Annotated in this window: 30 protein-coding genes and 11 pseudogenes (1 of these 41 cut by a window edge); 17 read left to right on the top strand and 24 right to left on the bottom strand. The window is 68.0% G+C overall.

Features of this window, described 5'->3' with window-relative positions:
* Positions 1 to 217 precede the first annotated feature (217 nt).
* Positions 218 to 475: pseudogene (locus AC068Z_RS08950) on the bottom strand (NF041680 family putative transposase); the annotation flags it as partial.
* Positions 476 to 1666: 1191 nt separating this feature from the next.
* Between AC068Z_RS08950 and AC068Z_RS08945 the strand changes: the two are divergent.
* Positions 1667 to 2641, top strand: coding sequence for an L-threonylcarbamoyladenylate synthase (locus AC068Z_RS08945; RefSeq protein ID WP_478553711.1), 975 nt, complete (start codon positions 1667 to 1669; stop codon positions 2639 to 2641).
* A 221-nt stretch (positions 2642 to 2862) separates the two neighbouring features.
* Here AC068Z_RS08945 and AC068Z_RS08940 read toward each other — a convergent pair.
* Positions 2863 to 3220, bottom strand: a pseudogene (locus tag AC068Z_RS08940) (carbonic anhydrase); the annotation flags it as partial.
* 7 nt (positions 3221 to 3227) lie between these two features.
* On the opposite strand from AC068Z_RS08940, the pseudogene AC068Z_RS08935 reads away from it, so the two are divergent.
* Positions 3228 to 3425 (top strand): annotated as a pseudogene (locus AC068Z_RS08935) (UTRA domain-containing protein); the annotation flags it as partial.
* 436 nt (positions 3426 to 3861) lie between these two features.
* On the opposite strand, the gene AC068Z_RS08930 reads toward AC068Z_RS08935, so the two are convergent.
* Positions 3862 to 4623, bottom strand: coding sequence for a hypothetical protein (locus tag AC068Z_RS08930; RefSeq protein WP_478553709.1), 762 nt, complete (start codon positions 4621 to 4623; stop codon positions 3862 to 3864).
* 208 nt (positions 4624 to 4831) lie between these two features.
* Between AC068Z_RS08930 and AC068Z_RS08925 the strand changes: the two are divergent.
* A pseudogene (locus AC068Z_RS08925) lies at positions 4832 to 4985 on the top strand (IS5/IS1182 family transposase); the annotation flags it as partial.
* Positions 4986 to 5069: 84 nt separating this feature from the next.
* Here the strand turns inward: AC068Z_RS08925 and AC068Z_RS08920 are convergent.
* From AC068Z_RS08920 to AC068Z_RS08910, 3 genes and pseudogenes are all read right to left on the bottom strand, one after another.
* Positions 5070 to 5657, bottom strand: coding sequence for a transposase (locus tag AC068Z_RS08920; RefSeq protein ID WP_478553785.1), 588 nt, complete (start codon positions 5655 to 5657; stop codon positions 5070 to 5072).
* Positions 5658 to 5685: 28 nt separating this feature from the next.
* Positions 5686 to 5751 (bottom strand): annotated as a pseudogene (locus AC068Z_RS08915) (hypothetical protein); the annotation flags it as partial.
* A gap of 209 nt (positions 5752 to 5960) precedes the next feature.
* Positions 5961 to 6026: pseudogene (locus AC068Z_RS08910) on the bottom strand (hypothetical protein); the annotation flags it as partial.
* A 197-nt stretch (positions 6027 to 6223) separates the two neighbouring features.
* Between AC068Z_RS08910 and AC068Z_RS08905 the strand changes: the two are divergent.
* A complete protein-coding gene (locus tag AC068Z_RS08905) occupies positions 6224 to 7705 on the top strand; it encodes an FAD-dependent monooxygenase (protein WP_478553707.1) in 1482 nt (493 codons plus the stop codon).
* 1024 nt (positions 7706 to 8729) lie between these two features.
* On the opposite strand, the gene AC068Z_RS08900 is transcribed toward AC068Z_RS08905, so the two are convergent.
* Together AC068Z_RS08900 and AC068Z_RS08895 are read right to left on the bottom strand one after the other, a co-directional pair.
* Positions 8730 to 9530, bottom strand: coding sequence for a hypothetical protein (locus AC068Z_RS08900; RefSeq protein ID WP_478553705.1), 801 nt, complete (start codon positions 9528 to 9530; stop codon positions 8730 to 8732).
* A gap of 196 nt (positions 9531 to 9726) precedes the next feature.
* Positions 9727 to 10035: pseudogene (locus tag AC068Z_RS08895) on the bottom strand (helix-turn-helix domain-containing protein); the annotation flags it as partial.
* Positions 10036 to 10064: 29 nt separating this feature from the next.
* Here AC068Z_RS08895 and tnpA point away from each other — a divergent pair.
* Positions 10065 to 10471, top strand: a pseudogene (tnpA, locus tag AC068Z_RS08890) (IS200/IS605 family transposase); the annotation flags it as partial.
* Between the two features lie 528 nt (positions 10472 to 10999).
* Positions 11000 to 11404: a type II toxin-antitoxin system PemK/MazF family toxin gene (locus AC068Z_RS08885; protein WP_478553703.1), complete on the top strand. Its 405-nt coding sequence runs from the start codon at positions 11000 to 11002 to the stop codon at positions 11402 to 11404.
* A gap of 253 nt (positions 11405 to 11657) precedes the next feature.
* On the opposite strand, the gene AC068Z_RS08880 is transcribed toward AC068Z_RS08885, so the two are convergent.
* From AC068Z_RS08880 to AC068Z_RS08870, 3 genes are all read right to left on the bottom strand, one after another.
* Complete coding sequence (locus AC068Z_RS08880; protein ID WP_478553702.1) at positions 11658 to 12176, bottom strand: DUF1203 domain-containing protein; 519 nt, start codon at positions 12174 to 12176, stop codon at positions 11658 to 11660.
* Between the two features lie 138 nt (positions 12177 to 12314).
* Positions 12315 to 12731, bottom strand: a complete 417-nt coding sequence (locus AC068Z_RS08875; RefSeq protein ID WP_478553700.1) for a MerR family transcriptional regulator — start codon at positions 12729 to 12731, stop codon at positions 12315 to 12317.
* A gap of 1268 nt (positions 12732 to 13999) precedes the next feature.
* Positions 14000 to 14611 carry a restriction endonuclease gene (locus tag AC068Z_RS08870; protein ID WP_478553698.1) on the bottom strand — a complete coding sequence of 204 codons (612 nt, stop codon included), beginning with the start codon at positions 14609 to 14611 and terminating at the stop codon, positions 14000 to 14002.
* 1214 nt (positions 14612 to 15825) lie between these two features.
* Between AC068Z_RS08870 and AC068Z_RS08865 the strand changes: the two genes are divergently transcribed.
* From AC068Z_RS08865 to AC068Z_RS08850, 4 genes are all read left to right on the top strand, one after another.
* Positions 15826 to 15981: a DUF6131 family protein gene (locus tag AC068Z_RS08865; protein WP_478553696.1), complete on the top strand. Its 156-nt coding sequence runs from the start codon at positions 15826 to 15828 to the stop codon at positions 15979 to 15981.
* A 1141-nt stretch (positions 15982 to 17122) separates the two neighbouring features.
* Positions 17123 to 18235, top strand: a complete 1113-nt coding sequence (locus tag AC068Z_RS08860) for an amidinotransferase (RefSeq protein WP_478553784.1) — start codon at positions 17123 to 17125, stop codon at positions 18233 to 18235.
* 132 nt (positions 18236 to 18367) lie between these two features.
* A complete protein-coding gene (locus tag AC068Z_RS08855) occupies positions 18368 to 18928 on the top strand; it encodes a hypothetical protein (protein ID WP_478553694.1) in 561 nt (186 codons plus the stop codon).
* A 64-nt stretch (positions 18929 to 18992) separates the two neighbouring features.
* A complete protein-coding gene (locus AC068Z_RS08850; protein ID WP_478553692.1) occupies positions 18993 to 19526 on the top strand; it encodes a hypothetical protein in 534 nt (177 codons plus the stop codon).
* Here AC068Z_RS08850 and AC068Z_RS08845 read toward each other — a convergent pair.
* The 3 genes and pseudogenes from AC068Z_RS08845 to AC068Z_RS08835 all read right to left on the bottom strand — a co-directional run.
* Positions 19519 to 19755, bottom strand: a pseudogene (locus tag AC068Z_RS08845) (transposase); the annotation flags it as partial. The gene AC068Z_RS08850 and the pseudogene AC068Z_RS08845 sit on opposite strands and share 8 nt — an antisense overlap.
* Before the next feature lie 154 nt (positions 19756 to 19909).
* Positions 19910 to 20854 (bottom strand): hypothetical protein, encoded by a 945-nt coding sequence (locus tag AC068Z_RS08840; protein ID WP_478553690.1) that lies wholly within the window; start codon positions 20852 to 20854, stop codon positions 19910 to 19912.
* Complete coding sequence (locus AC068Z_RS08835) at positions 20851 to 21207, bottom strand: PadR family transcriptional regulator (RefSeq protein WP_478553688.1); 357 nt, start codon at positions 21205 to 21207, stop codon at positions 20851 to 20853. The genes AC068Z_RS08840 and AC068Z_RS08835 overlap by 4 nt, the downstream gene beginning before the upstream one ends.
* A gap of 640 nt (positions 21208 to 21847) precedes the next feature.
* On the opposite strand from AC068Z_RS08835, the gene AC068Z_RS08830 reads away from it, so the two are divergent.
* Positions 21848 to 22471, top strand: coding sequence for a dihydrofolate reductase family protein (locus AC068Z_RS08830; RefSeq protein ID WP_478553687.1), 624 nt, complete (start codon positions 21848 to 21850; stop codon positions 22469 to 22471).
* Between the two features lie 333 nt (positions 22472 to 22804).
* Here AC068Z_RS08830 and AC068Z_RS08825 read toward each other — a convergent pair.
* Positions 22805 to 23224: pseudogene (locus tag AC068Z_RS08825) on the bottom strand (AraC family transcriptional regulator ligand-binding domain-containing protein); the annotation flags it as partial.
* A gap of 123 nt (positions 23225 to 23347) precedes the next feature.
* Between AC068Z_RS08825 and AC068Z_RS08820 the strand changes: the two are divergent.
* Both AC068Z_RS08820 and AC068Z_RS08815 read left to right on the top strand, forming a co-directional pair.
* Positions 23348 to 24535 (top strand): IS4 family transposase, encoded by a 1188-nt coding sequence (locus tag AC068Z_RS08820; protein ID WP_478553685.1) that lies wholly within the window; start codon positions 23348 to 23350, stop codon positions 24533 to 24535.
* Positions 24536 to 25121: 586 nt separating this feature from the next.
* Positions 25122 to 25679, top strand: coding sequence for a hypothetical protein (locus AC068Z_RS08815; protein WP_478553683.1), 558 nt, complete (start codon positions 25122 to 25124; stop codon positions 25677 to 25679).
* 717 nt (positions 25680 to 26396) lie between these two features.
* On the opposite strand, the gene AC068Z_RS08810 is transcribed toward AC068Z_RS08815, so the two are convergent.
* On the bottom strand, positions 26397 to 27005 hold the full coding sequence (locus AC068Z_RS08810) for a dihydrofolate reductase family protein (protein WP_478553681.1): 609 nt from the start codon (positions 27003 to 27005) through the stop codon (positions 26397 to 26399).
* 317 nt (positions 27006 to 27322) lie between these two features.
* Complete coding sequence (locus tag AC068Z_RS08805) at positions 27323 to 27922, bottom strand: TetR/AcrR family transcriptional regulator (RefSeq protein WP_478553679.1); 600 nt, start codon at positions 27920 to 27922, stop codon at positions 27323 to 27325.
* A gap of 116 nt (positions 27923 to 28038) precedes the next feature.
* On the opposite strand from AC068Z_RS08805, the gene AC068Z_RS08800 reads away from it, so the two are divergent.
* A complete protein-coding gene (locus AC068Z_RS08800; RefSeq protein WP_478553677.1) occupies positions 28039 to 28860 on the top strand; it encodes an SDR family NAD(P)-dependent oxidoreductase in 822 nt (273 codons plus the stop codon).
* A 129-nt stretch (positions 28861 to 28989) separates the two neighbouring features.
* On the opposite strand, the gene AC068Z_RS08795 is transcribed toward AC068Z_RS08800, so the two are convergent.
* Positions 28990 to 30198, bottom strand: coding sequence for an alpha/beta hydrolase family protein (locus tag AC068Z_RS08795; RefSeq protein ID WP_478553675.1), 1209 nt, complete (start codon positions 30196 to 30198; stop codon positions 28990 to 28992).
* A gap of 451 nt (positions 30199 to 30649) precedes the next feature.
* Here AC068Z_RS08795 and AC068Z_RS08790 point away from each other — a divergent pair.
* Positions 30650 to 31028 (top strand): annotated as a pseudogene (locus tag AC068Z_RS08790) (MmyB family transcriptional regulator); the annotation flags it as partial.
* On the top strand, positions 31025 to 31396 hold the full coding sequence (locus AC068Z_RS08785; RefSeq protein ID WP_478553672.1) for a DUF2255 family protein: 372 nt from the start codon (positions 31025 to 31027) through the stop codon (positions 31394 to 31396). The pseudogene AC068Z_RS08790 and the gene AC068Z_RS08785, both read left to right, overlap by 4 nt.
* 358 nt (positions 31397 to 31754) lie before the next feature.
* Here AC068Z_RS08785 and AC068Z_RS08780 read toward each other — a convergent pair whose 3' ends face one another.
* From AC068Z_RS08780 to AC068Z_RS08755, 6 genes are all read right to left on the bottom strand, one after another.
* Positions 31755 to 33368 carry a glycoside hydrolase family 13 protein gene (locus AC068Z_RS08780; RefSeq protein WP_478553670.1) on the bottom strand — a complete coding sequence of 538 codons (1614 nt, stop codon included), beginning with the start codon at positions 33366 to 33368 and terminating at the stop codon, positions 31755 to 31757.
* Between the two features lie 142 nt (positions 33369 to 33510).
* A complete protein-coding gene (locus tag AC068Z_RS08775) occupies positions 33511 to 36054 on the bottom strand; it encodes a carbohydrate-binding protein (protein WP_478553668.1) in 2544 nt (847 codons plus the stop codon).
* A 261-nt stretch (positions 36055 to 36315) separates the two neighbouring features.
* On the bottom strand, positions 36316 to 37200 hold the full coding sequence (locus AC068Z_RS08770) for a carbohydrate ABC transporter permease (RefSeq protein WP_478553666.1): 885 nt from the start codon (positions 37198 to 37200) through the stop codon (positions 36316 to 36318).
* Positions 37201 to 37211: 11 nt separating this feature from the next.
* Complete coding sequence (locus tag AC068Z_RS08765) at positions 37212 to 38159, bottom strand: carbohydrate ABC transporter permease (RefSeq protein ID WP_478553664.1); 948 nt, start codon at positions 38157 to 38159, stop codon at positions 37212 to 37214.
* Position 38160: 1 nt separating this feature from the next.
* Positions 38161 to 39513 carry an extracellular solute-binding protein gene (locus AC068Z_RS08760; RefSeq protein ID WP_478553662.1) on the bottom strand — a complete coding sequence of 451 codons (1353 nt, stop codon included), beginning with the start codon at positions 39511 to 39513 and terminating at the stop codon, positions 38161 to 38163.
* A 120-nt stretch (positions 39514 to 39633) separates the two neighbouring features.
* Positions 39634 to 40653 carry a LacI family DNA-binding transcriptional regulator gene (locus AC068Z_RS08755; protein WP_478553661.1) on the bottom strand — a complete coding sequence of 340 codons (1020 nt, stop codon included), beginning with the start codon at positions 40651 to 40653 and terminating at the stop codon, positions 39634 to 39636.
* A gap of 593 nt (positions 40654 to 41246) precedes the next feature.
* Between AC068Z_RS08755 and AC068Z_RS08750 the strand changes: the two genes are divergently transcribed.
* Positions 41247 to 41715: the start of a sensor histidine kinase gene (locus tag AC068Z_RS08750; RefSeq protein WP_478553659.1), read on the top strand. Its footprint extends 1292 nt past the window's final position; the window shows 469 of its 1761 coding nt (coding positions 1–469); it begins with the start codon at positions 41247 to 41249; the stop codon falls past the right edge of the window.

Genomic DNA, 41715 nt, shown 5'->3' with positions numbered 1-41715 from the left:
TTGCTTCAACTCCATCGGCCCGACGTAGTGACTCAAGCAGCCGCATCAGCTCAGACTGGGACAAGGCCATCGCGTGCTCCTCCGGTTGAACTGGCGGTTCACCATGGAGACTTGCGCGATGGCCTGCCCTTGTTCAGGGAGCATGCACCGCCAGCGGATGCACGCCCCGGGCAGACGCCCGCGCGTTCCGGAACGCTGCCCGGCTACACCACTTCATGGGACGCGATCTCGGTTTCGGCGCGCCGGCCGGGGAGCCGGTCTTCGCGCAGAGGTTCCTGAACCCTCTGCGAACGCGGGCGGGTGTGAGTCTGTTCGGCGGGGCCGGCTTATCCCAGGGGCGCCGGAGATCAGCGGCGAGCGGGCGGGCGAGCCGGAGCTGGGCGTAGGCAGCAATCACCAGCCACGTCCACCGGTCGGCCGCCTCAGGGTTTCGTAGCCGTGACCTGGTCCAGCCGAGCGTCTGCTTGAACAGGCGAACCACTCCCCCACCCCCACTTCCCGGCCCCCAGACCCCGTATCCGGCATTCCCTCCCCACCGCACACCATCACCCGCCGGGGCGGTGCAGGCCCGACCGCCGACGCCCTTCCAGTGCCGCCGGCACGCCGCCGCTGCAGCTGGCACCCGGCCTCCCGGCCATACGGACGGCGCCTACCCGCTTGTGCAGGACCGGCAGGTTTGGGTTTCCGACGGCGCGGATCTTGGGTGTGCTCCGCGATACTTCGCAACGGCATTGCGATTCAGGCCCATTGCCTCAGCGAGGACATGGTCGCCCAGTGGTTGCGGAGGCATTCGCCAGATCAGTTGCCCGAACAAGGCCCGAAACAGCCAACCGGTCGCGTAGGACAACTGCGCATAGGCGGGGTATCCCGCCTCCGAGACGTCATGAAGTTTGGCATGCTGCATCTGTTTCGCGCGTGGCCGGAGCCTTGCGGGAAACAGCCAACTCGCCGTAATCGTCAGCCGCACCGCTGCCCGCGACGGCTCGCGGGCGGCTGTGTGCGTCCCGTCGCCCGATGTGCCGGGAACCTGGCCAAACAGCTGGTCGAGTGCTCTTCGCAGCTGCTTCGCCTGGTACCGGAAGTACATATTGTCGCCAGGGTTGTCCGGTCCGGTCGGTTGGGACAGAGCGCGGAAGAAGCCCCCGTGGGACGTTCGGGAAAGCACTCGCGGTGGAGGCGCAGATCATGCTCGAGCCGGTCGAGAAGCCTGCGGACATACTGAAGCGACCGCAGGTCGGCGAAGGTATCGCCGTGGTCCAGGGCGCGGCGCAGCGCCTGGGTTCGGCGGATGGCGGGGGTGATCTGGTCGTAGTAAAGATGGATGATGCCGAAGTCCGCCAGCGCCAACCCGAAGCAGTCGGGTGGGCGCTGAACCGGGCTGTGCGCCGTATGCGGGACCGCTGTCCGCACCCTCACTGTGGGCCGCTCACGTGCACGTAGGGCCCTGACATGCGTAAAGCCTTTGTCTCTGCGGACGCCGGCCCTCACCCGCGCCGGCCTCATCAGGTTGGGCATCGCTCGCCGGGGCCGTGTCACCTTCGGCGGACGTCACTTCGCTGCGCTGCCGGGGGGCCGCACGGGCAGGCTGACACGCGGCGAATCGGACCGGTCGGCGATAGGTGAAGCAGCACGACGTCGTCGGCGTAGTGGGAGGATTGCGCGGGTGATGGCAAGAACCAGTGACATCGAGAAGGCGGCCGACGTGCTGCGCACCGGCGGCCTGGTGGCCCTCCCGACCGAGACCGTCTACGGACTCGGCGCCAACGCGGAGGACCCCGCCGCCGTCGCGCGTATCTTCCAGGTCAAAGAACGTCCACCCTCCCACCCGCTGATCGTCCATATCGGCAGCGCGGAGCAGCTGGTCGACTGGGTCCAGGACGTGCCGGCGACAGCGCGCCTGCTGGCGGAACACTTCTGGCCAGGGCCGCTCACACTGGTCCTGCGGCGCGGTTCCCGCGTACCCCTCGAAGCGACAGGTGGCTTGGAGACGGTGGCCGTCCGCGTGCCCGATCATCCCGTCGCCCTCGCGCTGCTGTCGGTCTTCGCCGGCGGTGTCACGGCCCCGTCCGCCAACCGCTTCGGCTCGGTCAGTCCCACCACGGCCGACCACGTCCGTGCGGAGCTCGGCGAGGCCGTCGACTTCGTCCTGGACGGCGGCCCTTGCGAGGTCGGCGTCGAGTCGACCATCGTCGACGTCACGGGGGAGGTCCCGAGCATCCTCAGGCCCGGCGGGGTGACCCGCGAGGACCTCGAAGCGGTGCTGGGGTGCCCGCTCGTGGTACCTGCGACGAGCCGTGTGCGGGTACCGGGCCAGCATCCGTCGCACTACGCACCCCGGGCACGGGTCATCCTCGTCGAACCGGAGAAGGTCATCGCCGAAGCAGAGCTTGCGCAGGAGTTGGGGCACCAGGTCGGCGTCCTTCTTCCTCCTTCCTTGGCCGGCGGCCCAGTGAAGGCGCACGTCGTGGTGGCGGTCCCCGCTTCGACGGCTGCCTACGCACGCGGGCTGTACGGGTTCCTGCGCGATCTCGACCGGCAGGGGTGCGACCTGATTGTCGCGTCCTTGCCGGTGGAGGAAGGGCTGGGACTAGCGATCGCCAACCGGCTACGCCGCGCCGCAGGGCCCCGGCCCACGCAGTGACCAGCACCCATGCCGTTCAGTGTGCCTGGCGAAGGGTCCAGCAGATTCGCGACCAACCGTGATGCGCCAGGCTGTGGGGCCGAAGGCCGTCCTTCCAAGACCGCCTTGGGGACGGTGGAGCGCCCTCACTGCTCCCGGACGCGGGTGCCGGGCGCAGTCGTGGCGGATTCGGCTGGGCGCTCTCCGGTCTGGCGGTGCACGATGGGTTGCCTGCCGGGCGGTCAGGACGCGGTGGGGACCGCCGCATCGAGGCCACGGGCCGCGACGGCTGTGCGCTGCCGTCCGCCAGGCGGTAGCACAGGCCCACGACGGCGGCCTCGCCAGCGGCGACCCTCTCGGCGAGTACCCGGGAACGGTCCACCAGCAGGTCGACGGTGTACCTAATGTGCTCGGTGGATCTCCTGCGCTCAACCAGCCCCGCGGCCCGCGTCGCCAGCACGCTGGGGGGTCACCCGCTCGACAACGTCGCGGACGTACCCGGTCGGCGTTGTTGTCCCCCAGCGCGGCGCACGCCGCGCCGACCGCACCGCACGAGTCGTGACGGAGCACCACGACCAGCGGGCAGCCCAGCGTCGAAAGCTGGCGGGAGCTCCCGCGTCCTGCACGCGCCTCTGAGGAACAGGCATCCCTGCTCGGTCTCAGTACCGGCGATCTGGTTCTGGCCATCGAGCGGACGTACTACGCGAGCGACGGCCGCGCTGTGGAGACCGCCGACATCGTCGTCGCGGACCGCAGTTGGGAAGTGGCCTATGAATACGCCGTCGACCCGCCCGAGCCCGCCTGACGATCCTCTTCGTGCGACGGCTGCGGGCCGAGCAGGGGTGTGAGCGCCATCCGCCGTTTGCCGCGCCGGCGGTAGTGGAGGGCGGCCAATCCGCCTGTCGGGCGGCTCTGCGGGGCTCGCTTCAACACCGGACGCAGGGCTGAGTCCTCGTGCGCGTCCGAGCCGTCGAACTCTGGGTGCCGACGGGCCTGCCCTGCATCCGGTGCCGTCGCGGTCCTCGTCGGCGCAGGCGCTGCACGCTCCACGCCGACAAGGGCTACCCCACTGCGGCAATGGCTGTCACCGCGAGGCATTCAGCACCGTGTTGCCCGCAAGGGCGTCGCACTTCCTCGGCTTCACCAGGTGCATCTCCACCCTCATCTGCTATCGCAGACTTACGAAACGACCTGGTAGTACGCCAACCCGGCAGTCACCGTCACGTAGGTGGACGCGGACATCAGTTCACAACGACATTGTCCCCGGACGACGCCGACGGTCCGGTGGTGGTGTTGCCGTAGTACACCCAGCGCCACGTACCCGTCTTCGAGGCCTTTACGGTTGTCCTGAGGTCGCCCGAGCTGTTCGCGTACACGTTCTTCACCGTCGTGTAGGAGGTGGCGCCGGAGGGCTTGAACTGCAGGCTGACCAGGCGGCCTCCGTAGGAGGCGTACTTCCTTGTCTCCCAGTTGGCCCGTGTGACCTTTCCGGTCACGGTGATGGACTTGTCCTTCGCCACCGGTTCGGGCGAGGCGTTGACGGTCAGGCGGGAGTTGCGCTTGACGTGAACCGTCAGACCCTCGTCGTCCGTGTCACCGCCGTCGCCCTTGAAGTACACCCGGGCCGCGACCTTCCAGGCCCCGGCCTCACTATTGCGCATGTCCCACACACTCGGGTCGAAATACATCGTCTCTTCGAAGTCGCAGACGCCCGAGCTCACCTTGATGCAGTCGCTCGTCTCGATGGCGTGCCACAGCTCGTCCCCACCGGTGCGGTACAGGTACACCGCTGGGTACTCCCAGGCCTGAGTGGTCGCCATCCGGAACGAGGCGGGCACCGCAACCTCGTTCGCCACACCGATCACGATCGGCTTGCCGTCGTTCACCTGGACACGCGTGAACGAGACACCGCCCTCGGCCGCCCCGGCCGGCGCCGCGGCCACGGCCGTGAACACCGCCGCCGCGCCACCGGCCACGACGACTCTCCAGAACTGCTTCCCCACCTGATCCCCAATCTCCGTACGCAATACAGCCGGAGGTATATACCTCCAGCGCCCTACAGACAGCCGGCATTCGCACGGGGTTGTGCACCCGCGCATCACAATGCGGTCTCGGACAATCCCCGCCCGAGTTCGGCGTGTCCGGGCACTCGGCACACGGTGGGGGTGGCGGAGACGTGCGAGCCGTGCTGTTCCATCCGCTGGACCCGCCGCCATACCTCCGATCCGGTGCCCGTCGCGGTCCTCGTCGGGGTAGGCCCGGAAAGCTCCACGCCGACACGGCTTACGACCACCGCCACCTGCGGCAATGGCTGTCACAGCGGGGCATCCAGCACCGTGTTGCCCGCAAGGGCGTCGATAGCTCGTAGAGGTCCTACTGAGCTTTCCGGAGGGTTGTCGTCGGTGTCAGTTGCCTGGCGGTGACAGGCCGGTGCCGGTCAGGCAAGCGTCTACGAGGTGAGGTGTGCGTTGGATGCGGCGCATGCCGGTGCGGACAGCCGCGACCAGGTGATCGCGGCCGGTAAGGACGACATTGGCGGTGGTGGAGCGTCGCGTGGCCAGATGCCTTCGACCGGGTTGAGGTCGGGAGCGTAGGTGGGCAGCTGGATGATGGTGAGCCAGTCCTGTCCGGCCGCCCGTTGGCGTAACGCCGCGCTTCGGTGGACGTTGAGGTTGTCCCAGATCACTACCACGGCGCCGCCGAACTGGAGGTGAGCCCCCACGATCAGGTTTCGGTAGTCCTGCCAGGTGAAGCCACGGTGATCACCTCGCAGGTGTCCTTGGACGCGCGGCCGGTAGATCAGCCGACTGCCTGCGCCGGGCTCGTAGCAGCCCAGGGCAGCCAGCGTGATGCGTCCCCGTGAGCCCCCGTTGAAGCGGACGGTGGGAGTGCGCCCGCGAGGTGCCCAGGTGTGGCTGCGGTGCGACGTCATCGAGACGGCGGCCTCGTCCTCGGAGACGAGCCAGGCCCCGAGCGCCGCGGCAGTGGCTTGCCGACGGCCATGCCTCCTTGATCCATCCCGCGACGGCAGCGTCATTGCGCTCGATTGCCCTCCGTGTCGACTGCTGGCATGACCAGCCGTCACAGCGCAGCAGTTCCCACATCCCCCGGACCGACAAGTCGATTCCCACCAGGTCAGCGAGGAGCACCTGAATGCGTGACAGGGTCCACCGCTCGTCCGGCCATCCGTGGAAGAACGACCCTTTGAGCAGCTCCGCCTCGAGCGTGGCGAAGTCCTCCTCGCCGACCTTTCGGGCCTTGGGCGCGGCCCGGAACAGTGCAGGCCGTCTCTGCCGCCACTGCGCCAGGACCGCCCCCAGCGTTCCACCGACTGAAGGCTTACGCGCAGGTCCGCGGCGATGACGGAGTTCGTCTCACCGCGCTCGAACGCATCGGCAGCCAACATGCGGATCCGCTCCAGTGCCGCCTGTTCATGAGGCCGGAGCCCGCCCCCTTGCGCAGACCGCATACCGTCGGCCTACCGCCAAACTGACCCGACGTCACCCCCGACAACCCTCCGAAAGGTCAGTAGGACGTAATCGACGGCTCATCCTGACGAGCCGAAGTCAGTAGCATTTGGCGGACCGAATCGGGGAGGGTGACATGCCGCACGTTGTTGACGCCGAGGTAGTGGTGGTGGGCGGCGGCCCCGTCGGAATGCTCGTCGCCGCCGAACTCGGGCTGCTGGGCACCAATGTGATCGTCCTGGAGACGCGAGCGGCGGTCTCGGACCGCCCGAAGGCCAACACTCTGCACGCCCGCGCCGTGCAGAGTCTGGCCAGGCGCGGCTATCTGGACGCGATGGCGGGCCTGCCGGACGCGGCGGAAGCGGCTCCGCAGCCGTTCCACTTCGCCGGGATACAGGGCCTGCAGATATCCGCCCCCGAGGACGAGCCGTCCCCCATCCTCAAACTCGCGCAGGCGGAACTGGAACGCGCATTGGAACAGCGCGCGTTGGCGCACGGAGTCACGGTGCTGCGCTCCCACGAGGTCACGCAGGTCTCACACAGCCCAGACGGTGTCCAGCTTGTGGCCAACACACCGCACGGCACCAAGTCCTTCTCGGCGCTCTACCTGGTGGGAGCCGACGGCAGTGCCAGCCAGGTGCGCGAGCAGGCGGGCTTCGCTACAGACACGCGCCCGGCCACCGTCTCCGCACTGATGGGGCAGGTTCGGTTCGCGGCCCCGGACACCGCGCCGCGTGGCTGGCAACGCACCCGCCGCGGCTGGGTGGCGTGCCGGACCGAGTCCGACGGAACCGGGGTGATCCGCACACTGAACTTCGATGAGCCCGCCGACTGGCGCGCCCGGCCGACACTCGACGAGCTGCGAACCGAGGTCTGCCGCATCCTCGGACGCGATGTTCCAATGACCGAGGCCCTGTTCCTGAGCAGATTCAGCGATTACACCCGGGTCGCGCGCGACTTCCGCCTCGGTCGCGTCTTCCTCGCCGGAGACGCCGCGCACATCCATTTTCCCATCGGGGGCCAGGGCCTGAGCACGGGAATCGACGACGGTTTCAACCTCGCGTGGAAGCTCGCGCATGCGGTGCGCACGGGCTCGGGTGACCGGCTGCTCGACACCTACGACCTTGAGCGCCGCCCCGTCATCGAACAGGTCGTGCGCAACACCCGTGCACAGCTGGCCCTGATGCGCCCCGCCCCCGAACTCGACCCGTTGCGCGAGCTGTTCGCGCGCATCCTGCCCCTCGGGGAGGTCAGCGCGCTCATCGGTGGTGACGTGAGCGCGCAGGAGACGGTTTACTCCGCCGGCCTGGACAGCGCCTGCGCGTGGACCGGCCGGTTCCTGCCCAACCAGCTCTTCAAGACGGACCGCGGCGTCGAGGACGTCACGGAGCTGCTGCGTGCGGGGCGCCCGCTGATGCTGTACCACGCCGAGTCGGGGCAGCGCCATGCGTCGGTGGCGCAGGGCTGGGCCCACCTGCTCCGGACGGTCCCGGTGCACGGGCGGCGTCCCCTGTCGCGGGAAGCCCTGCTCGTCCGCCCCGACGGCTACATCGCCTGGACGTCCGAGAGCGAGGATCTCGCGGTCCTCCTGCGCACTTGGTTCGGTCAGCCTTGCTGATCAGGCTGGAGAAGTTTTCTCCCGGGGGCAGGGGGCTGATGTGAGGCCGGGTCCTGCGGCGGCTGCTGTCTCTGGACGCCAGGAACTGCCCGCGCGCGGCTGGTGACGGATCGCATCGAGTGGTGTTCAGGACGGTGCATACGGGTGAAGCGGGAGACGGGGAGCAGGTCGGTCTCGATGCTGCCGGCGCCGAGCGACTACGAACGGACCCACCTGGCCACCCTCGCCGAGGGTCTGGCCGCATAGATCGTCTCCACGCTGCGAGGGGATCGACCCACTCAAGAGCCACCGTCAGCGTGAGCCGCACGGGAGACTCCTCACGGCGTTCAGTCATGGTCCTTGCATACGGACAAGCCAGGCCACACTCCCGCCCCAGGGCGACCTGAAGGCGTGCCAATGCCCCCCTCGCCGGGCAGCACCATCCCGCGGAGCAGCCAGCTGATGGCCTCGTGGGAGACCCCACGCACGGTCTCCCAGTGCGCGCAAGCCGATCCCCCAACGGCGGCTCCGCGGCGGCGGGTATTCCCCAGACTCTCGCCCCGCCCTCGCCTTGCCTGGTGGAGCAGCTGTCCCGCGGCAGCACCGGCTGAACCCACGAGCTGAACCGGGATCTGCTCCGGAATCCGATGCCTTGGAGCGGTCACTGGTTCACCTGCGTCCCGCGCGAGGTCACTGTGCCTGTACCCCCGCTGACCGGCCTGCCTGCAGCGCTGGTCCCCAGCAGCGTCCGTCTCCGCGGTCACCCGCCTTCCGCCAGAACAGGCCAGCCCGGGCAACTCCCCGAACTCACCACGCATCACTGGTCAGTTGATTCCTGCACCACGTCAGAGACATGACCTCCGGCGAGGACGCCTCGCGCATACGCACCGGCACCGCACCCGTGGGTGGTCGAACGCGCCTTCACCGGGCTGCACCACCCAAACAGCTTCGCACCCGCTACAGGCGACACGCTGATCTCCACCAGGGCCTGCTCGAACCGGCCTGCAGCCTCCTATGCCTGCGCACGTCGTCCTGAAACGACCAGTTAGCCGCGTTGGAAGCCGTCGACGGCCATGTAGATGTTGAAGGCGAAGAGCGAAATGGCCACGAGGAGGCACGCCAGACAGAACAGAGTGCGGAACACCTTGCGAATCCACGAGTACGCGGCGAACGCTTCGCCGCCGGCCCTGTCCGGGTGGTAGGCGATCCGTCTGGTCGGGGCGTTGCCCGCGACGGCGGCTGTGCGGGTCGTGCCATGCAGGTCGGTGTAGGCATAGTTACGGGGGCCGCGGTACACCGCCTCGACGGTGATGCCGTACCTGGGCAGGTACCACTCGTAGAACGGCATCCTCATCCCGTAGAGACCAAGCACGAGGATTGCCAGTGTCAAGGGGTTGACGAACAGGAAGAGGAGCGCGAGGAAGCCCGAGCCCACCATCGTCATGGCAACGGCCACCCCGACGGTCACGAGGCCTATGACCCACGCACCAACCTTGAGCGTGCGCCAGTAAGCCGCGTCCTCGGACTGCGTCGGCGTGCCCTCGGTGACGATGGCCGCGCCGTCGGCCTCCCGGTCTTCGGGCAAGCGTTCGGTGACCGCGTCGGCGAACACCGTGGCCGCCACCGCGCTCACGTCTCGTACCCAGAACACGGTGGGAGTTGTACCCGCCAGGGCGGTGAGCTCCACGGCGAGGGCACGGCCTTCCGCACGGACCTGGCGGACGGCCCGGAGCGGAATCCGCTTCTCCTTGCGCCCCCGGCGCAGGACAAGTGTTGTCTCCTCGGCCTGGAGGGTGGTTCCGCCGGAGCCGTCGAGAACGGGTATGGGTGAGGTGGTGGAGGACATGAGCGTTGATCTTGACGTGCTCCTGGCCTAAAGTCCAGGGATTTCGGCCTGGGTCGTCTGACCCTTCCGGGGGCTTCCTGCTTCACCGCGCTGTGCGGGCACGGGTGCCCGTCTTACCGGCGCTCCACAGGCGTTTAGCGTCTCCGCCCGTCCGGCGGCGACGATTCGGCGTCCTTCGAAGAGAACGTTGCGGGCTGCGTTGTGGTCGCGGTCGTGCACGGCTGTCGAAGAAGTTTTTGTAGGCGGTGTCCAGGTCCCGCAGGGACTGTTGCAGGACGACCCCCGAGACGTCGGCGAGCCAGGCGCGCTCGGCGGTGCGCTTGGCCTGGGTGATGCGAAGCCGGGACAGGTCCGCCGATTTCACATACGGCAGCCCTGCCGCGTGCGCTTCCTTCCGGTCGCGCAGGCAGTCGTTCCACACCACGCGAGCGCACCCGAACGCCCGCGCCAGCGCACGTTGCTGGGAGGTGTCCGGGTAGGCCCGGTAGTTGTAGCGGAGCTGCACGACCCGAGATCCTAGTAACGATGTGCCTCATGGATGCGCAAAGCGTTTCCCGGCTTGGCAGACATATTGTTTCGGCGATGCATGTCCACTTGGTGTCCGTGAGGAAGTACCGGCGCGGGGTGTTCAACGACGACATGCTGACGCGCTGCGAAGAGATCATGCGCAAGGTGTGCGAGGACTTCGAAGCGGAACGGAACTGAGGGAGTTCAACGGCGAACGCGATCACGTCCACCTCCTGGTGCACTACCCGCCCAAGGTCGCCGTCCCGAAGCTGGTCCACAGCCTCAAGGGCGTCTCCGCCCGCCGGATACTGCAGGAGTTCATCGGCGACACCAACCGCGCCATCCTGCACGGGAACCTGTGGTCACCCTCGTACTTCTCCGCGTCGTGCGGCGGAGCACCGTTGGCGATCGTCCGCCAGTACATCGAGCAGCAAAACGTCCGCTTTAAGCGCACGTCAGAGCAGTCTTGCGATGCATTCATCCCCGGCGTGAACGCCAGGGCTTTCTGCAAGAGTCCCGGTAAAGGGCGAAGGTCCAGGGGCCAGGGTACCTTGCGGGCCTGCGAAGTCCCACGGCATGAGGACTCCATTCAGGAACAGCTCGATCGCGTCGCCGCCTCATTCTGAAACGATCAGCTACTGCTCTTTTCGTACGTTGACGGCGCAGCCTGGGAGCTTCTGCGGCCGCTCGCCTTCCTCGCCCCCCGACCATGCGCCCCTGGCCCTCCTCACCGCCGCCCGTCCGGTCCCCCACTGTCCGCGAAGCGTTCGGGGACCGACTGGGTCTACGCTGTGGCCAGCGAGCACCTGATGAACTTCGGTCTTCACACACCGATGATCAGCGGTGGCCGTACCCGCCTTGACCACCCGTCGGTCACGACATGCGACGACGGGACCCTATCCCCTGCGTGTCCCGCTCGGGACACCCAGCGTTCGCCCGCCGTGTCGGGCCAGGAGGACCACATGGAACGCGGCGAAGTCTGGTGGGTCGACTTCGATGAGCGACGCCCGGTCGTGCTGCTGTCGGATGACGAGTCATCCGGTTTCGCAGCGATACAGGTCGTTGCTCCAGCGGGCGTCGACATGAGCGGTCTGGGTGTCGAAGTGGCGATTGGCCCCCTGGAAGGACTGCCCTACGAAGGTGTGCTGCGGTTCGCGTTCCGGCGTCCAGGCATTACCCCTTGCACCTGGCTGACCACCGTGGCTCGCGACGACCTGATCGAGCGGGCGGGCGTGTTGTCCTCCGCGAAGCTCAGCGAGGTTGAAGAAGCCCTTCGTGCCGCCGGCCAGAAGAGGGAGTGGACCGCGACGACGGCTGCCAGGCTCCACGCGATCAAAAATGCCCACCGTCTCGGAGGACTCGAGTAGGCGACGCCTCTGCTGACCAGCTCGACCTCACCGACGACCGGCGGCGGCCCCCTCTCCAGTCAGTTAGCGGAGCGATCCCGACAGCCCGGCGCCAGGGAGTCAGATGTGGTGATGCCTTCGGCAGGTCGTCGGCCTTCAGCAAGAGTGCGGTGGCGTGGGAGTCCAACTCTGTCTTCGCACAGCTGCGTTGGGCTCCCTTTCCCTTGCGCGCACTGACGATCCCTTGCAGCCCGATCGCCTAGTCGGCACGCGGCTACTCCTCCTCGGCGGAGGGCCGTCGTACCTCGAAGTGGAAGCATCCGTATTCCAGTGCCCGGACGTGCACGAGCGCCACGTGCGGGTCGTTGAACGCATCGTCGAAGGCTGCATCGAAGCCGGCCGTGGAATCGGCCGGGATCTCCAGGAAACGGCCCCCGTCGATATGGCCTCGGGCGTCATAGCGGCGCACGGTACGCAGCGCGCCCGGCCGAGCGAAGGGGTAGTTCTCGCCAGGGGTGAACCCGCCGCAGTCGTCCGCGTGGATGAAGACGGGGCCCTGTTCGTCGTAGGCGCCCGGATCTGCTCCCCTGGTGGCGGCCCAGCGGCGCAACGGGGCGTACGAAACAAGGGCAATCCGCTCGCCGAGCGTGATGGGGCGCAGACAGCAGCGCAGCGGGGAACCCACGTCGTCGTGGGTGGCGATGTACGGGGCGCAAGGACGGCCCGCGTCGTCGGCGACCCGCAGTTCCGCAAGGGCGGATGTGTCAACGGGGAGCACGGTGTACCTGGTCATGTGCCCATGCTGGATGGACACAGGTGAACCTGCTGGCAGGAAACGGACGTCGCGTTGGCGCATGCCCATGCAGAGGATGGCCAGAAACGCCACGCCGCTGAACGCAGGCTGGCTGCTACGGCCGCCCCTTGGAATCGATCACTTAGGGGTGGGGGGCGGAGCGTTCTGCTCCAGGCGGGCGTCCAGGGTGGCGGCGAAGTCCTCGGCCCTGGCCAGCTGGACCCTTAGCTTCTCCACCTGCTCGGCAGCGGCCTGCTGGTAGGTCCGTACGCGTTCCAGGAGGGCTTCGCGCTCGTCGGGGGTGAGGCTGGTGCCGGCGTCGAGGCGGTCGGTGGCGTCCAGCAGGTCGCGCATCTGGTCGAGGGTGAAACCGAGGGGCTTCATACGGCGGATGCCCATGAGGCGGGCGACGTCGGCTTCGGCGTAGAGACGGAAGCCCCCCTGCGAGCGGGCGGACGGTACGACCAGGCCGGTCTCCTCGTAGTGCCGGATGGTGCGCAGAGACAGCTCCGTGCGCGCGGCGACCTCGCCGATCTGCATGTGCGTGCTGTCCATGCCCGTGATCCTCTGAACCTTCTCGTCGTCGGCGGTCTCATCCCTGGGTGGGCACCGCCGATCTCTACTCTAACGTTAGGGTAGAGTTGCTGGTGATGTGAGGGTGGCGTGCCGCTGCCCCGCCGTTGCCGTGTCGGGGCCGATGGTGCCCTCGGCGAAAATCCGATTCTTGTAGGAGAGCAGCGTGGCCGAGCCCGTCACGCCCGGCGCTGCCGCCTGCCCGCCGTGAGACGTCGCCCCCGGACGTGAGGTAAGGCTGCGCTCTCGCGCACCGCCCCGGCAGCGGGTGAACCGGGCACCTCCGGCAAGGTGCGAGCGACCGCGTCGACGCCGGGGCGCATACCGAAATTCGGCTGTCCTCAGGTAGGAGCGCCGGGCCCGGCCAGCGTCCTCGCACGGGGCCAGCAACGGCGTCCCGGCCGGGGCCCTGCGGCCGGTGGGAAGAACAGCAGCAGCGGCTGCACCAAGAAGCCCTTCACCTCTGACCGTCTGCTCGCCCGGATCCTCACCCACGACGAACGCACTGCTGCGTTGCTCGGGACCTCGGGACCTTGGGACCTTGGGACCTTGGGACCTTGGGACCTTGGGATGAACACAGTAGAACTGCGGGCCGCGGTGAGCCCGGCAGTCAGGGCACCAGGACACGCTCAGGGCATCACTTGATCACACTCTTCCCTTCGCGGCGGGCTACGCCCAGGCGACAAGGGCATCCACTGGGGCCGACACACCCTCGAAGCGGCGGCCTGACCAACCCGACGTACCTACACAGTCAGAAATCTGGAGGGGGTGAAGCCCGCGCGGCACTCCAGGAGCTCCGGGTCAAGCCGCAGGGCTGTGCCCGAGCGGCGGACAGCTTCCAGCGCGTGCGAGGCATGTGCCCCTGGCCGAATAGGGTGATCACATGCAGCTGCTTCTGATGCCTCCGCCGCCCGCCGTTTAAGGGGGGCGGTCATGCAGAGCCATCCCGGCGGGGCTGCATGATCACGCCGACAGGCTGTCATGGGGCACGGTCATCAGTCACAGCTTTGGCCGAGCGGTCGGTGACGAGAGCGGGCACACGCCGCCAGATGGCCCCACGTGCGGCACTTGGCAGGTCTGATGATGGGCAACTGGGCGCCGTAGGCCCAGGCGCCGCCGCCGCCGGTGTAGGTGTAGGTGGAGGTGGGCCCCTTCAGCGGTGCGCCGCCGGTTGAGGGGGACCCGGCAAAGGTGCCGGGTCCCCCTCAACCATGGGCCGCCGCCCAACCAGAAGGTGGGCCAAGGCTTATTCATCCCAGAGGTGTTGAGCGGCGCGGAGGCGGCATGGCCCGCAGTAGCTCCCACAGCGGGCGCGAGCCCGCCGCCCAGGCGCCGAGCGTGTCACGGTCCACCACGTGCAGCCGCTGCTGCTCGGCGAAGACCACGGCCGGCGCAGTCACCCGCCCGTTCGTCACGATCACCGCGACGTCCGCCCCATGCACCTGCCGCGCCGTGCCGTTGAGCACCTGCAAGTCCGGGGTGCCGACCGCAGACCCGCGCGCTCCGCTACGGCGGTGCTTGCACTGGATCACCCAGCGGCGCCCGTACGGATCGGTCGCCTTCACATCCGCACCAAGGTCGCCGCGGCCCCCGACCCGCACCGCATCCAGGCAGCCGTCCCGCCGCATCAGATCCCGCACTGCGTCCTCGAACCCGCTGTGATGCAGCGCGTCCAGGCGCGGCAGGCCGTAGCGCAGGCCCCGAGCCCGGACCGCATCCCAGCGCGCCTGCTGCTGCCGCTGATACGCCCAGCCGACACCGCCCAGGCACGCGAGCACCACGGCGATGACAAGCACCCACCAGTGAGCCAGCAGCCAGTTGACCACCATCACGACCAGCCCGATGACGACAGCCGCCGCCACGAGTAACGCAACCAGCTCCGCCTCAGCTGGCCTCCTGCTGCGCCGGCGAGATCGCCGCCTGGCCGGCGGCCGCCGGCCCGTCACTGGTCACCGCCGTGGCGATCCCACGGGATCGGATATGACACGGTGGGCTGCGGCTCCTGCTCCACCGCGGTCGTGCTCTCGAACTCAACCGGGTAGCGCACGGTTGACCCTCGTTGAGGAGTCGTCCCACCGCCGGTCTCGGCCCCACCTCCGCCCATGCCGACGACCGCTAACGCCACCACGGCTAAGATCGTCATTTCCCGGCGTGCGCCCGGAGCCCACCGCGAATACCCGCGAACCGGCGTTCCGTCGGAACGCACGTAATCCCGTTCCCAAGGCATTGATGCCTCCCCCTCGCACTGAATCCCCGCACAACTGCCCATGGTGACAACGGCCACTGACAACCGGTCAGGGCAAGATCAGGGGCCGCCCGCTGCGGGGTGTAAGCCTCCTCAACGCGTCCCGTCTCTTCCAGGGTCCACGCTTTGCTGTCCGTCGCGCCGTACAGGCCCGGCGGCAGCGTGCCGGTGTAGGCAAGGACCTCCTCGTGCCGGCCCGCCTCACCCCAGCAGCCAGCTCCGCCCGGAGCTGAACCAGGACGGGTGCTCCTCAACGAACTCGGCGCTCCACTCGTCCAGTAGAGCCACAGCGTCCTCTGGCCGAAGGCGTCAGCACGGTGATCCTGGCCAGCTGACGGGCGAAGTCGTGGCACACCCACTCCGAGGCAAGGCCCTCCTTGTTCCGGGCGGACAGCCCCCGCTGCCTCCAACACACTCCCCGCCCCGAGCGGAACCTCCGCCCTCTCCCAGCACGCTCGCTGGAAGCCGGCCTCGATGACCGGCTCCAGTAGGTGAAGGGCTCGCTCAACCTCGCTCGGTCCGGCCCGCTCGCGAACCGCCCAGAGCGCAGACCACTCCCCCACCCAGACGTGGCCTGAACCAGCAGCTTCCCCTCGCTCCGCTCCACCAACATCGCAACCAGAGGAGGAGATATCCCGCCCAGCGTTCGCATCTGCCACTCAAGATCATCCACGTTCCCCCAGCCGAGCGTACGAGCCACCACCGACAACGCGGTCACTTGCTCGGGAAAGGCGGATAGCAGCACGCAGGGCGGATAACCATCTCGATCGCGGATGCTCTTGTCTGGCCGGGGAACCCGGGGAGAGGCACCACTACGTACCGGAGGCCGCCATGCTTCTCATCGGCATCATCCTGCTCGTCATCGGCTTCATCACCGGCATCTCGGTCCTGTGGACGATTGGACTCATCCTCGCGGTCATCGGCGCGATCCTGTGGATCATGGGCTCCATGGGACACGCTGTCGCCGGCCGCCGCCACTATTGGTGATCTCCTCCCTCACGACTCAGCGATGCCCCGCCCGCCGGACCGGGAGGCAGCAGTGCAACAAGGCCTCCCGGACGCCGCGGATGAGCATTGATCGCCGCGTCCGGGAGGATCTCATCCCGGGGTGTGGGCGTGTGCAGGGGCATGCGTTCACTATGCGCGACCTCCACAACTAGTCCGAAGCGGCCACGCCGACCCAGCGCCCGCATTCCGTCCGTGTGTCTGCGGCCGGGCATCCATGAGTGCGGGCGGGGACGGTGTCTCGCCGAGCACAGCCGCGGACCTGGTGTCGGAGAGCAACTTCGCGTGCGATGGAGAGGCTGCCGGTCCCCGACACGGCCAGTGGCGTGCTCGTGGCCGGCTTCACCTGCCAGCCCGAGGACGCCCGGGGGACTCCTGGTGACCGTCTCCCAGCACACCAACATCAAACTCCGAGAGGTCGCCGAGGCCGTCGCAGCGGCCGCCGCCGGCACCCCGATGCCGCCAGAGCTTCAGAGACATCTGTCCGCCGCCGTGCAGACATGGCGAGCCCGGCATGAAAACAGATCTCCCGGGTAGCCGGTGCGATGCGAGGGAAGGGCCGCCACGCCTGGGGAGGTCGACGCGGCCCTTCCCCTTTGCCCTGTCGGACAGCCGCGCCGGTGCCGACCGCCCGGCATGCGGCTCTCGCGGCCAGCGACGTCATACGGGGCCCGCACGGGACCTCGGCCGCGGCGTGCACGGGCGGCACCGTCGCCGCGGGCTGGCTCAGTCGGGCGCCAGGGCCCCGGCCCCTCCACGAGGTCGCCGACCTCAGGGTCCAGTGGCGAGCGGTCGGTGTCGGCATGGGGCGACCATTCGACCAGGTCGTGCCCCACACTGCGGGACACCCAGCCGCCCGTTTGGCTGTCCATGCCAACTCAGGCACCTCTCATCAGATCGAACAAGATCTCACCGCGTCGGGCGCATTCGTAAAGCGACGCCCTTTCAGCACGACTTCGTTTGCGTGCACCCCGCCCGATGCATGCGTCGTCGTGGGGTACCGGATTTTTCGGGGTACCCGCACAGCGCGGCCTCCACGCGGTACCACGAACGGAGGCAGCGGCCGGATTTCTGCGATGGAAAGCGGACGAACATGGCGGGAGAGCCGAGGCCCGAGAGCCTCATGACGATGGTCGACGAGGACCGTAATGAACAATTCGCTTCTCCGGTCAATTCGCACAATGAGTGGGACCCGCTGGAGGAGATCATCGTGGGGCGCCTCGACGGCGCGACCTTCCCCTCCCGCCATCCGGTTGTGACGTGCAACGTGCCGTCCTGGGCAGGACGGCTGCTGGGATTCGCCGGTGGCTTCAGGTATCCGCAGATGTTGATCGAGCGGGCGCAGCACGAGCTCGAGGACTTCATCGCCGTGCTGGTCTCCCTCGGCGTCACGGTCCGGCGTCCGGACGCGGTCGACCACAGGCGGCGCTTCGGCACGCCCCGCTGGTCGTCGCGCGGGTTCTGCAACACCTGTCCGCGGGACAGCCTGCTCGTGATCGGCGACGAGATCATCGAGACACCGATGGCATGGCCGTGCCGGTACTTCGAGACGCACTCCTACCGCCCGATCCTCAAGGACTACTTCCGGCGCGGAGCGCGCTGGACCTCGGCACCCAAGCCGCAGCTGACCGACGAGCTGTTCAAGCCCCGCTTCCGAGCCCCCGAGCCCGGCGAGCCCCTGCGTTACATCCTCACCGAGTTCGAACCGGTCTTCGACGCCGCGGACTTCGTGCGCGCGGGACGGGATCTGTTCGTCACGCGCAGCAACGTCACCAACCGGCTGGGTATCGAGTGGCTGCGCCGCCACCTCGGGCCCGGCTATCGCATCCACGAGATCCCCAGCCGCTGCCGCACGCCGATGCACATCGACACGACCTTCGTTCTGCTCGCGCCCGGCAAAGTCCTGGTCAACCCCGAATACATCGACGTCGAGCAACTGCCCGACGTCCTGAAGTCATGGGACGTCCTGGTCGCCCCCGAGCCCGATCCGATCGACGACCGGCTGCTGAGGATCACCTCGATGTGCGGGAAGTGGCTCAGCATGAACGTACTCATGGTCGACGAGAAACGTGTCATCGCCGAACGCCACCACACCGGCATGCTGCGCGCCCTCGAACGATGGGGCTTCGAACCGATCCCCTGCGACCTGCTGCACTACGCACCGTTCGGCGGTTCCTTCCACTGCGCCACCCTCGACACTCGCCGGAAAGGCACACTGCAGTCGTACTTCGACTGACGTTGTCGACCCTGCTCAGCGACGCGCAGCCGCCGCGCCAGAATCACGTTCCAGGTGCCTTGTTTCAAACACAAAGAAGCGGCAATTCGGCACACAAGAGGCATAAAGCATGCACGTTAGGGGGCCCGCCCCATGTCAACAGGCACACTTCTAGCGATCATCATTCCCATCGCGGTGATCATTGTCGTGGTGGCCGTGGCAGCCTCGCTGATCATGCGGCGCCGAAAGCTGCGCGAGCGCTTCGGCCCAGAGTATGAGCGCACGGTCGAGAGGGCCGACAGCCGCACGGCCGGTGAGCGCGAACTCAGGGCCCGCGAAAAGCGGCATGACTCGCTGGACATCAAGCCACTGGACAGCACCACCCGGGATCGGTACACCCGGGACTGGGCCGGTGTGCAGGAAGAGTTCGTGGACCGTCCGGAGGACGCCGTTCACGACGCCGACCGTCTGGTGACCTCCTTGATGCACGAACGCGGCTACCCAACCCAGGACTTCGACCAGCAGGTCAGGGACCTCTCGGTCAAGCACAGCCGCACACTCGAGCACTACCGGGCCGCCCACGATGTCGACGCGCTCAGCACCCGGCACGAGGCGACCACCGAACAATTGCGGGGTGCCATGGTGCACTACCGGGCCCTGTTCGACGAGCTGCTCGCCGACGGCGGCGAACCCCGCCGCACTGCGCCGGCCTGACCCGGCTCAGCGGCCAGCCCGCCGCCCGCCCGGGCAGACACGGCCTTCCGGGAGCGGAGGAGAAATGCAAAGCAAGGACGTACCGGACACCGCCGCGGCGAGCGGTCTGTCCACCGACGATCTGGCCCAACCTCGTGACAGGCTCCGGCAGGAGGATGAGGCAGGCCCGCCGACCGGCGTACCGACCTACCCTGGCGAAAGCACGGCCACACCCAGTAATCAGCCACCGGACGAGGCCACGGCAGCCGACGAACGGCCTCGGGACGAGGCTCTGGGAGCCGAACGGGACCAGCAAGCCGGCGACCAAGCCGCTCATGCCGAGGATGAGGCCCCCCAACTCCTCACCTCCGAAGATGAGGAAGCCTTCCGCACACGCTGGCAGGACGTGCAGAGCAAGTTCGTCGACGACCCCCGCGACGCCGTACACACGGCCGACGCACTCGTCGCCGACGTGATGCAGAAACTGGCCACCACATTCGCCGACCACAAACAAGAACTCGAAGGACAGTGGAACCGCGGCGAACAGGCGAACACCGAGGACCTACGCCAGGCCCTGCGCCACTACCGCTCCTTCTTCAACCGCCTGCTGGTCACCTGACACTTGACAGACTGGCTGTCAAACGAGCGGTGCAACCGGGGTCATCGAGGGTGTCGACGGGCTGGGAGAGGCGGTCGTCGGAGGCGTTCAGCGCGGTCTTCCAGCGCATGGCCGAGCAGGCCTGGCCCTTGCCCTGCTCATTGGGGAAGTGGCCACGGGCATTGACCGCCCGTCGGATTCCTGCGGTGACGGCCTCGATGGCATTGGTCGCGCAGACAATCCGGCGGATGTCGGTGTCCAACCCAAGAACGGGTGGCGCCGTGTGGAGGAGCTTGAGGTGCTCTCCCAGTCCTGCCGGGCGGCATAGCGAAACGAGTCCCGCAGCGGGTGCACCCGCTGCGGGAATCCTGCCCGTACGGTGGTGACGTTCGCCGAGCAGGCGGCTACGTTGCGCTCGGCGGGGTTGACTGGACGTGGCGTCGGCGCGCACGGAGGAAGGGCGCCGTGCTGCTGAGCAGGACCAGGAGCAGGAGGACCACGCCCGCGGGGGTGAGCTGGACCGTCACCTGCAGCGTGGTGGGCAGGACAGCCACCGCCACGCCCGCGACGGTCAACCGGTTACGCGTGCCGAAGAGCAGGGCGATCGCGAGCACCCCGGCCCACAGGACCCCGGCCCACAGCGGGCCGATGTCGCTGACAACGCCCAGCGTATAGGGGTAGTACAGCTCTACGAGCTGCACGCCGGACACCAGGACGGCCGCCAGGACGGTGGTTCCCACGATCGTGCGGCGTTGCGGGAGGGAGGGGCCGAGCAGATCCCTGGGTGCGGCTAGGACGACGGCGCCGGTGAGCAGCGGCACGGCCAGTCGGATCCCTGCGATCGAGGGGGTGCCGTAGAAGCCGGAAGATGTGAACGCGTCCATCAGGACGTCGGCCAGGCACAGCACCATCGCCGGCAGGATCAGTGCGCGCGCTATGGTCCAGCGCCCGGTCCAGACAGCCGCGAGCGCCACCAGCCAGAGCAGCGGCGCGACGCCCGTGTTGGCCAGGCTCAGCACATTCGGGAGCGAGGACGCCGGCACGGTCGGGGCGCCGGGGGCGAAGAGCCGCAACAGGCCCGCCGCGAAGCTTCCCGTCGCCACGGCGACGGCCAACGGGGCCGCCTGCGCCAGAATCTGACCCGTCATCCGGTCGGAGCCGAGGCCGGTGCGCCGCCGAAGGCCGTGGCCGGCGACATCGAGGGCCTCGCGCAGCCGACCGAGCGGGCCGGCATCCTGCGTCGCCTCGGCATAGATGGCGGTCAACTCGGCTTCGTGCTCAGCGCGGTAGGCGGCCGGATGGAGGCGCAGCGCCCAGCGAAACGCGAGTGAGCTGTGCTGCTGCGTCATGCCAGAGCCCCCTTCGGGCGGATGGCGTGGGAGCGACGGCCGCCCAGTCGACGCTCTGCCTCGGCGACGACGGCACGCAGCCGCTCCGTCTCGGCGGCCAGCACGTCTCGGCCGGCCTCGGCGAGGGCGTAGACCTTGCGCGCCCGACCGTCCACGACCTCCTCGCGCTCGACCCGGATCAGGCCTTGCTGGACCAACCGGTCCAGCGCGCCGTAGAGAGTGCCGGTGCGCATCCGCACACGGCCCTGGGAGATCGCGTCGATTTCCCGAATCAGTCCATAGCCGTGCCTGGGCTCGTCGGCCAGGGCAGTGAGCAGGAGCAGCGTCGGCTCCTGAAGCGGTCGCTCATTCATGCCGCCTATATATATCAGCGACCGACATATACTGTCGATCGATTTATCCCCTGCCGCCCGGAAGCCCGACCTGCTGCCTGGCAGGCTGACCGCTGGGGCGGCGGCACGTCCGGCGACTGATATCGCCCCGTACCCGATCGCGCAGACGGTCACCGGCCGGCTGCACCTGGGCGCCGGACTCGACGACTACGGCATACGGCGGCACTCCATCCGGGAGCGCATCAAGCGCACGGCGAACGGTAGTCAGGCCACCCGCCCGGCAGGCGAGAAAGTGCAGCCACCAGGCCACCAACTCCAGGCCGGAAGGCCCTCACCCATTCCAAGAGCACATCAAGGATGACTGGCTCCAGTCGGACGTAGAACGGTCGACCGGCACCCGTCCGGGCTTGGCCACCACCCACCTTGGAATCGAAAGGGGAGGTCCTGCGCACAGCCACGCCCGGCCGCCTCCGGGATCGGTTCGAGATATGCGGTGGCGAGGGGCATGCTTCCTGGGCTGGGCGGTGGAGGTATCGACCGAGTGGGGAGCAAATGCGGTGACTGGACACGTGAAAGTCACGGCCGGCCTGGGTCCACCGATGAAATAGGCACCGTAGGTCAGTCATACCGAACGACAGCCTCAAGGCGAAGGAACCGCAGGATGAAACTGACGACCGTCACGAACATCTCTGTCGACGGAGTGACGCAGGGACACCGCCGCATCACTGTCGGGGCCCCACCCGAAGTCGAGGATGACAACGTTGACTTCGATCGATTCGGATGGGGCCCGCCGCTGCTCGACGATATGGCCTCGACATTCATCAGCCAGACCTTCCAACGCGCAGAGGCATTTTTGCTCGGCCGTCGCACGTACCAGATCTTCGCTGACTCCTGGGGAGCCGGCATGGATCCGGGAAACGCCGTGGGCCAGGCGCTGAACACACGGCCGAAGTACGTTGCCTCGACCACGCTCACGGACCCGCAGTGGCCGAATACGACTGTCCTGTCCGGTGACGTCGCGGGCGCCATCGGCAAGCTGAGAGCCGCGCCCGGCGGCGAGCTGCAGGTGTGGGGCAGCGGCACCCTGATCCGCTGGCTGCTCGACCACCGTCTGGTCGACCAGATCGTGCTGCTCACCTATCCCGTGGTCGTCGGCCAGGGCACCCGGCTGTTCCCCGCAGCCGGCCCGGACCTGGGCCTCAAACTGACAGACGTGCGGTCCACCCCGAAAGGGCTGACGATCCAGACCTACCGCACCACCGGCCGGCCGCAGTACGAGCCATGAACCATGGAGGAGTCTCAACGAAGGGCTGCAGGCAACGATCGCGATCAGGGCGTGAGCAGCCCTGCAACCAGCGCGAAAACCCTGCGGAAGAGATGAAGCCCGGCAGTTGGGCCACTTCTGCCAGCGAGCGCTGGGTGTGTGCCATGAACTGGCGGGCGAGGACGAGGCGGGCATGGTCCAAGAGGGTGGAGAATGTCTGCCCCGAGGTCGCCAGGTGGCGGTGAACGGTGAAGGAGTCGATGTACTGCTGGGCGTACGTGTGCGTATCGGATCGGCGCCCCACGTTCGCTTGCATCGAGCGGCCTTCCGGCGAGCACGAGGGATGCCGTTGAAGCCGACATTGAACTCGATGTCCGGTCCGAGCATGCGGTGATGTGGCGGGAGATGCGCCGGCACCGTGTGGCTGAAGCAGACCCGCCGGGGGCACAGGCGGTGGCCGCGAAGTGCGGGAAGTGCGGTGAGCACCTGGTAGGAGGCACCGACGGCGAGTTCGACTGCCCGGCGGACCGACCGGGCGCGGGGAAGGGCCAGGGCGACCGACAGCGTTGCCGTGTCTTCCGCCTCGATGAGTTCGGCGTTGGGTGCGCTGTTGTACCTGCGCTCGTACCGGATCTGCAGCCGGAGCACGTGTCGCATGTCCGGCTCTTCGCGCAGGAGCAGGCTGACCGGCCCCAGGCTGGACAGGCGGCCCGCGTGAGCGAGCCGAAGCCCGAAGACCTCGCAGCCGCTGGCCACTGCCGACAGTTCGAGCACCCGTGCTACTCCAGGCGGCCATGAATTTGTCGGTGCTGCCGTCGCCGGAGAGGCGCGGGCCTAGGGCCAATGCCGTTGCGTTTTGGGCCTCGGACGTTGGTTCCTGGGTAGTGGTCCCTGGGGGTGGTTGGTGTGTCTGCGGGCGTGTCTGAGTTATCGGGTCTGGGGCTGTTGACCTGGGTGTTTCCACCAGGGTTGGTGGATCGGGTGGTCGCGGCTTGTGGGTGCGCTGAGCAACGCAAGCGGCTGCTTCCCGCGCGGCTGGTGGTGTACTTCGTGCTGGGGCTGGCGTTGTTTTCGCCGGCTCCGTATCTGGAAGTGATGCGGCATCTGGTGGAGGGGCTGCGGGGCCAGGGGCTGCTGGGCGCCTGGCACGTGCCCGCGAAGTCCTCGCTCTTCCGCGCCCGGCAGCGGCTGGGCTGTGAGCCCATGCGGGTGCTGTTCGCCACGACCGCCAGGCCGATGGCCACCGAGGCGACACCCGGCGCGTTCTGGCGGGGCTTGCGGCTGCTGGCGGTGGACGGGACCTGCTGGGACGTCGCGGACACCGAAGCCAACGAGGCCGCCTTCGGACGTCCGGGCAACGGCCGAGGCCCGGGCAGGAGCGCGTTTCCGCAGGTGCGGATGGCTGCTTTGGTGGAGGTGGGCAGCCACGCGGTGCTGGACGCGGAACTCGCCGGCTGCCGCACCGGGGAAGTCACCCTGGTCGGCCGCCTGCCCCGCTCCGTCGGCCCGGGCCAGCTCGTCCTGGCCGACCGTGAGTTCCTCGGTGTGCCGTTGTGGCAGGCCTTCACCGCCACCGGCGCCGATCTGCTGTGGCGAGTGCCCGCCAACCGCGTCCTTCCGGTGATCAAGCAGTTCCGTGACGGCTCATGGCTCTCACAGATCCGGGCGAGCAGCGGCCCTGCCCGCAACGAGCCGGTCACCGTCCGGGTTCTGGCCTACCAGCTCAGGGGCCAGGTCGGTAAGGACACCGCCGACGGCTACCGGCTGGTCACCACCTTGCTGGACGCCCGACGGTATCCGGCCCGGCAGCTGGCCGCGCTCTACCGCGAACGCTGGGAAGTCGAGGCCGTGTTCGCCGAGATCAAGACACATCAGCGCGGCGCACGCGTCGTCCTCAGCAGCAAAACCCCCGAGGGTGTCCGCCAGCAGATCTGGGCACACCTGCTGGTCCACCACGCTCTGCGCGAACTCATGCTCAGAACCGCCGCCACCCGCGGCCTGGACCCCGACCGGGTCTCCTTCACCGAAACCCTGCGCTCCGCCCGGCGCAGCGTAACCGTCACACCGGGCAGCTTTTCCCCCTGAGCTCCTGATCAGAGCCTTAGTGATGCTGGAGCAGGACCTCCTGGAACGGCTCCTGCCCACCAGACGACCCCGCAGCCAGCCACGCGTCGTGAAACGCAAGATGTCCAACTACCACCTCAGGCGAACCGAACACCGCCACTGGCCGCAGCCGACCCGCACCGGCCCGCAAGCGGTCCTCATCACAAGACCCCACCCCTCAGCCCCATAACGCAACGGCATTGGGCCTAGGGCGTCCTGGCGAAAGGGCTAAGCGCGGGTCGTGATCGACTTCTCTGGTTTGGGTGTAGCTGCGGCAATCCTTGCTGCCGCAGGTGGCCAGGGTGCCGCGAACCATCGCCGTAGCCGCCGAAGCACGGAGGTCGCCGCCCTGCATGGCGCGACCGCCATGGCCGTACAGAGCCCGGCGAGCGCTGCATCAGTTGACGGAACGAGCACGCTGTCGGCGAACGGCTTCGCCAAGCCGCCCCCGTAGCCAACGATGCATGACTCAGCACTGAGGGCCCCTCTCGCTGATACGGGCCGAACCAAGCGAGACGATGCGTAAACTTTAGTTCCGATCTACTGATCCGGGAACTATAGTTGTCGCATGACGGTCTTTGAGATCACCCCGGAAGAACAGGCCGAACTCGACAAGGCGCTGTACGACGCCCTGAATCCGCTGGCCTCTGCGATTCGCTCCCGACAGACCGGGCTGCCCGTGGACCGTATCTGGCAAGCGGCTCCCGTCGAAGTGACCCTGTCAGTCCTGGCCGCTTGGAAGGTGATGGATGCCGAGGTCAGGCGGTTGACCGCGCACGCGGCAGCAACCGCCGGCTCCTACGGCGCCAGCTACGAACAGCTGGGGGCCGCCTGGGGCATCACGCGGCAGGGTGCCCGTAAGAAATGGCCCGACGCCGTCAGCCGCTCAGCGCCCGCGACATCGGGCCAGAGCACGCTCGCGCTCTTCGGAGGGACTGCCGAACTGGTGCAGGCACCTTCCGGCGCCTGGACCTGGACAGGCGTGGGCGCTGACGGAGCATCCGCCGCGGTCACCACTGGGACGCTCTACGCGACCGCGGAAGAAGCAGCAGCATATGCGGGCGCTTTCCTCAAAGAACACGCCCTCGACATCGCCGACCGTTCCCAAGGAACTCATCAACGTTAAGCCATGTGACGTTGAGTCTGGGCGGTCGAGACCGCACCCGGCGCTCCCGGGACCTGGACCAGCTCATCCGCGTGATCGGCCCACTCTGATCCCCACCGATCCAGCCCGCTGCGACAACTGGCACTTCAGCCAACACGGTTATGGCGCCAAGGGGATCAAGGCCAGTGTGGAGGCCGTGCACCGCGGGCGACAGGAGGACGCCCCAACACGTGCCCGCTGGGCGCAGCCCCGGCCAGGTCATCTGGATCACATCGGAGGACCTCGTCCCGTGCCGCCCCGGCTGCGCCGGGGCGGGCAGGATGAGTACTCGTCAACGTCCGGACGCGGCTCTCTCCTCGCAGTGACCGGCGGCGTGGTGCTCAGGATGCCGGGAAGAGGCGGGAGTCGGCCCGGGTCGCCGTGGGCGAGGGGCAGCCCGTCGCGGGCACGCACGGTGGTTCCGCAGTCGTCGCCCAGCAGGCGCTCACAGGAGGCGACCAGCTGCGGGCCACGGTCCAGGACCACAGAGGAGTCCCCGATGCCCCACAGGGGCTGGTTCGCCCAAATGCGCAAGGGGAGGATCTCCCGCGCAGCGGGGCCCGCGGTCTGCGGCACGGTCGGCGACCACGGTGCGTCTGTCTGCAGGATCACGTTCCTCAAGTGCACAGGCGAAGGAGCCCAACAACCGCCTGGACTGCAAGATTCTCTAGCGGGACCGGCGGCAGGTTGGAGTGCCGATCAGTCGAGGGCTGCCCCGTCCGGGGTGTTGGGGGCACGAGGGACCCGGAAACGGACATGCGTGACGAGCGGCGAGGCGAGGATTCTGGTCCGTTCCAGCTCAAGGTGTTCGGGTCCCACGTTCTCGAACAGCCGGCGTCCGTCGCCCAACAGCACCGGTGCGAGCTGAAGGTTGATCTCATCGAGGAGTCCCGCACAGAGTGCCTGCTGAGCGATGTCCGCACCCATCAGTGCGACATCCTTCCCGTCCGCCACTGCCTCCGCCTGCTGAAGCGCGCTTCTCAGGCTGCTGGTGACGAAGGTGAAGGTCCCGCTCTTCATGATGCGCTGGCTTTGAGCATGGTGCGTGAGCACGAAGCACGGCACCGGGAAGGGGGTGTCCTGCCAGACCTCGACACCCACGTCGAAGGTTCTTCTGCCCAGCACAACGGCGCCTGTCGAGGCCGATATCTCCTGTGCCACGGTCGCATCGACGTCGCTGGCCGGTGTGTTCAAAATCCATTCGTGCAGGCGCAGACCACCCCGGCCCATAGGGTGTTCGACGCTGACGTCCGGACCTGCCGTAAAGCCATCGAGTGACATGGTGACGTGCAAGACCACCTTGCTCATGTGACGAGCACCTTCCGGGCGGTAGTGACGGGCGTTCGAGGAGTCAGACCATGGGGCCGCGCAGAACTCATCGCCCAACACGACCTCGATTTCGCTTCGGCTACCTGGACCACCAGACCAGGGGGTGACGCTCGGGCCGACCGCGCGAGGGCAGAGTTACGGCTCGGCGGAGCAGTCCCGCCGGCTGCCGAGGGGACTGGAAGGGTGGTGTCAGCGACGCTGCCACCTACCACAGCCCCGTCAGGAGGAGGTCGCACTCGAGGTCTGCGGCCGTGGTCGCCGATCTCGCCACAGGCGGCTTATGCCCTCGCCCTGATTCAGGGACCGAAGGCTTTGAGGGTCGCGTCGACGAGGGAGTCCGCGTACGAGGTGGTCAGCGGTCGGCTGCGGTGCAGCCACCGCTGGAAAAGTGGGGCGTAGAGCATTTCGAGAGCGAGGTCGAGGTCGGCGTCAGGAGCGAGCTGGCCGGCCTCCTGGGCGCTGCGCAGGCGGGCCTTCTTTGCTTCGTCCAGTGGGCGGGCCAGCTTCTCGTGGTACTCGGTTGCCAGCGCGGCGTCATGGGAGATCTCGGTGTTAAGAGCGCGGATCAGCCTGTCGAAGGCAGGGTCGGCGAACTCCTTGACCGTGGCGCGCATGACGAGCTTGAGATCGGCTTCGAGGTCCCCTGTGTCCGGCAGCGCGACCGACTGCCCCTCCGCGCCCTCGCTCAGGGCCAGCAGGGCGGCGAAGACGACCGCGCTCTTCGACGGCCACCGCCGGTAGATCGTCTGCTTGCCGACACCGGCGCGGGCGGCGATGGCTTCGATCGTGACCTTCTCGTACGCCTCTTCTACGACCAAGGCGCGGGCGGCCGCGAGGATCGCCTGTCTGGACCGTTCCTTGCGCCGGGAGTGGTCCGGCCCCGTCTCAGCGGACATGTGTCCAGCTTATCCACTAAGGGAAACGAGACGGACCGTATTGATTTACCCAGCGATGTAGCCTACGGTCTGAACGAACCGAGACGGCTCGTTTTCTTTACGGAGAGTGACGCAGCATGGCCGAGGCGAGAGTATGGCTCATCACTGGTGCGTCCCGCGGCCTGGGACGAGCTTTCACCGAGGCCGCCTTGGCGGGCGGCGACCGCGTGGTGGCTGTCGCCCGCAACGTCGGCCCCTTGGCTGGACTGACCGAGACGCACCCCGACCATCTGGTCGCGCTTCCCTTGGACGTAGCCGACCGCCGGGCGGTGTTCGAGGGGGTGGAGCGGGCGGCAGGGGCATTCGGGAGGCTGGACGTCGTCGTCAACAACGCCGGCGCCATGCTCTACGGCATGGTGGAGGAAGCCACCGAGCAACAGATCCGGGCGCATATGGATGTGAACTTCTTCGGCGCCGTGTGGGTCGCTCAGGCGGTCCTTCCTCACCTGCGCGCCCAAGGCGGCGGACGAATCCTCCAGGTCACCTCGATGGGTAGCGGCGGCGGCATGGCCACCGTCGGCTACTACGGTGCGGGCAAGGCCGCACTGGACTCGGTGAGTGAGGCGCTGGCGATGGAGGTGGAAGAGTTCGGCATCCAGGTCACCATCGTGCAGATGGGCGGCTACAACACCGGCCTGTTCACCGCCGGCACCACGAACACCGAACCCCTGGCGCCGTATCAGCCCTTGCGGGCCGAGATGGAGGCGATGTGGGGCGATGCCGTCGCCCCGGAGCCGCACACCGCTGCCCCGGTCATCATGAAGCTGGCGGCACTGCCCAACCCGCCCCGACGGCTGATTGTCGGCAGCCAGTCCTTTGATCATGTTCTGGAGATGGACCAAGCCCAAGCGGACCTGTACCGGTCGTGGGAGCACCTCAGCCGCATCGCTCCGGGCTGACGGCCGGCGGGCGACGTTTCGTCAGCGCCGCCGGGCTGCCGAAACGAGACAGGCACGCCGGGCGGCGACTCTAACGGCCAGGGGCCGGCGCCCTGGTCTTTTTCGACGAGAACGCCTGAACAACTGCTGTCACATTCGAGGAAACGCGACCTCGGGTCGGTCGTCTGCGGGACCGTCGAGCAAGGGGCGTGCCATCCCGCGCAGATGCATGTCGAAGAAGGCGGCCGTGTAGTCGCGTGTGAGCTGCCATGAGCGTTCGCCGGAGAGCAACGCTGCGGGATCGGTCAGGCCAAGTCGCTCGGCCAGGACCGGCAGGTCCGTGAAAGTGAAGTGCTCGGCCCCGTTGACCGTCAGCCAGCGCTTCCAGCCATCCAGGCGGGTCCAGGTGTCCTGCCAGTCGCTCTCAGGGCTTCCGGGGCTGTGGGTGGCGGAGGCGCCCATCATCATGAACGGGCGTCTGTCCAGACCCGCCCCGGCGAAGGGGACGATGAAGTTGCCGTCCAGATTCACGCCGGCCCGCACACGCCTGTCCCTCAGCATCACCTCAGCGGCGGCCGCCCCGCCGATGGAGTGCCCTGCCACCCCGATCCGTTGAGGGTCGGTCAGGAGCGAGTACGGCAGGCTCATCCCTCCCTGGACCGTCCTGGACGGTGCGCGAGGCGTTGTCAACCAGTCGATCACGAAAGAGAGATCGTGCGCTCGATTCACGACCACCTGCGCTCGCTCCTCGTCCGTGGCCACCCGCTCGCACGCAAGGCAGGTGAGCATACGTCCGCCCGGGAAGGCCGTGCCGACGGACTCATAGGCATGGTCCACGGCGGCGACGACGTAGCCGCGGCTCGCCAAGTCGCCAGCCAGAGCAGTCAGCGTGCTGCGGGGCATCGAGAACCCTGGTGACAACAGCACCAGCGGGAAACGGCCGTACGCCGGACGGGCGTCAATGCCTGCGTGCGTACGCACACCGCTGACGGTCGCGGCCGGCACGACACCCGCCAGGTTGCGCGCCTCCAGCAGCAGCCGGGCCTCCCCCTCCGTCATGTAGGGCGCTGAACCGCTCCCTCCGGCACGGGCTGGATAGTGCACCGACACCATCAGCTCCCTTCGGGCCGAGGGCACCCACGGGTCGCGCCGCCGAGGATCGGACAGGTGCAGTGTCTGTCTCCCGACCGCGTACCGGCCCGCAGGACGGGGCAGTTCGACCCGCGACTGCGCCGTTTCCGAGACGGAGAACGCAGACGAGTGCTCGGAGGCGGCCACAGCGACGCCTTGACCGTGCAACACGAGAGGCAGCGACAGACCCAGCAGTGTGCAAACGGTGACCCCACGGATGATGTTCATGAAACCGAACAGTAGGGACCGGAAAACCTGAACTCATCCGACTCCAGCGGTAGTTGTGCGTAGATCCGCCGGAGGAGGCACACCAACCTCAGGTCTCATACCCAGCCGGACGATGGCCTGGACCGACCCACCACATTCCCGTTCGCCAGCGCTCCGGCGGACGTGGTGTTCTTGCGCTCGCCCTCCGCTCGGTCTACCGAACTTCAACCCCGCTCCTCGCACCGGTGGGTGTAGGGCGCGCGGTGGAGATTGGCCGTGGGGCGGGTCGTGGTCTTGGGGGGAAGGTTCTTTCCCGGGCAGAAACGTGTCTCTCCCGCGAACCCTGAGCAGGGGCCAGAGTGAATGTGTGCCCGGCACACCGGCAGGAGCCGAAAACACCATCCCCCTCTCGGACAAGGTTTTCCCATGGCCAGGAACCGCGTGAGTTTCTACAGCGCCGGCATCGAGATCGCGAGCCATGCACAAGGACTGGGAACTCGACGCCCCGGACGCGGTCGCCGCCCTGCGGATGGAGGCCGCGGCCGACCCCCTTCGACCCAGAACTCGCCCGCCTCGTCGGTGAACTGTCCGTGAAGGACGCCGACTTCCGCACCTGGTGGGCCGAACACCGCGTCAGTGCAGCCGGATACGGCACCAAGCGCTACCGCCACCCGCTGGTCGGCGACCTCACGCTCGACTGCGACAGCTGGGCCAGTCCCGACGGATCCGGCCAACGTCTGATGGTCCTGACCGCCGAGCCCGGCAGCCCTTCCCATGACGCACTGCGCATCCTCGCCTCCTGGAACTCAGAAATAGGGGGCGCCGAACACGTAGAGGACATGAGCCAATGAACGCATGGACACTTGAAGATCTCACCGCATTCGCCGAGGCGTACTCCCTCGTCCTGATCGCCGGTGACGGAGAGCGGGACGGCGTGGAGACCGGTATGGCGGTGGTCGGCAACGAGCTGTACGTCCGCGCCTACCGCGGCACCCGTTCCCGTTGGTACCAGGCGGCACGCGAACACGGTCACGGCCGGATCCGGGTGGGCGGCGTGACCCGCGAGGTCGTTCTCACCACCCGCGGCCTGGAACTGCCCGTCGGACTCGAGGCCGCCTTCCGCGGCAAGTACGGGGCGGTGTCCGATGCGCTGATCGCGATCCCGGAAGCCCGGGCCGCGACGATCCGGATCGACCCGGCACCCAAGCCGAACCGCTGAGACGCCGAACGGACCCTCGCTTTTGGGACCACCTGTAGCCAAAATGTCGGGGCCCTCCACAACGTCATAGTCAACGATGAGGACTTCCTGCGCGGCGGACGCTTCCCGAGCGCGGCCGTACCCAAGCAGACGCAGATAGTGGTTGGCCGCCAAGATGAAGGCGATAGCTCTGGTGGTGGGGGTTGAGCCACAGTTGCTTGAAGGGTGGCGCTGGACCATGGTGTCGAGGATGCCGGCGGTCTCACGGACAGCAGCCTGACGGGGCTGTGCTTGTCGAGCACGGTGGCCGTCCGGGACGGCCAGCTGGCAGGCGGGTGGCGGCATGGGGTGAGACGCCACCCACCGGCCGGTGCGCGGGTCAGGGGGTGCGGAGCCAGACGCTGGTGTCGGTCGGTAGTACCGCCTGGCTCAGGGGCTGGGACGAGATGAGTACCTGGGTGTGGTCGGGCAGGTGGAGGGGCGTGTCGGAGAGGTTGACTATGCAGGTGAAGTTCTCGCCGCGGGTGAAGGCGAGGACGCCGGGTGCGGAGTCGAGCCACTGCATGGGGCCGTCGCCCAGGGCGGGTTCGGCTCCGCGCAGGGCGAGGGCCTGGCGGTAGAGGTTGAGCATGGAGTGGGGGGCGGTGTCCTGGGTGGCCGCGGTGAGTTGGGCCCAGGTGGCGGGCTGGGGAAGCCAGGGGGGCGCGGCGCCGGCGGGGCTGAAGCCGTAGGGCTCGCTCGTGCCGCTCCACGGCAGTGGGACGCGGCAGCCGTCACGGCCGGGGTCCTCACCGCCTGTGCGGTGGTAGATGGGGTCGTCGCGGCGGTCTGCGGGGATGTCCTCGACTTCCGGCAGGCCGAGCTCTTCGCCCTGGTAGATGTAGACGGCGCCGGGCAGGGCCATGGTGAGCAGGGCTGCGGCGCGGGCGCGCTTGCGGCCGAGGTCTTCGTCGACGACAGGGTTGTACTGGCGGATGCCGGCGGCCGTGCTGGTGTCGGGACGGCCGTAGCGGGTGACGTGGCGAGTGACGTCGTGGTTGGACAGCACCCAGGTGCTGGGGGCGCCGACCCCGGCGTGGGCGGCGAGGGTCTGATCGACGACGGTGCGCAGGGCGGTGGCGTCCCAACTGCAGCCGAGGAAGTCGAAGTTGAAGGCGGAGTGGAGTTCGTCGGCGCGCAGATACTGGGCGAACCGGGCGGGGTCGGCGAGCCAGACCTCTCCGATCAGGGCTCGGGGCGCGGGGTAGGAGTTGGCGACGGCGCGCCAGCCGCGGTAGATGTCGTGGTTGTCGTCGAGGTCGACGTAGGGGTGGGGGTCGGGGAACACGGTGTGGTCGTAGTCGGGCAGGTCGGGGTCCTTGCTGCACATGGCGGCCGAATCGACGCGGATGCCGTCGACTCCGCGGTCGAACCAGAAGCGGAGGATGTCCTCGTACTCGGCGCGTACCAGGGGGTTGCGCCAGTTGAGGTCGGGCTGTTCGGGGGCGAACAGGTGCAGGTACCACTGGCCGTCGGGCACGCGGGTCCAGGCCGGGCCGCCGAAGATGGACTGCCATTGGTTGGGGGGCAGTTCTCCGTGGTCGCCGCGGCCTTCGCGGAACCAGAACAGGTCGCGTTCGGGTGAACCGGGGGCGGCGTTGAGGGCGGCATTGAACCAAGCGTGTTCGTTGGACACGTGGTTGGGGACGACGTCGACGATGATGCGGATGTCGCGTTCGTGGGCTTCGGTGATGAGCTTTTCGGCTTCGGCGAGGGTGCCGAAGCGGGGGTCGATCTGGCGGAAGTCGGTGACGTCGTAGCCGGCGTCCGCCATCGGGGTCAGGTACCAGGGGGAGAACCAGATGGCCTCGATGCCCAGTTGCTGGAGGTAGTCCAGTCTGGAGCGCACACCCGCCAGGTCGCCGATGCCGTCGCCGTTGCCGTCGGCGAAGCTGCGCGGATAGACCTGGTAGATGGCTGCGTGACGCCACCAGTCGGTGGTGCGCGGAGTCATGGGACCTGCCTTCGTGAAGTGGTGCGGACGTAGTGCGCGGGCCCGGCCGGCGGGGACTGGGGCCGGGCCCGCGGGTCGCAGGGGGTGGACCGCGGGCCGGGCCGGTCAGGGAGGCAAGCCGGGCCCGCGGTCGGTGAAGGGGTTACCAGCCGGAGTTGTTGCTGCCGCGCTGGATGGTGAAGCCGCCGGTCATGTTCAGGGGGGTGTCGGCGGTCTGGGTGACCTTGGTGCTGGAGAAGGAGCCGCTGCCGCTGGCGTTGCCCTCGATGCCGTGGTGGCCGGTCTTGTTGATGGTCAGGCCGTCCACGCGCAGGTCGGAGATCTGCTTCTGCCAGGAGAGCAGGAGCCCGCTGTAGGTGGAGTCCTCGACGGTGTTGTTCGTGAGGACGACCGGCTGGGTGATGTTGTGGACGTCGGCGTAGACCCAGATGGCGCCGAGCTTGGCGTTCCAGTTCCCTTCCATGCTGCCGGTGCGGCGCAGGAGGTTGCCGGAGACGGTGGTGCTGCCGCTGAAGGGCTCGCCGAAGCGGGTGGAGACGGTGATGCCGGCGGCGGCGACCACGGTGTCGGAGATGAGGTTGTTCTCCACGCTGTTGCCGGCGCCGCCGTAGACGGCGGCACCGTTGGCGAGGGTGGGCAGCTGGACGGTGTTGTTGCGGAAGGCGCTGTTGGTGACGGCTGCTCCGTCCGACCACATGGCCAGGGCGTCGTCGCCGGTGCCGCGGATGCTGCTGTTGGAGATGACGGTGTCCTTCACCGCGCCGTGCAGGTTCACGCCGTCGGCGTAGGTGTTGCGGATGCGCAGGTCGCTGGCCCTGAGGCCGCTGGTCGGGCCGGAGATCCACAGGCCGACCTTGGTGTGCTGGATCCACACGTTTTTGATGACCGATCCGGTGCCGAAGTCGCCCTCGATGGCGGCGTGTCCGCCGGCGTCGTCACGGACGGTGTTCTCGCCGTCGATCATGAGGTCTTCGATCGTGCTGGTGCCGCCCTGGCCGAACAGACCGCCCTTGAGGCCGGTGCCGCGCAGGACGGTGTGCCACACGCCTGCTCCACGCAGCTTCACGCCGGTGAGGTTGATGTGGTCGGAGATCTTGTAGGTGCCGGCCGGGAGGAACAGGCCCTTGCCCTGGTTCCTGGCGGTCGCGAGTGCCTGGTTGAGGGCGGCGGTGACGTCCTGGCCGCCCGGTGTGACACCGAGGGTCGGTGCGGAGAGGTAGCCGCTGGGCAGGGTGGCGGCCGCGCCGGTCTCCTCGGCTTCGATCAGGTCCAGTGTGTAGGAGGCGGCGGTGTCGGTGGCGTCCTTCTGCAGGCGCAGGACGGTGCCGGCGGGCAGGGTCTGGCCGAAGCGGGCGCGGGTCTCGTCGAAGAAGCGGTGGCCCTGTCCCTCGCCGGGGTTGTTGGTGTACGGGTAGGCGCCGTAGACCCAGGCATGGCGGGAGGTGAGCTGGAGGTCGGGCAGGGCGTTGCCGTCGGCGTAGGCGCTGAGGGTGGCGTCGATGCCCTTGCCGTCGCTGCTGTCGGGCAGGGAGTAGCGCAGGTTGATGGCGTTGGCGGGCTTGGTGAGTTTGACCTCGACGTAGTCGCCGGTCTGGGTCAGTTTGACGGCCTTGCGGCCGGATGCCTCGGAGGCGACGGTGAGGTAGGTGCGGTCGGGGCCGATGGTTGAGGCCTTGAGGGTGCCTGCTTCGGCCTCGTAGGTGGTGAAGGGCAGCGTGGCGCCGACACCGCTCGGGTCCGGGGTGCCCGGGTCGGTGGGGCTGGTGGGGGTGGTGGCCTTGAGGTTGTCGATGTTGACGTTGCCGCTGTCGGCGGCGGTGAAGGCCAGGGTGAGGGTGTTGGCGCCCTGGGTGAAGGCGACCGGCACGTCCACGGTGGACCAGCTCGCCCAGCCGCTGGTGGCCGGCAGCGTGACCTGCTGGGAGCTGCCGCCCGCGGTCAGGGTCAGGGTCTTGGCCGAGCCGGTGCCGTTGGCGTAGCGGACGGCGACGGTCCCAGCGCCGGCGTGGGCGGAAGAAACGCTGGTGGTGAGGGAGGCGCGGCCCTTGTTGGCGTCGGTGAGACCGCCGACGTAGCCGGTGCCGGTGTAGCCGGCGTGCTCGTTCTCGGGGACTGCGCCGCCGGCGAGGGTGGCGGTTTCGGCCTCGCGCAGGGCGGGGTCGGTGGGGGCGTCGGGGGTGGTTGCGGTGAGGCTGTCGATGTTGACGTTGCCGCTGTCGTTGCTGGTGAACTTCAGCGTGAGGGTGTTGGCGCCCTGGGTGAAGGCGACCGGCACGTCCACGGTGGACCAGCTCGCCCAGCCGCTGGTGGCCGGCAGCGTGACCTGCTGGGAGCTGCCGCCCGCGGTCAGGGTCAGGGTCTTGGCCGAGCCGGTGCCGTTGGCGTAGCGGATCTTCACTGAGCCTGAACCGGCGTTCGTGGACTGCACGGTGTAGGAGGTGGCGGCGTTGTTCTTGTTGGCGTCGGTGTAGCCGCCGACGTAGCCGGTGCCGGTGTAGCCGGCGTGCTCGCTTTCGACTCTGGCGCCACCGGTGAGTACGGCGGTCTCGGCCTGGAAGGTGGCAGTGGCAGCGTGGGCGGGGGCGGGCGCGGCGAGGGTGTAGGAGGCGGCGCCGGTGAGGGCCAGGAGGAGGGCGGCTATGGCGGCGGAGTTCCTGGGGCGCGGTGTGGTGCGGTGGATCGACACAGCGGTGTGTCCTTCCGGTGCAGGGGCGGCTCGGCCCTTGGGGGTACCGGCCGGAAGGGCCGGTGGAAAGTGCCGCAGGGCAGGCGGAAACCTGGGGCGGCGTCGGCGGTGCCCGGTGCGGTGAACCAGTTCGGCGAGGATGCGGGGCAGCCGGTGGGAGGTGCTTGCCGGCACAGGGGCAGGACAAGAAGGACCTGCGCTGGCGCTGGGGCAGGACAGGAAGGACCTGTACTGGCACAGGGCCAGGGCAGGAAGGACCTGTCAGCCCTTGAGGCTGCCCGCGGTCAGACCGGCGATGATGTGCCGCTGGAAGATCAGGAAGATGACCAGCAGCGGGATGGAGGCCATGACCATGCCCGCGAGGAGCTGGTTGGCGGGCATGAATTCGGCCAGGCGGTTGAGGGCCACGGTGATGGGCTGGCGTGCGGGGTCGGGCAGGACCAGCATCGGCCAGAGGAAGTCTTTCCAGACGCCGACGACCGCGAAGATCGACACGACGGCCAGGACCGGGCGGGAGAGCGGGAGGACGACCGACCACAGCACCCGCAGGGGGCCGGCGCCGTCCAGGCGGGCGGATTCCAGCAGTTCGCCGGGGATCTGGTCGAAGAACCGCTTGAGGATGAAGATGTTGAAGGCGTTCGCGCAAGCCGGCAGCCAGATCGCCCAGGGGGTGTTGATCAGGTTGATGTGCAGGAGAGGGACGTCAGTGACCGTGAGGTAGGTCGGGACCAGAAGGGCGGAGACCGGCAGCATGAGCGTGGCCAGCATCATGCCCAGGACGACGTTGCCCAGGACGGGGCGGAGTCTGGAGAGGGCGTAGGCGGCGGCGACGTCGACGATGAGCTGGGTGAGCCAGGCGCCGGCGGCCAGCAGCAGGGTGTTGAGGAAGTAGTGGGCCAGGCCGACGTTGGTCCATGCCTGGGTGTAGGACTCCGGGTGCCAACTCTGCGGCCACAAGGTGGGGTTGGGGTCGGCCAGCTCGGCGGACGATTTCAGTGCTCCACTGGCCATCCAGTAGAGCGGGAAGACGAACGCGAGGGTAAAGCCGACCACGGTCAGGGTGAGCACGAAGCGGTACAGGTAGCGGCCGGTGCGGCGGTTCATCTCGGCGGGCGCGATCAGGGTGCGCTCTGCAGGGGCGGACATGGTGTTTCCTCTCAGCCCTTGCTGCGCGTCAGGCGCAGGTAGACCGCGGCGAACAGGCCCAGGACGATGAACAGCACGGTGCTCATGGCGCTGGCCATGCCGAAGTCGTTGTAGACGAAGGCGTAGCGGTAGAGCAGCAGCAGGACGGTGACCGTGGCGTCGTTGGGTCCGCCGCCGGTCAGGACGAACGGTTCGATGAAGACCTGCATGGTGCCGATGACCTGCAGCAGCAGGGTGATCATCAGGATGAACCGCATCTGCGGGATGGTCACGTGCCACAGCCTCTGGCGGATGGACGCTCCGTCGAGTTCGGCCGCCTCGTACAGCTCGCCGGGTATGGAGCCGAGCGCGGCGAGGTAAATCAGCGTCGTGGTGCCCATGTTGGCCCACGTGGAGACCAGGACCAGGGAGACCATGGCGAGGTTCTCCGATTCCAGCCACTGCTGGGCCGGCAGGTGGAAGACCTCCAGGACGTTGTTGAACAGGCCCGGGCCCGGATCGTAGAACCAGCGCCACAGCAGCATCGTGACGATCGGCGGCAGCATCACCGGAAGGTAGACGGTCATCCGCAGGTAAGAGCGGGCGTGCCGGAACTCGTTGAGGACGACCGCGGTGGCGAACGGTGCGGCGAAGCCGAAGATCAGCGCGAGGAGGGTGAAGTAGCCGGTGTTCTGCCACGCGGTGGCGAACAGCGGGTCGTCGAAGAGGCGTTGGTAGTTCTGCCAGCCCACCCAGGTGGCGGGCTGGGCGAAGGTGACCTCCTGGAACCCGAGGAGCAGGCCTCGCACGATCGGGTACCAAGAGAAGAGGATGAAGCAGATCAGCCCGGCGCCGAGGAAGGCGTAGGCGGTCAGGTTCTCGCGGATGCGGCGCCGACGCCTCTGCGGATGTGTCACGGTGTCGTTCCGCGGCTGCCGCGAGGTCTTCTTCGGAGCCCGGGTGAGGGTCGGTGCCGTCATGTCACTTGACCGTCGCGAGGATGCCGTCGACCTTCTTGGCCGCGTCAGCGAGCAGCTTGTCGAGGTCCGCGTCCTTGTCGGTGAGGACCGCCTGCATCACGCCGTCCAGGACGGCGTAGATCTGCTGGGCGTTGGGCGGCTCGACCTTCTGCTCGAGTGCGGCATTGCCCTCGATGAAGGGCTTGTAGTTCTCCTGGGGGACGTTGGCGTACTTGTCGTGCGCGACATCCTGCTTGGCCTGGGCCTCACCGGTGAACAGCCGGTCGAGCGGGAGACCGATGGGAACGTCGTTGTCGGAGGCGCGCTTGTCCTCGAACTCGGTGCGCTCGGGGTTGAGATACTTCCACTGGACCCACTCGATGCCGGCCTTGATCTCTTCCGGGGAGGCCTTGGGGTTGAACATGAAGCCGTTGCCGCCGCCGAGGGTCGCCGTGCCCGGCATGGCCGCGACGCCGTACTCGTCGTACTCGCGCTCGAACTGCTTGACGATGGTGGGGATGTTGTCCGGGCCGGCCATGTACATACCGAGCTTGCCGGCGCCCATCATCTTCTGGACGTCCTCGATCTGCAGGAGCTGGCGCGTGCCCATGGAGTTGTCGGTCCAGCGCATTTCGTGGAGCATCTGCAGCGCCTTGCGGCCGGAGGCGTCGTTGAACGCCGCCTTCCATGTGCCGTTCTCCTCGCGGGCGATGTCGCCGCCCAGGGAGTACACCCACGCGGCGAAGTGCCAGCCGCCCTGGTTGTTCTTGCTGTAGTCGGCGTAGCCGACCGTGCCGTCGCCCAGCGCGGTGATCTTCTTCGCGGCCGCGCGGACCTCCTCCCAGGTGGTCGGCGGCTTGTCGGGGTCCAGGCCGGCCTTCTTGAACAGGTCGCGGTTGTAGATCAGGCCCAGGGAGTACTGCCCGTTGGGCAGGCCGTACAGGCCGCCGTCGGGGCTGGTGAAGACGTCGAGGTAGTCCTTCTTGATGTCGCCGAAGTACGGCATGTCCTTGACGTACTGGGTGATCTCCGCGCCTTGGCGGCGTGCGATGAGTCCCGCGGGGTCGGTGAAGTAGACGTAGTAGACGTCCTCGAGCTGCCCGCCGGCGAGCTTGGCGGAGAAGGTCTTGGGGTCCATCTGCCCTTCGCGGGCATCGATCTTGATCTTCGGGTGTTCCTTCTCGAAGGCCTTGATGTCCTCTTCGAAGTACTTCCGGTCCACCGGCTGCGTCTTGGGCGGCATGCCGTTGACCGTGATGGTGACGACGCCGTCCTCGGACGTGGACGGGGAGCTGCCGCAGCCGGCCAGCCCTCCGACGAGAGCACAGGCGATGCCTGCGGCTATGAGCGTACGACGGCTCTGCATACCTGCCATGACAGATCGGCCTTCCTGGGATGCGCCGCACGCTTCTCGATCCCGGCTACCGGGGGTGCAGCTGACAGGCCGAAGGTAGAAGTCAGGCATGTAAAAAGTCAATGACACGCTGCAAAATTTCTACGGCATAGTCTGGCGACCTGGCCTTCCCGTCGAATGACGGACGATCAGCTGTGTCTGAAACAGGGTCACCCCGGGCTCCACCGCCTGCCCCTGGATCTGCGCCATCAACGCCTCCATCGCGGCGTCGACCATGCGGTCCACCGGCTGGCGACAGGTGGTCAGCGGCGGGTCCACCGCCCCCATGAGCAGGGAGTCGTCGAACCCCACCACCGAGACATCACCCGGTATGTCCAGTCCCTGCCTGCGGGCGCCCCGCACCGCCCCGAGGGCCAGTTCATCACTTCCGCAAACGATGGCCGTGGCTCCTTTGCGCAGGAGTCCGCCGGCCGTGACGGCCCCGGCCTCCATGGAGAACAGAGCGTGCCCCACCAGCGGCATCCACTGCCGCGAGGGCACCTCGCGGGCCTTCCAGAACGCGGCGAAGGCCGCCAGTTTGCGCTCGGAGGGCACGTGTCCCGCCGGCCCGACCAGCAGCCCGATCCGCTCATGGCCCATCGCCGTCAGATGGACGAGCGCCTGGCCGACCGCGTCGGCGTCATCAGCACTGACCTGCACCGCGTCCGCGTTCTCGTCAGCCGGATTGATCAGCACGAGCGGCACCCCGCGCTCTTTCAGTGCCGCACCCTGCTCCGCCCCGGCGTCGGCGTAGCTGGAACCGATGAAGACGATCCCGCCGATGCCCTGCGCCAGCAGCATCTCGATGTAGTTGGCCTCTGACACCCCGTCCGATGTGCGGGTGCACAGCACCGGCACCAGGCCGCGCTTGTTGAGACGGCTGGTGATCGCTTCCGCGAATGCCGGGAAGACAGGATTCTGGAGGGTGGGGACGACCACGCCGATCAGCGGCTTTCGCCCGCCTTCAGCCGCCCTGGGCCGGGGCAGCCCCAGCACGTCGAGCGCCCTGAGGACACGCTCCTGCGTCGCCGGCGCCACCAGAGAACTGCCGTTGAGGGCACGGCGCGCCGTCGCCTCGCTGACACCTGCGAAATGAGCCACCTCGGCCAGTCTGTTGTTCATACACGCACCGTACAGCAAGACTGCAAATGGCAGTCAGAGAGTCGCAATTTTTTGCGTAACAAGTGCCTCGTGAGTCGCTTCCTCGGACTGCGCCCGGTACTTCGAGCACGAGTGGCCTGTGCTGCGGAACAGGGTGTGCAGTTCACGGCGTCCGAGGTGGGTCCCGGCGTAGCGGTCGGTGAACTCGGTGATCGCGGCGCGGTGGCGTTCGGCGGCCGGGCTGCTGGCAGAAGGGAGAAAGCCCCGGCCCCCGGACTGCCTTCCGAGCACCCACGATGCCGCCGTATCAGCGAACGCCGGCCATCACCGCGCTGTCGACGATGCGGCTGCCGCTGCCCCTCAGTAACCCCGCGGTCTGCGCATCGCCGGACTGGCGAGCCGACAGCACAACTCCCTGACCGTATATCCCACTTGTCTGCCTTCCTGCGACAGAACAGACCACTTCCGTGATCGATAAGCTGCAGAAGATGGCTAACATGAACGACGTGCTCGGTCCGGATGGCCGCCGCTCCCCTGGGCGGCGGCATCCCGACATGTAGTCGACGCGTGCCGGTCGGCCTTCTCCTGCTCTAACGGACTCGAGGGATCGCGGAATGTCTGTGCCTGCTCCCCCATCTCAGGACCGAACCAAGGAGGGTTCACTCCCCAAGTTCACGTCACCGGCGCTGATTGCGGCGACCGCCGTGGCGGCCGGCTCCAGCGCGGCCGTCGCACCATCAGCCGCCGGCGGATGGACGGCGGCGGTGGCGGGCGGTTCCTGGCTGTGTGTGACCGCCGCCGTGCTGATCGGGTCACGTGCCACTCGTCGCGCCGATCGCAGACTCCGGGAGAGCAGAGACGAATCGGCCTCGCTGCGCGCCCAGTTGAATCAGCGACAGGGCGAGACCGCCCAGGTCGCCGCCTTCCTGCTGCCGGCCGTCGCGCAGAAGGTCCGGGAGGGCGTCAGCGCCACGGATGCGCTGGCCGTCTCCGTGCCCCCCGCCGACCCGCACCTGCGCCAGATACTCCAGGCGTGCGCCACGGAACTGGAATCCGCGATACGACGAGCCGCAGAGGCGCAGT

The sequence above is a fragment of the Streptomyces sp. NPDC043726 genome (genome assembly GCF_056436565.1).
The sequence above is the reverse complement of the archived record's forward strand: the minus strand, read 5'-3'. Positions and strand labels throughout refer to the sequence as shown.

Bases quoted from the DNA above. Each gene is read 5' to 3' on its own strand.
- AC068Z_RS08945 (WP_478553711.1), top strand. From the start codon at position 1,667: ATGGCAAGAACCAGTGACATCGAGAAGGCGGCCGACGTGCTGCGCACC.
- AC068Z_RS08920 (WP_478553785.1), bottom strand. From the start codon at position 5,657: ATGACGCTGCCGTCGCGGGATGGATCAAGGAGGCATGGCCGTCGGCAA.
- AC068Z_RS08905 (WP_478553707.1), top strand. From the start codon at position 6,224: ATGCCGCACGTTGTTGACGCCGAGGTAGTGGTGGTGGGCGGCGGCCCC.
- AC068Z_RS08900 (WP_478553705.1), bottom strand. From the start codon at position 9,530: ATGTCCTCCACCACCTCACCCATACCCGTTCTCGACGGCTCCGGCGGA.
- AC068Z_RS08885 (WP_478553703.1), top strand. From the start codon at position 11,000: ATGGAACGCGGCGAAGTCTGGTGGGTCGACTTCGATGAGCGACGCCCG.
- AC068Z_RS08880 (WP_478553702.1), bottom strand. From the start codon at position 12,176: ATGACCAGGTACACCGTGCTCCCCGTTGACACATCCGCCCTTGCGGAA.
- AC068Z_RS08875 (WP_478553700.1), bottom strand. From the start codon at position 12,731: ATGGACAGCACGCACATGCAGATCGGCGAGGTCGCCGCGCGCACGGAG.
- AC068Z_RS08865 (WP_478553696.1), top strand. From the start codon at position 15,826: ATGCTTCTCATCGGCATCATCCTGCTCGTCATCGGCTTCATCACCGGC.
- AC068Z_RS08860 (WP_478553784.1), top strand. From the start codon at position 17,123: ATGACGATGGTCGACGAGGACCGTAATGAACAATTCGCTTCTCCGGTC.
- AC068Z_RS08855 (WP_478553694.1), top strand. From the start codon at position 18,368: ATGTCAACAGGCACACTTCTAGCGATCATCATTCCCATCGCGGTGATC.
- AC068Z_RS08850 (WP_478553692.1), top strand. From the start codon at position 18,993: ATGCAAAGCAAGGACGTACCGGACACCGCCGCGGCGAGCGGTCTGTCC.
- AC068Z_RS08840 (WP_478553690.1), bottom strand. From the start codon at position 20,854: ATGACGCAGCAGCACAGCTCACTCGCGTTTCGCTGGGCGCTGCGCCTC.
- AC068Z_RS08835 (WP_478553688.1), bottom strand. From the start codon at position 21,207: ATGAATGAGCGACCGCTTCAGGAGCCGACGCTGCTCCTGCTCACTGCC.
- AC068Z_RS08830 (WP_478553687.1), top strand. From the start codon at position 21,848: ATGAAACTGACGACCGTCACGAACATCTCTGTCGACGGAGTGACGCAG.
- AC068Z_RS08815 (WP_478553683.1), top strand. From the start codon at position 25,122: ATGACGGTCTTTGAGATCACCCCGGAAGAACAGGCCGAACTCGACAAG.
- AC068Z_RS08810 (WP_478553681.1), bottom strand. From the start codon at position 27,005: ATGAGCAAGGTGGTCTTGCACGTCACCATGTCACTCGATGGCTTTACG.
- AC068Z_RS08805 (WP_478553679.1), bottom strand. From the start codon at position 27,922: ATGTCCGCTGAGACGGGGCCGGACCACTCCCGGCGCAAGGAACGGTCC.
- AC068Z_RS08800 (WP_478553677.1), top strand. From the start codon at position 28,039: ATGGCCGAGGCGAGAGTATGGCTCATCACTGGTGCGTCCCGCGGCCTG.
- AC068Z_RS08795 (WP_478553675.1), bottom strand. From the start codon at position 30,198: ATGAACATCATCCGTGGGGTCACCGTTTGCACACTGCTGGGTCTGTCG.
- AC068Z_RS08785 (WP_478553672.1), top strand. From the start codon at position 31,025: ATGAACGCATGGACACTTGAAGATCTCACCGCATTCGCCGAGGCGTAC.
- AC068Z_RS08780 (WP_478553670.1), bottom strand. From the start codon at position 33,368: ATGACTCCGCGCACCACCGACTGGTGGCGTCACGCAGCCATCTACCAG.
- AC068Z_RS08770 (WP_478553666.1), bottom strand. From the start codon at position 37,200: ATGTCCGCCCCTGCAGAGCGCACCCTGATCGCGCCCGCCGAGATGAAC.
- AC068Z_RS08765 (WP_478553664.1), bottom strand. From the start codon at position 38,159: ATGACGGCACCGACCCTCACCCGGGCTCCGAAGAAGACCTCGCGGCAG.
- AC068Z_RS08760 (WP_478553662.1), bottom strand. From the start codon at position 39,513: ATGGCAGGTATGCAGAGCCGTCGTACGCTCATAGCCGCAGGCATCGCC.
- AC068Z_RS08755 (WP_478553661.1), bottom strand. From the start codon at position 40,653: ATGAACAACAGACTGGCCGAGGTGGCTCATTTCGCAGGTGTCAGCGAG.